The sequence below is a fragment of the Variovorax sp. GW460-12-1-14-LB1 genome, from assembly GCF_059423605.1.
Map to the genome: position 1 here is coordinate 1 of NZ_JBWKYF010000054.1, position 45187 is coordinate 45187.

Annotated in this window: 40 protein-coding genes; 13 read left to right on the forward strand and 27 right to left on the reverse strand. The window is 69.1% G+C overall.

Translation table 11 applies throughout. The features are described 5' to 3' along the window. Positions 1-269, forward strand: a 269-nt coding sequence (locus tag AC07Y4_RS23385) for a hypothetical protein (protein ID WP_495275185.1), incomplete at its 5' end; no start/stop codon positions are given. Here AC07Y4_RS23385 and AC07Y4_RS23390 read toward each other — a convergent pair. The 6 genes from AC07Y4_RS23390 to AC07Y4_RS23415 form a co-directional block, all read right to left on the reverse strand. Further along, on the reverse strand, positions 266-535 hold the full coding sequence (locus AC07Y4_RS23390) for a hypothetical protein (RefSeq protein ID WP_487848571.1): 270 nt from the start codon (positions 533-535) through the stop codon (positions 266-268). The genes AC07Y4_RS23385 and AC07Y4_RS23390 overlap by 4 nt on opposite strands. A gap of 429 nt (positions 536-964) precedes the next feature. Then, the gene (locus AC07Y4_RS23395; protein WP_487848570.1) at positions 965-1936 is read right to left on the reverse strand and encodes an NAD(P)H-dependent flavin oxidoreductase; all 972 of its coding nucleotides are present in this window, start codon (positions 1934-1936) and stop codon (positions 965-967) included. 12 nt (positions 1937-1948) lie between these two features. Next, a complete protein-coding gene (locus tag AC07Y4_RS23400) occupies positions 1949-2881 on the reverse strand; it encodes an electron transfer flavoprotein subunit alpha/FixB family protein (RefSeq protein ID WP_487848907.1) in 933 nt (310 codons plus the stop codon). A gap of 13 nt (positions 2882-2894) precedes the next feature. Then, a complete protein-coding gene (locus tag AC07Y4_RS23405; protein ID WP_495275186.1) occupies positions 2895-3644 on the reverse strand; it encodes an electron transfer flavoprotein subunit beta/FixA family protein in 750 nt (249 codons plus the stop codon). 137 nt (positions 3645-3781) lie between these two features. Then, positions 3782-5071, reverse strand: a complete 1290-nt coding sequence (locus tag AC07Y4_RS23410; RefSeq protein WP_487849147.1) for a mechanosensitive ion channel family protein — start codon at positions 5069-5071, stop codon at positions 3782-3784. A 39-nt stretch (positions 5072-5110) separates the two neighbouring features. Further along, positions 5111-6064 carry a histone deacetylase family protein gene (locus tag AC07Y4_RS23415; RefSeq protein WP_099796365.1) on the reverse strand — a complete coding sequence of 318 codons (954 nt, stop codon included), beginning with the start codon at positions 6062-6064 and terminating at the stop codon, positions 5111-5113. Positions 6065-6153: 89 nt separating this feature from the next. On the opposite strand from AC07Y4_RS23415, the gene AC07Y4_RS23420 reads away from it, so the two are divergent. From AC07Y4_RS23420 to AC07Y4_RS23440, 5 genes are all read left to right on the forward strand, one after another. Next, positions 6154-7074 (forward strand): AAA family ATPase, encoded by a 921-nt coding sequence (locus tag AC07Y4_RS23420; protein WP_062482262.1) that lies wholly within the window; start codon positions 6154-6156, stop codon positions 7072-7074. Then, the gene (locus AC07Y4_RS23425; RefSeq protein ID WP_159272340.1) at positions 7071-8051 is read left to right on the forward strand and encodes a DUF58 domain-containing protein; all 981 of its coding nucleotides are present in this window, start codon (positions 7071-7073) and stop codon (positions 8049-8051) included. Before AC07Y4_RS23420 ends, AC07Y4_RS23425 begins: the two co-directional genes overlap by 4 nt. A 13-nt stretch (positions 8052-8064) precedes the next feature. Next, a complete protein-coding gene (locus AC07Y4_RS23430; protein WP_487849148.1) occupies positions 8065-10095 on the forward strand; it encodes a transglutaminase TgpA family protein in 2031 nt (676 codons plus the stop codon). Between the two features lie 65 nt (positions 10096-10160). Continuing rightward, positions 10161-11264, forward strand: a complete 1104-nt coding sequence (gene mltB / locus AC07Y4_RS23435; RefSeq protein ID WP_062482271.1) for a lytic murein transglycosylase B — start codon at positions 10161-10163, stop codon at positions 11262-11264. A gap of 5 nt (positions 11265-11269) precedes the next feature. Beyond that, complete coding sequence (locus AC07Y4_RS23440; RefSeq protein WP_487849149.1) at positions 11270-11890, forward strand: HD domain-containing protein; 621 nt, start codon at positions 11270-11272, stop codon at positions 11888-11890. Here the strand turns inward: AC07Y4_RS23440 and AC07Y4_RS23445 are convergent. From AC07Y4_RS23445 to glpD, 16 genes are all read right to left on the reverse strand, one after another. Further along, positions 11869-12390 carry a hypothetical protein gene (locus AC07Y4_RS23445; protein ID WP_487849150.1) on the reverse strand — a complete coding sequence of 174 codons (522 nt, stop codon included), beginning with the start codon at positions 12388-12390 and terminating at the stop codon, positions 11869-11871. The two genes, AC07Y4_RS23440 and AC07Y4_RS23445, sit on opposite strands and share 22 nt — an antisense overlap. Continuing rightward, complete coding sequence (locus AC07Y4_RS23450; protein WP_487849151.1) at positions 12387-13460, reverse strand: beta-ketoacyl synthase N-terminal-like domain-containing protein; 1074 nt, start codon at positions 13458-13460, stop codon at positions 12387-12389. The genes AC07Y4_RS23445 and AC07Y4_RS23450 overlap by 4 nt, the downstream gene beginning before the upstream one ends. Then, positions 13457-13735: an acyl carrier protein gene (locus tag AC07Y4_RS23455; RefSeq protein WP_095744800.1), complete on the reverse strand. Its 279-nt coding sequence runs from the start codon at positions 13733-13735 to the stop codon at positions 13457-13459. Before AC07Y4_RS23455 ends, AC07Y4_RS23450 begins: the two co-directional genes overlap by 4 nt. After that, complete coding sequence (locus AC07Y4_RS23460; RefSeq protein WP_354346351.1) at positions 13732-14889, reverse strand: ABC transporter permease; 1158 nt, start codon at positions 14887-14889, stop codon at positions 13732-13734. The genes AC07Y4_RS23455 and AC07Y4_RS23460 overlap by 4 nt, the downstream gene beginning before the upstream one ends. A gap of 9 nt (positions 14890-14898) precedes the next feature. Continuing rightward, positions 14899-15807 (reverse strand): ABC transporter ATP-binding protein, encoded by a 909-nt coding sequence (locus AC07Y4_RS23465; RefSeq protein WP_487849152.1) that lies wholly within the window; start codon positions 15805-15807, stop codon positions 14899-14901. After that, positions 15807-16787, reverse strand: coding sequence for a BtrH-related acyltransferase DarH (gene darH, locus AC07Y4_RS23470; protein ID WP_159277464.1), 981 nt, complete (start codon positions 16785-16787; stop codon positions 15807-15809). Before darH ends, AC07Y4_RS23465 begins: the two co-directional genes overlap by 1 nt. Further along, on the reverse strand, positions 16784-17179 hold the full coding sequence (locus AC07Y4_RS23475; protein ID WP_070059463.1) for a DarG family dialkylresorcinol biosynthesis protein: 396 nt from the start codon (positions 17177-17179) through the stop codon (positions 16784-16786). Before AC07Y4_RS23475 ends, darH begins: the two co-directional genes overlap by 4 nt. A gap of 2 nt (positions 17180-17181) precedes the next feature. After that, a complete protein-coding gene (locus AC07Y4_RS23480; RefSeq protein WP_487849153.1) occupies positions 17182-18318 on the reverse strand; it encodes a beta-ketoacyl-ACP synthase III in 1137 nt (378 codons plus the stop codon). Next, on the reverse strand, positions 18308-19312 hold the full coding sequence (locus AC07Y4_RS23485) for a dialkylrecorsinol condensing enzyme (protein WP_235926656.1): 1005 nt from the start codon (positions 19310-19312) through the stop codon (positions 18308-18310). Before AC07Y4_RS23485 ends, AC07Y4_RS23480 begins: the two co-directional genes overlap by 11 nt. A gap of 168 nt (positions 19313-19480) precedes the next feature. Continuing rightward, positions 19481-21211, reverse strand: coding sequence for an ABC transporter substrate-binding protein (locus AC07Y4_RS23490; protein ID WP_070059465.1), 1731 nt, complete (start codon positions 21209-21211; stop codon positions 19481-19483). Between the two features lie 88 nt (positions 21212-21299). Then, on the reverse strand, positions 21300-21608 hold the full coding sequence (locus AC07Y4_RS23495; RefSeq protein ID WP_062476731.1) for a DUF2160 domain-containing protein: 309 nt from the start codon (positions 21606-21608) through the stop codon (positions 21300-21302). Between the two features lie 12 nt (positions 21609-21620). Next, positions 21621-22433, reverse strand: coding sequence for a carbohydrate ABC transporter permease (locus AC07Y4_RS23500; RefSeq protein ID WP_062476734.1), 813 nt, complete (start codon positions 22431-22433; stop codon positions 21621-21623). Continuing rightward, positions 22430-23320, reverse strand: coding sequence for a carbohydrate ABC transporter permease (locus AC07Y4_RS23505; protein WP_062476737.1), 891 nt, complete (start codon positions 23318-23320; stop codon positions 22430-22432). Before AC07Y4_RS23505 ends, AC07Y4_RS23500 begins: the two co-directional genes overlap by 4 nt. Further along, positions 23317-24387: an ABC transporter ATP-binding protein gene (locus AC07Y4_RS23510; RefSeq protein WP_062476739.1), complete on the reverse strand. Its 1071-nt coding sequence runs from the start codon at positions 24385-24387 to the stop codon at positions 23317-23319. The genes AC07Y4_RS23505 and AC07Y4_RS23510 overlap by 4 nt, the downstream gene beginning before the upstream one ends. Before the next feature lie 2 nt (positions 24388-24389). Beyond that, a complete protein-coding gene (locus AC07Y4_RS23515) occupies positions 24390-25463 on the reverse strand; it encodes an ABC transporter ATP-binding protein (protein ID WP_487849154.1) in 1074 nt (357 codons plus the stop codon). After that, a complete protein-coding gene (gene glpD / locus AC07Y4_RS23520) occupies positions 25463-27139 on the reverse strand; it encodes a glycerol-3-phosphate dehydrogenase (protein ID WP_487849155.1) in 1677 nt (558 codons plus the stop codon). The genes AC07Y4_RS23515 and glpD overlap by 1 nt, the downstream gene beginning before the upstream one ends. A gap of 122 nt (positions 27140-27261) precedes the next feature. Here glpD and AC07Y4_RS23525 point away from each other — a divergent pair, with 122 nt between their 5' ends. Together AC07Y4_RS23525 and glpK are read left to right on the forward strand one after the other, a co-directional pair. Then, the gene (locus AC07Y4_RS23525) at positions 27262-28032 is read left to right on the forward strand and encodes a DeoR/GlpR family DNA-binding transcription regulator (RefSeq protein ID WP_062476748.1); all 771 of its coding nucleotides are present in this window, start codon (positions 27262-27264) and stop codon (positions 28030-28032) included. Positions 28033-28051: 19 nt separating this feature from the next. Continuing rightward, the gene (gene glpK / locus AC07Y4_RS23530) at positions 28052-29548 is read left to right on the forward strand and encodes a glycerol kinase GlpK (RefSeq protein WP_487849156.1); all 1497 of its coding nucleotides are present in this window, start codon (positions 28052-28054) and stop codon (positions 29546-29548) included. A gap of 12 nt (positions 29549-29560) precedes the next feature. Here glpK and AC07Y4_RS23535 read toward each other — a convergent pair whose 3' ends face one another. Further along, positions 29561-30025 carry an SH3 domain-containing protein gene (locus AC07Y4_RS23535; RefSeq protein WP_070059471.1) on the reverse strand — a complete coding sequence of 155 codons (465 nt, stop codon included), beginning with the start codon at positions 30023-30025 and terminating at the stop codon, positions 29561-29563. Between the two features lie 190 nt (positions 30026-30215). Between AC07Y4_RS23535 and AC07Y4_RS23540 the strand changes: the two genes are divergently transcribed. Further along, positions 30216-31886, forward strand: a complete 1671-nt coding sequence (locus AC07Y4_RS23540) for a sulfatase-like hydrolase/transferase (protein ID WP_487849157.1) — start codon at positions 30216-30218, stop codon at positions 31884-31886. Between the two features lie 7 nt (positions 31887-31893). On the opposite strand, the gene AC07Y4_RS23545 is transcribed toward AC07Y4_RS23540, so the two are convergent. The 4 genes from AC07Y4_RS23545 to AC07Y4_RS23560 all read right to left on the reverse strand — a co-directional run bounded on the left by AC07Y4_RS23545 (position 31894) and on the right by AC07Y4_RS23560 (position 37637). Next, on the reverse strand, positions 31894-32484 hold the full coding sequence (locus AC07Y4_RS23545) for an Lcl C-terminal domain-containing protein (protein ID WP_487849158.1): 591 nt from the start codon (positions 32482-32484) through the stop codon (positions 31894-31896). Between the two features lie 124 nt (positions 32485-32608). After that, positions 32609-33565: an alpha-E domain-containing protein gene (locus AC07Y4_RS23550; RefSeq protein ID WP_062476763.1), complete on the reverse strand. Its 957-nt coding sequence runs from the start codon at positions 33563-33565 to the stop codon at positions 32609-32611. 11 nt (positions 33566-33576) lie between these two features. Further along, positions 33577-35073 carry a circularly permuted type 2 ATP-grasp protein gene (locus AC07Y4_RS23555; protein WP_062476766.1) on the reverse strand — a complete coding sequence of 499 codons (1497 nt, stop codon included), beginning with the start codon at positions 35071-35073 and terminating at the stop codon, positions 33577-33579. Positions 35074-35171: 98 nt separating this feature from the next. After that, entirely contained in the window at positions 35172-37637 is a 2466-nt protein-coding gene (locus AC07Y4_RS23560) for a DNA internalization-related competence protein ComEC/Rec2 (RefSeq protein ID WP_487849159.1), read from the reverse strand. 121 nt (positions 37638-37758) lie between these two features. On the opposite strand from AC07Y4_RS23560, the gene AC07Y4_RS23565 reads away from it, so the two are divergent. The 4 genes from AC07Y4_RS23565 to AC07Y4_RS23580 form a co-directional block, all read left to right on the forward strand. After that, on the forward strand, positions 37759-41259 hold the full coding sequence (locus AC07Y4_RS23565) for a transglutaminase family protein (protein ID WP_487849160.1): 3501 nt from the start codon (positions 37759-37761) through the stop codon (positions 41257-41259). A 78-nt stretch (positions 41260-41337) separates the two neighbouring features. Next, the gene (locus AC07Y4_RS23570) at positions 41338-44082 is read left to right on the forward strand and encodes a circularly permuted type 2 ATP-grasp protein (protein WP_487849161.1); all 2745 of its coding nucleotides are present in this window, start codon (positions 41338-41340) and stop codon (positions 44080-44082) included. 40 nt (positions 44083-44122) lie between these two features. Beyond that, on the forward strand, positions 44123-44944 hold the full coding sequence (locus AC07Y4_RS23575) for a basic amino acid ABC transporter substrate-binding protein (protein WP_495275187.1): 822 nt from the start codon (positions 44123-44125) through the stop codon (positions 44942-44944). A 15-nt stretch (positions 44945-44959) separates the two neighbouring features. Beyond that, on the forward strand, positions 44960-45187 hold a 228-nt coding region (locus tag AC07Y4_RS23580; RefSeq protein WP_495275188.1), incomplete at its 3' end, for a transglutaminase N-terminal domain-containing protein.

Genomic DNA, 45187 nt, shown 5'->3' on the forward strand with positions numbered 1-45187 from the left:
ACCAACATAGACAAGGGCACGATCTCTACCCGCGGCGCGGTCTTGGCGGCGGGCTACCGCGCGAGCGGTTTAGTCCTAGGCTGCAAAGCGGATGCTCGCATCGTCTGCCGACGATCAGCATGGAGCGCATGGCTGCCACCGAGGCCTGCACCACAAGCACCTCAATCGAACCGAATTCCCTCCATCACAAGGGCTTCAGCCGTCGCAGTCAAAAAGAACCCGCTCTCCAGGCGCGCCGCGAACCCGGCAGCCCGCAGACCAGCCGCTAACCGCCGGTCTCAAGCGCTGCGCGTCGCGCCTTCTCGCTCAGCTGAAACAGCTCTCCCGCCTTGCGAGCGAGATCAGCCGCAAGCCAGAGCACGTTGTCCAGTTGTCGAGGTCCGTCACCGCTGCACCAGTCGATCTCTTCCCCATGGCAGACCCACAGAAGAGCTTCGAGTTGCGAGAGTGTGTTTTCGAGAAGATCCGCCGGGTCTTTGGCGTTGTCTTCGGAAGCTACCGGCGTGCGAGGCCGGGCTATAGTCTTGGTAGCCATTTTTGTGCGGTCCTTTAGAGGGTGTTGCACGGACTTGGTTAGACGGCTGGGGTGCTGATAACGCCCTGGCCGTCGCCTTTTGATACCTCGCATCTGCATCGCTGCTTTCGCACCGACGACCTGCCGCGAGGCAAGCAGCCTTCAAACATCTCGGTGGTGGTGGGGGTGTGGCGCCTTTCTTCTTCCCTTGGTGGGGTGTCGAGTGACAGGGGCATTCACTCTAGAGAAGAACCCGGCGAAGTGGCCGGTTCATGCGGCACGAAGTCTCGGCGAGCGCCAACAAATGCAGCTTCCGCAGCGGCGCTTGACGCTCACGCTGGCGGGGTGCCTTGGGCAGCGAAATAAAGGGGGGAGCCCGAAGGCCGGGGGACATTCGCGGAGCAAGGTACTCCGTCGGCGTGAACGCCCCCCGAAGGCGAGTGGAAAGACTCAGTCCATCCAGGACCGCGCCCGGTCCAGATGCTCCCGGCACTCGCGCACCATGCGTTCGAGCAATTCCGCGCAGGTCGGGATGTCGTCGATCAGCCCGATGCACTGGCCGGCCGAGACCACGCCGTTGTGCACCTCGCCCGACTCCAGCGCCGCGCGGCCGCGTGCGCCGGCCACCAGCGGGCGGATGTCCTCGAACTCGCAGCCGCCGGGACGGCGTTCGGTGGCCACCACCTCTTCGGAGATCGCATTGCGGAACACGCGCGCGGTGTTGTGCAGCGTGCGGAACATCAGCTTGGTGTCGCGCTCGGTCGCGGCCACCAGCGCCTGCTTGATGTTGTCGTGGATCGGCGCTTCCTGGGTCACGCAGAAGCGCGTGCCCATGTTGATGCCTTCTGCGCCCAGCGCCAGCGCGGCGGCCATGCCGCGGCCGTCGGCGATGCCGCCCGACGCGATGATCGGAATGCGCAGCTTGCGCGCCGCCACCGGCAGCAGCACGAGGCCGGGCACGTCGTCCTCGCCCGGGTGGCCCGCGCATTCGAAGCCGTCCACCGACACCGCGTCGACGCCGTTGCGCTCGGCCGAGAGCGCGTGGCGCACCGAGGTGCACTTGTGGACGATCTTCACGTCGTGGCGCTTCAGGGCCTCGATGAAGTCCTTCGGGCTGTTGCCCGCGGTCTCCACGATCTTCACGCCGCTGTCGATGATGGCCTGCACGTACTCGGCGTACGGCGGCGGCTTCACCGCCGGCAGGATGGTGAGGTTCACGCCGAAGGGCTTGTCGGTCATCGTGCGCGTGCGCGCGATCTCGTGGCGCAGGTCGTCGGGCGTGGGCTGCGTGAGCGCCGTGAGAATGCCCAGGCCGCCGGCGTTCGACACGGCCGCGGCCAGCTCGGCGCGGCCCACCCATTGCATGCCGCCCTGGATGATGGGGTAGCGGATGCCGAGCAGTTCGGTGATGCGGGTCTTCATCGTCGCAGCCGCTTACAGCGTCGTCACGAGTTCCGGCACGGCCGTGAACAGATCGGCCACGAGGCCGTAGTCGGCCACCGAGAAGATCGGAGCTTCTTCGTCCTTGTTGATCGCGACGATGACCTTCGAGTCCTTCATGCCGGCCAGATGCTGGATGGCGCCCGAGATGCCCGCGGCGATGTACAGCTGCGGCGCGACGATCTTGCCCGTCTGGCCCACTTGCCAGTCGTTGGGGGCGTAGCCCGCATCGACGGCTGCGCGGCTGGCGCCCAGGCCTGCGTTGAGCTTGTCGGCCAGCGGCGTCATCACTTCGTTGAACTTCTCGGCGCTGCCGAGAGCCCGGCCACCCGAGACGATGATCTTGGCGGCGGTCAGTTCGGGGCGGTCGCTCTTGGTGACTTCACGGCTCACGAAGGCGCTCTTGCCGCTGTCGGCGACGCCTTCAGCCGTTTCAACGGTGGCGCTGCCACCGGTGGCAGCGGCTGCATCGAAGCCGGTCGTGCGCACGGTGATCACCTTGGTGGCGTCGGTGCTCTGCACGGTGGCGATGGCATTGCCGGCGTAGATCGGGCGCTCGAACGTATCCGGGCTGTCGACCTTGGTGATGTCAGAGATCTGCGCCACGTCCAGCTTGGCGGCCACGCGCGGTGCGACGTTCTTGCCGTTGGCGGTCGAGGGGAACAGGATGTGGCTGTAGTTGCCGGCGATCGCCAGCACCTGGGCTGCGACGTTCTCGGCGAGGTTCTCGGCCAGCGATGCGCTGTCGGCAGCGATCACCTTGGACACGCCGGCGATCTGCGCGGCGGCCTTGGCGGCTTCAGCGGCGTTGGCACCGGCCACGAGGATGTGGACGTCGCCACCGCAAGCCAGGGCTGCGGTCACGGTGTTGAGGGTGGCCGGCTTGATGCTGGCGTGGTCGTGTTCGGCAATGACGAGTGCGGTCATGTTCGTTTCTTCCTCAGATCACTTTGGCTTCGTTCTTGAGCTTGTCCACCAGGGTGGCAACGTCAGGCACCTTGATGCCGGCGCCACGCTTCGGGGGCTCGCTGACCTTGAGGGTCTTCAGGCGGGGCTTCACGTCCACGCCCAGGTCTTCGGGCTTGAAGGTGTCCAGCTGCTTCTTCTTGGCCTTCATGATGTTGGGCAGCGTCACGTAGCGCGGCTCGTTCAGGCGCAGGTCGGTCGTGATGACCGCGGGCAGCGTGAGCGTCAGGGTTTCCATGCCGCCGTCGACTTCGCGTGCGACGGTGACCTTGTCGGCTGCGAGCTCGACCTTCGAGGCGAAGGTGGCTTGGGGCAGGTCAGCCAAGGCAGCCAGCATCTGGCCGGTCTGGTTGGCGTCGTCGTCGATGGCTTGCTTGCCGAGGATGATCAGCTGGGGCTGTTCCTTGTCGACCAGTGCCTTGAGCAGCTTGGCAACCGCGAGAGGTTGCAGCTCTTCAGAGGTCTCGACCAGGATGCCGCGATCGGCACCGATGGCCATCGCGGTGCGCAGGGTTTCCTGGCACTTGGCATCGCCGCACGAGACGGCGATGACTTCGGTCACGATGCCCTTTTCCTTCAGCCGAACCGCTTCTTCGACAGCGATCTCGTCGAAGGGGTTCATGCTCATCTTGACGTTGGCAATGTCCACCCCGGTGCCGTCGCTCTTGACGCGCACCTTCACGTTGTAATCGACGACCCGTTTGACAGGCACAAGAACCTTCATTGACTTGACTCCATTGGATTGCAAAAAGGGGGGCTTCGAGAGCAGCCTGCCATTTTAGGACGCCGGCCTTGGCTGCCTCTCCATTCTTCTTGTCGGCCTCGAGGGCCATAAAAAAGAACGATCGTGCTTTTCCGTGATTATAAAACAGCGGGAGGCGCTGCGGCCACTCCCGCCGGCAAAGATTCCACTCGCAGCACCCGCTGCGGATAGGGAATGTCAATGCGGGCGGCGCGCAGCCCTTCGAGGATGGCGATGTTGATGGCCGAGCGCACGTTGTCCTTGCCCTTGTCAGGGTCGGCGACCCAGAAGTTCAGGCTGAACTCCAGGCCGTCGGGCGCGAAGGTGACGAGGTAGGCGATGGGCGCGGGGTCGGTCATGACGCGCGGCTGGGCCTTGGCGGCGTCGCACAGGATGCCCTGCACCTGCGCCACGTCGCTCTCGTAGCCGACCACGATGTTGGTCGTGATGTTGAACTTGCGGTCGGCCAGCGAGAGGTTCTCGACCCGCCCGGTGATGAGCGACTCGTTCGGCACGATCGCCTCGCGCCCGTTGCCCGCGCGGATGAGCGTGTAGCGCGTCTTGATGTCGGTGATGCGGCCCTCGAAGGTGTCGACCTTCACGTTATCGCCGATGCGGATCGAGCGCTCCAGCAGGATCACGAAACCGCTCACGTAGTTGGCCGCCAGCTTCTGCAGGCCGAAACCCAGGCCCACGCCGAGCGCGCCGCCCAGCACCGACAGCGCCGTGAGGTCGACCCCCACCGCCGACAGCGCGAACAGCAGGCCGATCAGCAGCAGGAAGGCACGCACCGCGTTCGACGCCACCTTGCGCATCGACAGGTCGCTCACGGCCTCGCGCAGGATGCGCTTCTCGATGGTGCTGGAGATCCACAGCGCGATCATCAGCACCAGCCCCGCCGACAGCGCGCCCTGGATGATGGTCTGCAGGCTCACGCGGGTCTTGCCGAAGGCCAGCGTGATGTCGTCGAGTTCAGCCAGCACCGGCGGCAGCAGCCCGACGATCCACAGCACGGCGGCGATCCAGGCCAGCCACGAGATGGTGCGCTCGATCAGCCGCACCAGGCTCGAGGTGGGGAACACGGCCCGCAGCACCCGCGCGAACAGCCGGATGACCGCCAGCGACAGGAACACCGGCACGGCGATGCGCAGCACCAGCACCACGGGCAGCACATCGAGCGCCACGCGGCGCGCGATGCCGGTGAGCACCAGCGCGAGCAGCGGGAACAGCAGGCCGTCGAAGGTGCGCTCGCCGAACCAGATCGAATCCTTGGGCTGGTCGCGCCCGAACCATTTGCACACCGCCCATGCCACGCCCACGCAGGCCACGAGCACGGCCAGTTCGATGCCCAGGCCGTGCGCGTCGACCTGTCGCAGGCGCTGGAGGAAGTCGTCGAAATTGAAATTCATCGGTGAAAGAAACAGGGCGCCCCGTGGGCGCCAACCGGGTTACAGGTCCGCCAGCACGCGGATGTGCGCTTCCACGCTGCGCGCCAGGGCGTCCAGGTGGTAGCCGCCCTCGAGCAGCGAGACGATGCGCCCGCGCGCATGGCGCTTGGCGACATCGCGCACCCGGCCGGTGATCCAGGCGAAGTCGTTTTCGTTGAGGCCGAGCTGGCCCAGCTCGTCCTCGCGGTGGGCGTCGAAGCCGGCGCTGATGAACACCATCTGCGGCTTGAAGGCGTCGAGCCGCGGCATCCAGATCGCCTCGACCAGCTCGCGCACGTCCATGCCCTTGGTGTAGGCCGGGATCGGCAGGTTCAGCATGTTCGACGCCGGGTGCTCGGTGCCGCTGTACGGATAGAACGGATGCTGGAAGAACCCGACCATCAGCACACGCGGATCGTTCGACAAAATGTTCTCGGTGCCGTTGCCGTGGTGCACGTCGAAATCGACGATGGCCACGCGGTCCAGCCCGTGCACCTCGAGCGCGTGCCGCGCGGCAATGGCCACGTTGTTGAAGAAGCAGAAGCCCATGGCCTGCTCGCGGCAGGCATGGTGGCCCGGCGGGCGCACGGGGCAGAAGGCGTTCTCGATCTCGCCGGCCATCACGGCATCGGTGGCCGCCACGGCGGCACCCGCGGCGCGGCGCGCGGCCAGCAGGGTGAAGCGGGTCAGCACGGTGTCGGGGTCGACCTGCGCATGGTCGGGGCCGCCGGCGGGCGCGTCGGCCACGAGGCGCTGCTGCAGTTCCTCGAGGTGTTCGACATGCGCGTGGCTGTGGGCCCGGGTGATCTGTTCCAGCGTGGCCAGGGGCACCTCGCCCCGCGCCAGCGCGTCGCCGACGCCGGTCAAAAGCAGCCGGTCTTCGATGGCATCCAGCCGCTCGGGGCATTCGGGATGCCCGTTGCCCATGTCGTGCTTCCAGAAGTCGCGATGCGTGAAGTAGCCTGTCTTGCCCATCTCTCGCCGTGTCTCGTGTCGTCGCGTCTAGACCTCACGCAGCATGGGGCCGCAAGGTCTTACGGTATCGTTTGCATATGGATACAAATATGGACGTTGCTGCGAAGCTAGCCACTTTGCTGAGTCAGCTTAACACGGTGATTGTTGGCAAAGAGGCCCAGGTGCGCGACTGCGTGGCCTGTCTGCTGGCGGGCGGGCACCTGCTGATCGAGGACGTGCCGGGGGTCGGCAAGACCACCCTGGCCCATGCGCTCTCGCACACTTTCGGCCTGCAGTTCTCGCGTGTGCAGTTCACGGCCGACCTGATGCCGGGCGACCTGTCGGGCGTGGCGATCTACGACCGGGGCCAGCAGGCCTTCGTGTTCCACCCCGGGCCGATCTTCGCGCAGGTGTTGCTGGCCGACGAGATCAACCGCGCCAGCCCCAAGACCCAGAGCGCGCTGCTCGAGGCGATGGAAGAAAAGCAGGTCACGGTCGAGGGCGAGACCCGCCCCCTGCCCTCGCCCTTCTTCGTGATCGCCACGCAGAACCCGCAGGACCAGCTCGGCACCTTCGCGCTGCCCGAGTCGCAGCTCGACCGCTTCCTGATGCGCATCTCGCTGGGCTACCCCGACCGCGCGGCCGAGCGCCAGCTGCTGGCCGGCGCCGACCGCCGCGAGATGCTCGCCGGCCTGCCCGCGATGCTGACCGCCGGCGAACTCACCGCCCTGCAGCAGCGCGTGCAGCAGGTGCATGCGGCCGAGCCGCTGCTCAACTACCTGCAGGACCTGATCGCCGCGACCCGCTCGGGCCGCTGGTTCCTGCAGGGCCTGTCGCCGCGCGCGGGCATCGCCGTGCTGCGCGCCGCCAAGGCGCAGGCGCTGCTGGCCAACCGGAACTACGTGGCGCCCGACGACGTGCAGGCCGTGCTGCCGCAGACCATCGCGCACCGCCTCACGCCCGTGGGCGATGCCGGCCGCGGCGCCGTCGAACAGGTGCGCGCCATGATCGCCGAGGTGCCGCTGCCGTGAGCCCTGTCGGCGTCCTGCGCTCGCGCATCGACGGCTGGTTCCTCTCGCGCCGGGCCCCGTCGGACACGCTCGAACTCACCCAGCGCAACGTCTACATCGTGCCCACGCGCGCCGGCTGGACGCTGGCGGCCACGCTGCTGGTGCTGCTGGTGGCGTCGATCAACTACCAGCTCAACCTGGGCTACCTGCTGACCTTCCTGCTGGCCGGCAGCGTCGCGGTGGGCATGCATGTGTGCCACGCCACGCTGCGCGGGCTGGCGCTGCGCATGGTGCCCCCCGAGGCGCAGTTCGCGGGCGCCGCGGCGGTGCTGCGCGTGGTGCTGCACAACGAACGGCGCAGCGTGCGCTACGGCATCGGCATGGCGGTACGCGGCAGCGGCCAGTGGGCCTGGACCGACGTGCCCGCCGAAGGCACGGCCACGGTGGAGATCGCCTTCCAGCCCGAGCGGCGCGGCCTGCACCCGGTGCCGCCGCTGACCGCCGAGACGCGCTTTCCGCTCGGCACCTTCCGCGTCTGGACGGTCTGGCGCCCGGCCGCGCAGCTGCTCGTGTACCCGACGCCCGAAGCCCACCCGCCGCCGCTGCCGGCGGGCGAGCCGCTCTCGGGGCCCGCCGCCGCGTCGGCCGCGGTGCGGGCGCAGAACGCCGGCGAGTACGACGGCGTGCGGGCCTACCGCCGCGGCGATCCGCTCAAGCTCGTGGTCTGGAAGAAGGCCGCCCGCGCGCAGGCCAACGGCTCCGAAGACCTGGTGAGCCGCGACACGCAGCACACGCAGCGCGAAGAACTCTGGCTCGACGCGCACGCCGCCGCGCTGCCCGACACCGAGGCCCGCCTGTCGCGCCTGTGCGCCTGGGTGCTGATGGCCGACCGGCTCGGCGTGGACTACGGCGTGCGCGTCGCCGGCCGCACGGTGAAGCCGTCGCAGGGCGAGGCGCACCGGCGCGCCTGCCTCGAGGCGCTGGCGCTGTGCGCATGAACGGGACTGCCGCATGAACCGGGTCGTACGCGAACTCACCGCACTGCCGAGGGACGCACGGGACACGCTGTTCCTGCTCTGCGTCATCGGCCTCATCCTGCTGCCGCAGGTGAACGAGCTGCCCTGGTGGTGCTCGGCCATCACCGCCATGGTGCTGCTGTGGCGCGCCTCGCTGGCGGTGCAGGCGCGCCCGCTGCCCAGCAAGTGGTGGCGCATCGCGCTGCTGGCGCTGGCGCTGGCCGGCACCTACGCCACCCACCGCACGCTGCTGGGCCGCGACGCGGGCGTCACGCTGGTCGTGTGCCTGCTGGCGCTCAAGACGCTGGAGCTGCGCGCCCGGCGCGACGCCTTCGTGGTCTTCTTCCTGGGCTTCTTCGCGATGCTCACGAACTTCTTCTATTCGCAGTCGCTGCTCACCGCCTTCATCATGCTGCTGGCGCTGCTGGGCCTGCTGACGGCGCTGGTCAACGCCCACATGCCGGTGGGCCGGCCGCCGCTGATGCAGGCCGCGCGCATGGCCGGCTGGATGGCGCTGGCGGGCACGCCGGTGATGCTCGCACTGTTCCTGCTGTTCCCGCGCTTCGCGCCACTGTGGGGCACGCCCAGCGACGCCATGGCCGGGCGCAGCGGCCTGTCGAACACAATGCGGGTCGGCACCATCGCCGAACTGGCGCTCGACGACAGCATCGCCGCGCGCATCAAGTTCGACGACAACCGCGCGCCGCCGCAGAGCCAGCTGTACTTCCGCGGCCCCGTGCTGGCGCAGTTCGACGGCCGCGAATGGACGGCGCTGCCGACCTGGGCGCGCAGCGGGCAGTCGGTGTCGAACCTGCGCACGCGCGGCGAGCCGGTGCGCTACGAGGTCACGCTCGAGGCCAGCCAGCGCCCGTGGCTGCTCACGCTCGACGCCGCGCCGCGCGCGCCCGAGGTGCCCGGCTACGAGGTCACCGGCACACCCGACCTGCAGTGGTTCGTGAACCGGCCGATCATGGACCTCGTGCGCTACCGCGCCGAGAGCCACCCGCAGTTCCAGAGCGGCCCGATCGTGCGCACCGGTGGCCGGCTCCAGCCCTACCTGGTGCTGCCGCCCGGCAGCAACCCACGCACCGCCGCACTCGCCGCCCAGATGCGCGCCGACCCCACGCTGGCCGGCGCCGATGCACAGGCCTTCGTGCAGGCCGCGCTGCAACGTCTGCGCACCGGCGGCTACACCTACACGCTGGAGCCCGGCGTGTACGGCAACGAGACCGCCGACGAGTTCTGGTTCGACCGCAAGGAAGGCTTCTGCGAGCACATCGCCTCAGCCTTCGTGGTGCTGATGCGCAATCTGCAGATCCCGGCGCGCATCGTCACCGGCTACCAGGGCGGCGAGCTCAACAACGTCGACAACTACTGGGTGGTGCGCCAGAGCGACGCCCACGCCTGGGCCGAGGTGTGGCAAGAGGGCGCGGGCTGGGTGCGCGTCGACCCGACCGGCTCGGTCGCGCCGGGGCGCATCGGGCAGTTCCAGCGCCTCACGCCGCAGCCCGGCCTGCTGGCCGGCGCCATCGGCGTCATGAGCCCGACGCTGGTGCAGAACCTGCGCGCCGCCTGGGAGGCCGTGAACAACGGCTGGAACCAGTGGGTGCTCAACTACACGCAGAGCCGCCAGCTCGACCTGCTCAAGACCCTCGGCTTCAACGCCCCGAGCCTGGAAGACCTGGGCTACGTGCTGCTGTACCTGCTGGTGGCCGCGAGCCTGGCCGGCGCCGGCTGGACGCTGTGGGAGCGCAGCCGGCACGACCCGTGGCTGCGCCTGCTGGGCCGGGCCCGCGCGCGCCTGGCCAAGGCCGGCCTGCCGCTGCCCGAGACAGCGCCGCCGCGCCAGATGGCCCAGGCCGCCGACGCCCGCTTCGGGCCCGCCGCGCAGGCCGTGCGCGACTGGCTGCTGAAGCTCGAAGCCCAGCGCTACGCGCCCGCCGCGTCCGGCCCATCGGCCTCGCTCGCCGCGCTGCGCGCCGAGTTCCGCCGGCTGCCCTGGCCGCCCACGCCGCCGCGCGCCTGACGCGCGGCTGCAACCACATGTGTCCCCCGAAAGTGCGCATGCGCACGGGCGGCACAATCGTGCCCATGTCACACGCCTTTCCCACGCCCTTGCGCGCCGCAGTGGCCGCCACCGCCCTCCTCGCCGCCTGCGTCGCCTGGCCCACGGGCGCCCTGGCCCAGAAGCCCCAGGCCAATGGCCGCCCCGCCGTCACGCCGGTGCGCGGCAGCACCCCGTACGCCACGCGGGACGACGCCATGGCGTTCGCCGACGATGTCGCCCAGCGCCGCAACCTCGACCGCGACTGGGTGCGCGCCACCATCGGTGCCGCGCGCTTCCTGCCCAACGTGCCGCGCCTGATGCTGCCGGGCCCCGTCGGCACCGTGAAGAACTGGCAGACCTACCGCAGCCGCTTCATCGACCCGGTACGCATCGCGGCCGGCGTGCGCTTCTGGCGCGCCAATGCCGAGACGCTCGCGCGCGCCGAGGCCACCTACGGCGTGCCGCCGGAAATCATCGTCGGCATCGTCGGCGTCGAGACCATCTACGGCCGCAACATGGGCAACTTCCGCGTGATCGATGCGCTGGCCACGCTGTCCTTCGACTTCCCGCAGGGCCACCCGCGCGCGGCCGAGCGCATCGCCTTCTTCCGCGGCGAGCTCGAAAGCTTCCTGAGCACCGAAAGCCGCACCGCCGACGACCCGCTCACGCCCGTAGGCAGCTACGCCGGCGCCATGGGCATGCCGCAGTTCATGCCCAGCAGCATCGCCAAGTACGCGGTCGACTTCGACGGCGATGGCCGCATCGACCTCGTGAACAACCCGGTCGACGTGATCGGCTCGGTGGCGAGCTACTTCAAGGGCTTCGGCTGGACGCCGGGCATGCCGTCGATCTATCCGGTGCATTTCGAGGAAGCGCGCCTGAAGAAGGCGCTGCTGCTGGCGCCCGACATCCTGCCGACCTTCAGCGCCGACAGTTTCGTGGCCGCGGGCGCCGTGCCCGAGGGCGAAGGCCTGAAGCACAAGGGCCTGCTGGCGCTCATCGAGCTGCAGAACGGCCTCGACGCGCCGCCGACCTATGTCGCGGGCACGCGCAACTTCTACGTGATCACGCGCTACAACTGGAGCAGCTACTACGCGATGTCGGTGCTCGACCTCGGCCAGGAGGTCAAGGCCGCGATGGAGCAGTAACCGCGATGACACCGCAGGCGCTGCACGCGAACTGGACCGCCGCCTGGCACGCGCTGGGCGTGGCCGCGCCCGACGACGCATTGCGGCTCGAACTGCAACGCCGCTACGGCGAGCCGCAGCGCCACTACCACACGATGCAGCACCTGGGCGAATGCCTCGCGTGGTTCGACCGGGAACAGGCGCTCGCCGAACGCCCCGGCGAAGTCGCGCTGGCGCTGTGGTTCCACGATGCGATCTACGACGTGCATGCGCATGACAACGAAGCGCGCAGCGCCGACTGGGCGCGGCAGGCGCTGCAGGCGGCCGGCGCGAGCGATGCGTCGGCCGAACGCGTCCACGCGCTCGTCATGGCCACCCGCCACGACGCCGTGCCCGAGGGCCGCGACGCCGAGCTGCTGATCGACATCGACCTGTCGATCCTCGGCGCCGAGCGCGCGCGCTTCGACGAGTACGAGCGCCAGGTGCATGCGGAATACGGTTTCGTTCCCGAGGAGATTCGCCTGCCGCGCCGGCGCGCGATCCTCCAGCGCTTTCTAGCTCGCCCGGCGATCTACGCCACGCCACGCATGCACGCGCTGCTCGAAGCGCGGGCGCGCGAGAATCTTCAGCGTTCGATCGCCGCCTGATCGGTCGGCACCAGCCGCCACCATTCGGAGCGCGGCGGCACGTCGCCGAACGTCTCCTCCACCACCCCGAACAGCAGCCCGTCGCGCCCCGCACCCAGCTGCGACAGCGCCAGCGGCCGCGCGAGATCGCGGCACAGCATGAAGCTCGCATCGCCCTGCCAGTCGAGGCAGCGGCCAACCTCGGCCAGCATCAGCGCGGGCTGGCCTTGCATGAAGGTGAAGGGCATCGGCAAGCCCGCGTCGAGCTGCGCCAGCCCCGCGCGCGTGGCCTCCCATGCGCCGCGCCGGCTGGTCACGCGCAGGCGCGCGCCCGCCGGCAGCGCGGCTTCGCCAGCCGCGTCGAGGCAACGCAGCGCGCCGTACATCGCCAGCTCGGTCCACAGGCCGACACGGCGCGGCCGGCGGCCCAGGCGGGTCGCCAGCGCGTCGCGCCAGTCGTCGGGCGGCGGATGCGCCACGACATGAGCGACGGTGCGCCAGGGGGCTGCAGCGTGGCTCATTCGGCGTTGCAATCCTTGAGCACCAGCGACGCATGCCCGCCGCCGAAGCCCACCACGTTGAGCAGGATGTGGCGCAGCCGCGCCGGCGGCCCGTCGCTCAGCGCGATGCCCAGCGTCTCGTCCAGCGCGTAGCCGACCGACGGCCAGACGGCGCCTTCGATGCAGCCGACCAGCAGGGCCAGCTCCGCCGCCCCGGCCGCGCCCAGCGTGTGGCCGATCGCCGACTTGAGCGACACCAGCGGCGGCAGCGGCGCGAACACCTCCCGCAGCGCCTCGACCTCGATCGCGTCGTTGACCGGGCTGCCGGCCGCCTGCACCTTGATGAGGTCGATGTCCGCGGGCTGCAGGCCGCTGCGCGCCAGCGTGTCGCGGCACATCGCACGCACGGCGCTCGCCTCGGTGCCCGAGGGGTTGCGGCCGTCGACCACGTTGGCGCCGCCCAGCAGCGCCCAGCGCGCGGGTTGCGATCCGAGCCGCAGCGCCGCCACCGCCTCGCCGAGCACCAGCCCCTGGCGCCCCGCGCCGAAGGGCCGTGCGCTGTCGGGCGCCAGCAGCTGCATCGCGCCGAAGCCGGCCACGGTGAAGCGGTTGTCGAGTTCGGCGCCGATCACCAGCGCCTCGCGCGCCTCGCCCGCGCGCACCATGTCGGCCGCTGCCAGCATCGCGTTGAGCGCCGAGGTGCAGGCGGTCGAGACGGTGAAGACCGGGCCTTGCCAGTCGAGCGCGGCGGCGGCGATGTCGGCAAAGTCCTGCAGGTCGCCGCTCAGCCGCGCGTCGTGCTGCGCGTGCTCCATGGCCCCGATGTCGAGCGACGACGAGGCCACGAACAGCGGCCCCTGCCGGTCCAGCCCGTCGCCGGTCTGCGCGACCACGCGGCGCACCGTGTGCTGCACGCGCTGCGCCCAGTCACCGGGCGGCACCGCCAGCGTGTAGACCGGCCACTGCAGGCCCTCGGCCACCGTCACCGGCGTGGGCGGCACGCCGCCGCGCCGCAATGCCGCGAGTGCCGACGGCAGATCGTCGCCGAGCACGCAGGCCAGGCCCATGCCGGCCAGGTACACCGGACTCATCCCTTGCCCGCTTGCACCAGGTGTTCCGCCAGGTGCGCGATCGACGTCATGGCGCGGCGCGTGTCCTTGCTGTCGGGCATGCGCAGGCCGAAGTGCTGCTGGATCGCCATCGACACCTGCAGCGCATCGAGCGAATCGAGGTCCAGGCGCGCCTCGGGGCCGAACAGCGGCTCGTCGTCGCCGAGGCCGCCGGGCGGCGCGTCTTTTTCGACAGCCTCGAGCACGAGGGCCTTGAGGCGGGCGATGAATTCAGGAGAAGAAACGGTGCTCGTCACGGTGCGCGCCTGCGAAACAGAAAGACAGCCACGAAGAACATGAGGGCCGCGAACGCCACCAGCCGGCCGACCTGCGGCAGCACCTCGGCCACGCCGCCGCCGCGCAGCAGCACGGTGAGCAGCGCTTCGAGCCCCCAGTTCATGGGAGAGATTTCGACCATGCGCTGCATGAAGCCCGGCATGACGAACTTGGGCACCATGATGCCGCCCGCCGCCGCCATCAGCACATTCACCATCGGCCCGAGCGTGGCGGCCTGCGCATGGCTCTTGACGAGGCAAGCCACCGCCAGCGACAGGCTCACCGCCGCCAGGCTCACGGCCGCCAGCGACAGCAGCAGGCCGCCCCAGTGGATGCCCGCGAGCGAGAGCGCGTCGCCGCCGATCAGCGGCATGAACCAGATGCCCGCCGCCAGCATCAGCAGCGCCTGCAGCGCGTTCACGCCGAGATACGGCAAGGCCTTGGAAGCGAGCAGCATCGAACGCGACACGCCCAGGCTCTGCAGCCGGCCGAGCGCGCCCGAGCCGCGCTCCTGCACGAACAGGCTGGACAGCGAGGCCACCACGAAGAACATGCCGAACACCAGCCAGGCCGGCACGTTCTGCTGCACCGACGTGGGCCGCGGGCCGGCGGTGGCAAAGCGCTCGGCCTGCACCATCGCCTGGATGGACGCATCGGGCGCGGGGCTGGCCGTGCCGGGCACCGCCAGCGCGAGCCGCGCCTTGAGTTCGCCCGAGGCCCCGATGAGTTCGGCGCGCAGTGCGTTGAACAGATTGGCGTCGATGCCGGGTTCGGCGAGCAGGCGGATGTGGGCACGCGTGGAGAGCGCGGCCGATTCCAGTTCGTCCGACAGCCCGGGCTCCAGCACGATCACGTACTTGAGCGTGCCGCTGCGCAGCCGCGCCTGCCAGTCGCTGCCCAGCGGCTGCGGCGCGCCGTGGCTGCGCTGCCAGATCTGCAGCAGCCATTTGGCGGGCGTGCCGCTGTCGCGCGCATCGACCGCGTAGCTCAGCTCGGCCAGCGGCGGGCGGTAGATGTCCTTCAGCGTGAGCGACATCAGCACGATGAACACCATCGGCATCACGAACAGCACGGCCAGCCCGTGCATGTCGCGCACGAGGGCCAGCAGTTCCTTCTTGATGAGCGCTAGGAGCATGGCGTTCGGTCAGTCGCGCAGCGAACGGTGCGTGAGCGCCATGAAGAGCTGCTCGAGGTCGTGCCGGCCGAACTCGGCCTGGCGCACCTCGATGCCTTCGGCTTCGAGCGCGGCCAGCACGGGGCCGGGACCGGTGCCTGCGTTCAGGTGGATGCGCCAGTGCGCCGCGCCCTGCTCCACCGTGCCGAAGCGCGAGAGCATCTGTGCGTCGAGCCCGTCGGCGGCCAGGGTCAGCAGCATCGCGCTTTGCGACAGCAGCGCGTCGAGCGGGCCTTCGCGCAGCACGCGGCCCTGGTCGAGGATGGCCACGCGATCGGCGATGGCCTCGATCTCTTCCATGTAGTGCGAGGCGTAGATCACCGCCGCGCCGGCCTGCGCCAGGCTCTTGATCGCATCGAGGATGAAGGCGCGCGACTGCGGATCGACGCCCACCGTCGGCTCGTCGAACAGCATCAGCTCGGGTTCGGGCAGCAAGGCGATCGCGAGGTTGAGCCGGCGCTTGAGGCCGCCCGAGAGCCGTTCAGCACGCACGCCCGCGAACTGTTCGAGCTGCGCGAACTGCGTGCAGGTGTCGATGCGCGCCTTCTTGCGCGCACCCGAAAGCTTGCCGGCCGCGGCAAAGCAGGCCAGGTTCTCGGCCACGGTGAGCATCGGATAGAAGGCCTGGTCCTGCGGCGCCACGGCGATGCGCGTGGGCGCCTTGGCGCGCACCTGCTGCAGCGGCTGGCCGTCGATGCGGATGTCGCCCGACTGCACCGCAAGCGCGCCCGACAGGTGCGAGATCAGCGTGGTCTTGCCGGCGCCGTTCGGGCCCAGCAAACCCAGCACGCAACCGCGCGGCACGGCGAGCGACACGTCGGCCAGCGCGGCCTTGTCAGCGTGCGGGTAGCGATAGCCGAGCTGGTGAAGCTCGAGCATCAGGCGACGGCGGCCTTGAGGTCGCGGAAGAAGGTTTCTTCCTGCTGCGCCTGCTCACGCAGCTTGCCGGCGAGTGCCACGGGATCGACCGGCTCGCGCCCTTTCACCATGCGCGCCGCCTTGAGCGCGAACGCGCGCCAGCCGTCGCCGATGGCGATCAGGCGTTCGGACATCTGCGTGAGCTGCGGCTTGTCGAGCAGCTGCGCGGCCTCCTGCAGGAAGCCCGCGTAGATGAAGCGAAAGCCCGCCCCGCCCGTGCCGATTTCTTCCTGCATGCGCACCAGGTGGCCGATGAAGTCGACGCTGCGCGGATCGCTGGGCGACAGCTTCTGCATGCGCTTGGCCAGCGTGCGCATGCCGCGCACGCCGACGATGGGCACGGGTGCGAGCATGTTGCGCACGGTCTTGCGGATGGCCCGGGTCACCGAGGCGGCGTCGACCGCCTTGCGCTCGATGGCCTGCGGGTAGTACATGAGGCCCTTGGGTGCCAGCACGCCCTTGGCGAAGCGGGCGCGCGACAGGTCTTCGCTGGCGCAACGCACGGGCTCCTCGAACACCGGGTCGCTGATCAGGTAGTCGTCGCCGTCCTTGCCGTAGACCAGCAGGTTGTGCGCGTTGAAGTGAAAGCGCATGTTCGGCGGAAAGTACGGCAACCAGTAAACCGAGGTCTGCAGGCCCACGAGCTGGCCGTCGGCCAGCAGCGCGTCCAGCCGCTGCTGCCCGGCCTGCGGGCTGCGGAAGGTCTCGAAGCGAAAGCGCGCGGCCATCGGCGCCAAAAGGCCCTTGATGATGGCCTTGGGCGGCATGCGGTACGAGATGAGCGGCAGGCCCGACAGCTTGATGAACGGCAGGTAGGCGAACGACAGCGCCGACGACAACCCCAGCGCCATCGCCTCGCTCATCGGCGCGCCGTGGTGGCGCATGAGGCTGGAGATGACGCCGCTTTCGCAGTGCGCCGCCTGTTGGTGTTGGAAGTTCACGGCAGGCCTTGCAGGGTGGAAACGGGCAGCCCCAGCGCCTGGCCGTAGCGGGCGAGCTGGGCCGGCGACAGCGCGGCGAAATGGCGCGGCAGCAGGTGGCGGCGCACGCGCCACTGCCAGAAGCCGCTGGTCTGCGAGAGCAGCGCCACGTCCATGCGGCGCTCGTACATCCAGTACTCGAGCGGCGAAGCCAGCCCGGCCTTCACGCGCGCCTTGGCCTCTTGCGCCTGCTCGACCAGCACGTCGACCGCGTGGCTGGTGACGATCTCTTCCGCCTCCCAGCCCTTCGAGGTGGTGGTGACGACGCGGCCTTGCGCGTCGCGGGCGTACATCAGCTTGGAATGGCCTGCGAGGGTCGCGTTGCCCTCCTGTGGCACGGCATCGAGGTCCATGGCTACACAGCCTCCAGGTAGATGAAGCCGCTCGAAAAACGGCCGCTTTCCGGTACGAACATCAGCAGCTTCTGGCCCGGCTTGATGCGGCCCGAGCGGAACAGCTCGTCCAGCATGATGTACGGCGAGGCCGAGCCCGTGTTGCCCTTGGTCGCGAGGTTGCTGAACCAGCGCTCGCGCGGAATCGGCAGGCCCAGCGACGCCAGGCTCGCGGCCACGGGCTCGACGAAATAGTGCGACGACAGGTGCGGCAGGAACCAGTCGATGTCGTCGGTCTTCAGCCCGCGCCGCTCGATGATGGCGGCCAGCGGCTCGGCCAGCGTGGCGCGCACGATGTTGTCGTTGAGCAGGCGCACGTCCTGCTTGACGGCGAAGGTCGAGTCGCGCTGCCAGTCGGCCGGCGAGGTGCGGGCCCAGCCATCGAGGCCGCCCTGTTCGTTCTTGTCGGCGCCGGCATACATGCACACCGGCAGCTCGTGCGCCGCCGACGACAGCTCGATCCATTCGACGCGCAGCGACAGCGGCCCGCGCGGCTCGCGCTCCAGCAGCACCGCGCCGGCGCCGTCGGACAGCATCCAGCGCAGGAAGTCTTTCTCGAAGGCGATCTCGGGGCGCGCTTCGAGCGCTTCGAGCTTGTGCTCGAGCTCGGCCTCGAAGTTGATCCCGCGCATCACAGCCGAGGCCAGCTCGGAGCCCGTGGCGACCGCGCGCCGCGCGTCGCCCGCGCGCACCGACAGCCACGCATGCTTGAGCGCCGCCGCGCCGGCCAGACAGATGCCGGCGCAGGCCACCACCTCGAGCCGGGGCCAGCCCAGTTCGCCGTGCACCATCACCGCGTGGTTGGGCATGAGCTGGTCGGGCAGCGAGGTGCCGGTGGCCAGGCAGTCGACTTGGCCGATGTCGTCGCCCAGCGCGCGGATGGCCGCGGCGGTGAGCTGTGCGTTGGTCATGGCCAGCTGGCCGGTGGCACGGTCGATGGCGTAGTGGCGCGACTGGATGCCGTTGCTGCGCAGGATGAGGCGTCGCGCACGCGACACCTTGCCGCCGATGCGGCCCAACACTTCTTCGATGTCTTCGTTGCTGACCGGAGAAAAAGGCAGGAAGGCAGCGGTGCGGGTCAGGAAAACATCAGTCGTCATAGAGAGGGAGCCGGTCCGTGGCAGAGCCCGACGGGCGCTCGAATTGAGCCGTCATTTTAGTCAGCCACCCTCGGAACAACGGCCGCAGCAGGGCCTGCAGCGTCAGGCTCACCGGCACGACGGTGACGATCAGTGCCAGCAGAAACAGCACGTACAGCAAGAGCAGCGGTTTGCGCACCGCCGCGCCCGGCCCGCCGGCCGCCATGATCAGCTTGCCCCACAGGTAGAAGCTGCGCGTGCCGGCCTTCTCGCTGATGAGCAGCCGCGCCTGGGCGCGCACCGCGCCCAGCCCGGCCAGCAGGGGCGCGTCGCCCTGCTCGCGGCCTTCATGCAATGCGTCGCGCAGGGCCCGGCCGAAGCGGCCGCAGCCGCGGATCTGTTCCTCGCTCAGGCCCGCGTCGGGCATGCCCCAGAAGCCGCGCTTGCGACCCCAGATGAGCCAGGCCGGCGTGGTGAAGAAGGTGGCGAGCGTGGGGCCGGGGTCGGTGAGCACCACGTTGTCGATCAGGCGCGCGCCGGTGGCGGCGAGCAGGCCCTTGAGCTTTTCGTGGGCCAGCAGCCACATGTTGCGGCAGGCAATGACCGTGACCACGGGTTTTCCCTTGAGCAGCCGCGCCGCCACGGGGTGCTGCAGGAAGGCCACGACCGGCTGCGCGGGCGCCAGAAACCACACCTGGTACGGCAGGATGACGAGGTCGAAGTCTTCGTCGCCCGTGAGCGTCAGCGGCGCCAGCGGGCCCGGCTTCAGGTGGGCCGACTCGGGGAACGCGTCGAAGAAGGTCAGGAAGGGCCAGGGAAAGGGAAAGCGCTGCAGCGGCCGCAGCGTCTCCACGCGCAGTTCGATGCCCGGGTCGGCGCGCAGCGGCGCGGCGATCTGCCCGGCCACGCGGTCGAGTTGCCCGGTCTGCGAGTACTGGATCAGCAGGACGCGTTTGACACGCGCGCTCGGGGTGGCAGGAGGGCTGGCGGTGGGGCTGGAAGAACTTGGATTCACTGGCGGGCCGTGGCGGGGGCCGTCGAATGTAAGCGAACCTTTTCAAAGGTGCATCTGCCATAGGTCATGGCGTCGCGTGAATCCGACGAACCAGGGCGCCAGAAAGCGAAAAAGGGCCGCACCTCGCGGCGCGGCCCTTGTTTGCAATTGCTGCTGGCGACGCGCCGGTCAGCGCACCTTGCCGGCCTTCCAGGCGCTCAGCAGCTTGTTGTAGTCGATGGTCTCGCCCTTGGGCTTCTCGTTGGCCAGCTTCTTCCAGGGTGCGTGCTGGTCGCTGAGCCACTTGTTCGGGTCGCCCTTGGCGTTGAGCTTGGGCGCGCAGTGGGCCATGCCGGCGCGTTGCAGGCGGCCCATCACGTTGTCCATCTCGTCGGCCAGGTTGTCCATGGCCTTCTGCGGGGTCTTCTCGCCCGTGACGGCCTCGGCCACGTTCTTCCACCACAGCTGCGCCAGCTTGGGGTAGTCGGGCACGTTGGTGCCGGTGGGCGTCCATGCCACGCGGGCCGGGCTGCGGTAGAACTCGACCAGGCCGCCCAGCTTGGGCGCCATGTCGGTCATGGCCTTGCTCTGGATGTCCGATTCGCGGATCGGGGTCAGGCCCACGATGGTCTTCTTGAGCGAGACGCTCTTGGAGGTCACAAACTGGGCGTAGAGCCAGGCGGCGGCGGTCTTGTTGGCGTCATGGCCGTTGAAGAACGACCACGAACCCACGTCCTGGTAGCCGTTCTGCATGCCCTGCTTCCAGTACGGGCCGTTCGGGCCGGGCGCCATGCGCCACTTGGGCGTGCCGTCCTCGTTCACCACGGGCAGGCCCTTCTTGGTCATGTCGGCCGTGAAGGCCGTGTACCAGAAGATCTGCTGGGCGATCTGGCCCTGCGCGGGCACCGGGCCGGCTTCGCCGAAGGTCATGCCCATGGCTTCCTTGGGCGCGTACTTCTTCATCCAGTCGATGTACTTGGTGAGCGCGTACACGGCGGCCGGCGAGTTGGTCGCACCGCCGCGCGACACGGCCGCGCCCACGGGCGTGCACTTGTCGTCGGCCACGCGGATGCCCCATTCGTCGATCGGCATGCCGTTGGGGGTGCCGATGTCGGCGGTGCCGGCCATCGAGAGCCACGCATCGGTGAAGCGCCAGCCCAGCGACGGGTCCTTCTTGCCGTAGTCCATGTGGCCGTAGATCGGCTTGCCGTCGATGGTCTTCACGTCGACGCTGAAGAACTCGGCGATGTCCTCGTAGGCGCTCCAGTTCAGCGGCACACCCAGGTCGTAGCCGTACTTGGCCTTGAACTTGTCCTTCAGGTCCTTGCGATCGAACAGATCGGCGCGGAACCAGTACAGGTTGGCGAACTGCTGGTCGGGCAGCTGGTAGAGCTTGCCGTCGGGCGCGGTGGTGAACTTGGTGCCGATGAAGTCCTTGAGGTCGAGCCCGGGGTTGGTGTACTCCTTGCCCGCACCGGCCATGTAGTCGGTGAGGTTCATCATCTTGCCGTAGCGGTAGTGCGTACCGATCAGGTCGGAGTCGGAAATCCAGCCGTCGTAGATCGACTTGCCCGACTGCATCGAGGTCTGCAGCTTCTCGACCACGTCGCCTTCCTGGATCAGGTCGTGCTTGACCTTGATGCCGGTGATTTCCTCGAAGGCCTTGGCCAGCGTCTTCGATTCGTATTCATGCGTGGTGATGGTCTCCGACACCACCGAGATTTCCTTGACGCCCTTGGCCTGCAGCTTCTTGGCCGCGTCGATGAACCACTTCATCTCGGCCGCCTGCTGGTCCTTGCTCAGGGTCGACGGCTGGAACTCGCTGTCGATCCATTTCTTGGCTTCGGGCTCTGCGGCCCATGCGCCGTGCGCGGCGACCATCGCCGCCGCCATTGCCAATGCCGTGTAGCGCATCTTCATGAATGTGTCTCCTCGGTTGTGCTTCCCCGGTTTTTTCATCGCGGCTCCGGGGAGGCGGAGAGCCGGACGCGTTGACGAAATCGGTGGGCTAGCCTTTGCGCATCACGAGCGCGAGCACGAACATCGACAGCACGAAGCCGATCCAGATCGAGGGCTCGGCCTCCAGGCTCAGCCACTCCTGCACCTTGCCGGCCAGGCCGACGAAGATCAGGTTGACGTAGGCCGCGGACAGCAGGCCGATGAAGAGCCGGTCGCCGCGCGTGGTGGCAATGGGCAGCCAGCCACGGCGCATCGTGGTGGGCGACTTGAATTCCCACACCGTCATGCCGACCAGCATGAGCGCGATGCAGCTGAAGAAAACGGCCACCGGGGTGGTCCAGACCATCCAGTCGAACATCTCTCGGTCTCCTTAGACGCGACCCATCGCAAAGCCTTTTGCGATGTAGTGGCGGACAAACCAGATCACGATCGCGCCCGGCACGATGGTGAGCACGCCGGCCGCGGCCAGCGTCGCCCAGTCCATGCCCGAGGCGCTCACCGTGCGCGTCATCGTCGCCACGATGGGCTTGGCGTTCACGCTCGTGAGCGTGCGCGCCAGCAGCAGCTCGACCCAGCTGAACATGAAGCAGAAGAACGCCGCCACGCCCACGCCGGCCTTGATGAGCGGCAGGAAGATGGTGAGAAAGAAGCGCGGGAACGAGTAGCCGTCGATGTAGGCCGTCTCATCGATCTCACGCGGGATGCCGCTCATGAAGCCTTCGAGAATCCACACCGCCAGCGGCACGTTGAACAACAGGTGCGCCAGCGCCACGCCCAGGTGCGTGTCCATGAGGCCGACGGTGCTGTACAGCTGGAAGAACGGCAGCAGGAACACCGCGGGCGGCGTCATGCGATTCGTCAGCAGCCAGAAGAACACGTGCTTGTCGCCCAGGAACGAATAGCGCGAGAACGCGTAGGCCGCCGGCAGCGCCACGGTGAGCGAGATCACCGTGTTGATCGCCACGTAGATCAGGCTGTTGATGTAGCCCGAGTACCACGACTCGTCGGTGAAGATGCGCGCGTAGTTGGCCCAGGTGAGCTGCTGCGGGAAGAACGAGAAGCTCGACAGGATCTCCTCGTTCGTCTTGAAGCTCATGTTGACCATCCAGTAGATGGGCAGCAGCGCGAACAGGATGTACAGCAGCAAGAAGATGCTGCGCTTGTGGAATCGCTTTTCGTTCATTGTTCTTTCTCCACTTCTTGCGTGCCCACACGCTGCATCCAGTTGTAGAGCACGAAGCAGAACAGCAGGATGATCAGGAAATAGATCAGCGAGAACGCAGCCGCCGGCCCGAGGTCGAACTGCCCCACGGCCTTCTGCGTGAGGTACTGGCTCAGGAAGGTGGTCGCATTGCCCGGCCCGCCGCCCGTCAGCACGAAGGGCTCCGTGTAGATCATGAAGCTGTCCATGAAGCGCAGCAGCACCGCGATCATCAGCACGCCGCGCATCTTGGGCAGCTGGATGTAGCGGAACACCGCGAACTTGCTGGCGCCGTCGATGCGCGCGGCCTGGTAGTAGGCGTCGGGAATGGAGCGCAGGCCGGCGTAGCAGAGCAAGGCCACCAGCGGCGTCCAGTGCCACACGTCCATCACCAGCACCGTGAGCCACGCGTCGGTCGCGCTGCCGGTGTAGTTGTATTCGATGCCCATGACCTGCAGCGCGTGGCCCAGGAGGCCAATGTCGGCACGGCCGTAGATCTGCCAGATGGTGCCCACCACGTTCCACGGAATGAGCAGCGACAGCGCCACCACCACCAGCACCGCCGACGACTTCCAGCCCGTTGCCGGCATCGACAGCGCGAGCGCGATGCCCAGCGGAATCTCCACCAGCAGCACCGACAGCGAGAAGCCCAGCTGGCGCCACAGCGCCTGGTGCAGCTCGTCGTCGCGCATCACGGCGGCGAACCATTCGGTGCCGACGAACACGCGCCGGTCGGGCGAGATGATGTCCTGCACCGAGTAGTTGACCACCGTCATCAGCGGCACGATGGCCGAGAAGGCCACGCAGATCAGCACGGGCAGCACGAGCCACCACGCCTTCTGGTTGATCGGCTTGTTGGTGGGGTTCATGCGACCAGTTCCTCGTCCTTGTAGTAGCAGGTGTGGGTGTCGAGCACCCGCAGCCACACCGTGTCGCCCACCGAGGGCGGCTGTTCGTCCGAATGCATGCGCACCTTGACCACGCCGCCGTCGACTTCGGCGCTGAGCATCGCGTGCGTGCCGACGTCCTGCACCTGCTTCACCACCGCAGGCACGGCACCCGCCGCCCCCGCGTTCGACAGGCGCAGGTACTCGGGCCGGATGCCGATCTTGAGCGCGCCGGGCGGCAGCTCGCGCGTGGGCACCAGCGGCGTGCCCGCCACTTCGAGCGCACCGTTGGCGCTGTGGGCCGACAGGAAGTTCATGCCCGGCGAGCCGATGAAATGGCCGACGAAGGTGTGGGCCGGACGCTCGAACAGCGCCTCGGCGCTGCCCACCTGCACGGCCTTGCCGCGCGTCATGACCACCACCTCTTCGGCGAAGGTGAGCGCCTCGACCTGGTCGTGCGTCACGTAGATCAGCGTGAGCTTGAGCTCGCGGTGGATCTGCTTGAGCTTGCGGCGCAGCTGCCACTTCAGGTGCGGATCGATCACGGTGAGCGGTTCGTCGAACAGCACCGCCGACACGTCGCTGCGCACCAGCCCGCGGCCCAGCGAGATCTTCTGCTTGGCATCGGCCGCCAGGCCCGCGGCGCGCTGGTTGAGCTGGCCGCTCATGTCGAGCATTTCGGCGATCTCGCCGACGCGCTTCTTGATCTGGTCTTCGGGCACCTTGCGGTTGCGCAGTGGGAACGCGAGGTTCTCGGCCACGGTCATGGTGTCGTAGATCACCGGGAACTGGAACACCTGCGCGATGTTGCGCTCCTGCGGCGTGGCGCGCGTCATGTCGCGGCCATCGAAGCTCACGCTGCCCTGCGAAGGCACGAGCAGGCCCGAAATGATGTTGAGCATGGTCGTCTTGCCGCAGCCCGAGGGGCCGAGCAAGGCGTACGCGCCACCGTCGCGAAAGCTCATCTTGAGCGGAAGCAGCGCGTAGTCGCTGTCCTGCGTGGGGTTGGCGCGGTAGGCGTGGGCCAGGTCGAGGTCGATGCGTGCCATGACTAGCTTCCTTTGCGCCATGCCGGCGCCAGTGCCAGCTTTTCGCCGGCATCGAACACATAGGCTTGCGACGCGCTGAAGTACAGCGTGATCGAAGCGCCCAGCTCGAAGCGGTGCACACCGGTGAGCTGCGCCACCAGTTCGCCCACCGCGGTATCGACGTGCACGAAGGTGTCGGAGCCCGAAATTTCGGCCAGCTCCACCTTGCCGGGCAAGGCGATGTCGCCCTCCCCCGCGTTCACGTTCAAGGCACTCGCGCGCAGGCCGACGGTGACCGCGCCCGACACGCTGTCAGGCAGGGCCAGCGTGAGCGCGGGCCCGCCCGCGAGCTGCACGCGGCCGGCCGCGGCCGTGCCCGCCAGCAGGTTCATCGGCGGATCGCTGAAGGCGCGCGCCACGCGCAGCGACTGCGGCGCATGGAACACTTCGGCGGTCGGGCCGTACTGCAACAGCTCGCCGGCGTCCATCACGGCCGTGTAACCGCCCAGCAGCAGCGCTTCGCCGGGTTCGGTGGTGGCGTAGATGACGGTCGAGTCGCCGGTGGCGAAGAGTTGCGTGAGTTCTTCGCGCAGGCCTTCGCGCAGCTTGTAGTCGAGGTTGACCAGCGGCTCGTCGAGCAGCATGAGCGGTGCGTTCTTGGCGAGCGCGCGCGCCAGCGCCACGCGCTGCTGCTGGCCGCCCGACAGCTCCTGCGGGTAGCGGTCGAGGAACATGCCGATGTGCAGCTTGTCGGCCAGCGCCTTCACCCGCGCGTCGATGTTCGACTCGCCGCGCAGCTTCAGCGGCGAGGCGATGTTGTCGGCCACCTTGAGCGAGGGGTAGTTGATGAACTGCTGGTAGACCATCGCGACATTGCGCTCGCGCACCGGCGTGCCGGTGACGTCCTTGCCATCCACCAGCACACGCCCGGTGCTGGGCGTGTCGAGCCCGGCCATGAGGCGCATCAGGCTGGTCTTGCCGGCCTGCGTGGCGCCGAGCAGCACGGTCACCGCGCCGCTTTTCGGCGCAATGCTCTGCTCGTAGAGCCAGGTTTGCGCGCCGACCTTCTTGGTGACGCGCTCCAGAGTCAGCTGCATCAGCTCACCTCCACTTCCACGGTGTCGTTGTTGTTCTTTGCGTTGGCCTGCAGCCAGATCGCCACCTGCTCGCGCTCGGCGGGCGTGTAGTGCAGGCCGAGCTTGGTGCGACGCCAGAGCACGTCGTCCGAGCTCACGGCCCATTCGCGCGCCTGCAAAAAGTGCAGCTCGCGCTCGAACAGGCCGGGCGCCACCTCGGCGCCCATGTCGGCCAGCGATTGCGCCTCGCCGACCAGTTCGGCCACGCGTGCGCCGTAGCCGCGCGCCAGCCGCAGCGCGACCTGGGCATCGAGCCAGGGGTACTTCGCCTGCACGGCGGCCACGAAGCGGGCGAAGTCGTCGTCGGGGCGCTTGGGCGCGCCGATCCAGGCCGACAGGTCGCCGCCGGCCAGGAAGGCGCCGTCGGTCCAGGCCGGGCGCTGGGCATTCGACTGGCCGAGCATCTTGCCGACCTCGTCGGCCGCGTCCTCGGCCAGCTTGCGGAAAGTGGTGATCTTGCCGCCCCACACCGACAGCAGCGGCGCGGCGGTGGTGTTCGACTCGAGCAGGTAGTCGCGCGTGACGGCCGACGGGTCGCCCGAGGCGTCGTCCAGCAGCGGGCGCACGCCCGAGTAGGTCCAGACCACGTCGGCCGGCACGATGGCCTTGTCGAAGTAGCGACTGGCCTGGGTGCACAGGTAGTCGATTTCTTCCTGCGCGATGCGCGCGGCGCCGGGGTCGTCGCCGCTGATCTCGATGTCGGTGGTGCCGATCAGCGTGAATGCGCCCTGGTAGGGAATGGCGAAGATGATCCGCTTGTCGGGGTTCTGGAAGATGTAGGCGTGGTCGTGGTCGAACAGGCGCGGCACGATGATGTGGCTGCCCTTCACGAGCCGCAGGCTCTTGGTGGCCAGCGCCTCGCCGCGCGCCGACTGGGCCACGCCGCGCAGGAAGGATTCGGCCCACGGGCCGGCCGCGTTCACCACGGCGCGTGCGCGCACGGTGCGGTGCGCGCCGTCGGGGCCTTCGAGCGTGGCGACCCAGCCGTCGGCGCCGCGCTGCGCATGGATGCAGCGCGTGCGCGTGAGCACTTCGGCGCCCTTCGAACGCGCGTCGATGGCGTTGAGCACCACCAGCCGCGCGTCGTCGACCCAGCCGTCGGAGTACACGAAGCCGCGCTTGTACTGCGCCTTGAGCGGCGCGCCGGCCGGATGCTGGCGCAGGTCGATGCCGCGCGACGGCGGCAGCACCTCGCGCCTGGCGAGGTGGTCGTACATGAACAGGCCGATGCGGATCATCCAGGCCGGGCGCATCGAGGGGTCGTGCGGCATCACGAAGCGCAGCGGCCACATGATGTGCGGCGCGCTCTTGAGCAGCACCTCGCGCTCCTGCAGCGCCTTGCGCACCAGCGAGAACTCGTAGTACTCGAGGTAGCGCAGCCCGCCGTGGATCAGCTTGGTGGAAGACGACGAGGTGTGCGAGGCCAGGTCGTCCTTCTCGCACAGGACCACGCGCCAGCCCCGGCCGGCCAGGTCGCGCGCAATGCCACAGCCGTTGATGCCACCGCCGACGATCAGCACATCGCAATCGGTGGCGGGTTTGGCCGCTGGAGAGGAGAAATCGGTCACAGGCTGGAGGTCCGTAGGTTCGTGACTTTTGTCAGCAAAGGCCGAGATTGTATTTTCGCGTCTTTTCATTTGGATTCCTTTTGGCGCGATTTTCCTCCGAGTTTTCCCTTACTCGGCTTCGTTTTCTTTCGTTTTAAAGTGACGCGGCCTGTACCCTCGACCCCAGTCTTTCCGCTTTCCACGACGCCTCTGTGAACTCCAACCCGCGCCAGATCAACCTCCTCGACACCGTGCGCGCGCGCGGTTCGGTCACCGTCGAACAGCTCGCCGACATGCTGGGCGTCACGCTGCAGACCGTGCGGCGCGACGTGCAGCGGCTGGCCGATGCGGGTTTGCTCACGCGTTTCCACGGCGGCGTGCGCGTGCCCAGCTCGACCACCGAGAACATCGGCTACCAGCAGCGCGAAACGCTCAACGCCGACGGAAAAGCGCGCATTGCGCGCCGCGTGGCCGAGCTGGTGCCCAACGACTGTTCGCTCATCCTGAACATCGGCACCACCACCGAGGCCATCGCCAAGGCGCTGATGCGCCACACGGGCCTGCGCGTGATCACCAACAACCTGAACGTGGCGACCATCCTGAGCGGCAACACGGCCTGCGAGGTGATCGTGGCCGGCGGCTCGGTGCGCCCGCGCGACCGCGCCGTGGTGGGCGAGGCCACCATCGACTTCATCCGCCAGTTCAAGGTCGACATCGCGCTCATCGGCGTGTCGAGCATCGAGGCCGACGGCTCGCTGCGCGACTTCGACCTGCGCGAGGTGAAGGTCGCGCAGACCATCATTGCCCAGGCGCGCGAGGTGTGGCTGGCGGCCGACGCGAGCAAGTTCAACCGGCCGGCCATGATCCAGCTGGGCACGCTCTCGCAGATCGACCGCCTGTTCACCGACGCCGCGCCGCCGCCGCCCTTCCCCGACCTGCTGCACGCCGCGCAGGTGCGCCTCGAGATCGCGCGCGACAACTGAACCCCATCAGACTCATCGAATGACCACCTACCTGCTTGCCCTGGACCAGGGCACCTCCAGCTCGCGCAGCATCGTGTTCGACCGCGAAGGCCGCATCGTCGCCATCGCCCAGAAGGAACTCACGCAGATCTACCCGCAGCCGGGCTGGGTCGAGCACGACCCGATGGAAATCTGGCGCAGCCAGCTGGCCACCGCGCGCGAGGTGCTGGCCAAGGCGAAGCTGCAGCCCGCCGACATCCACGCCATCGGCATCACCAACCAGCGCGAGACCACCGTGCTGTGGAACCGCACCACCGGCCAGCCGGTGCACCACGCCATCGTCTGGCAGGACCGCCGCGCCGAGCCGCTGTGCGCGCAGCTGCGCGAGCAGGGCCTGAGCGACACCATCCGCGAGAAGACCGGGCTCGTCATCGACGCGTATTTCTCGGGCACCAAGCTGCGCTGGCTGCTCGACAACGTGCCCGGCGCGCGCGCCCAGGCCGAACGCGGCGAACTCGCCTTCGGCACGGTCGACAGCTGGCTCATGTGGCAGCTCACCGGCGGCAAGGTGCACGTGACCGACGTGAGCAACGCCTCGCGCACCATGCTCTTCAACGTGCACACGAACGAATGGGACGCCGACCTGCTGAAGGCGCTGGACATCCCCGCCGCGCTGATGCCGAAGGTGCAGCCCTCGAGCTCGCACTTCGCCGACACCGACGCCGCACTGCTGGGCCACGCGCTGCCCATCGGCGGCGTGGCCGGCGACCAGCAGAGCGCCCTCTTCGGCCAGGCCTGCTTCGAGGCTGGCATGGCCAAGAACACCTACGGCACCGGCTGCTTTTTGCTGATGCACACGGGCGGCGCGTTCCAGCCCTCGCACAACGGCCTGCTCGTGACCAGCGCCGCGCAGGTCGACGCGACCCCGCAGTACGCGATGGAAGGCAGCGTGTTCGTCGGCGGCGCCGTGGTGCAGTGGCTGCGCGACGGCCTCAAGGCCATCAAGGGCAGCGCCGAAGTGCAGTCGCTCGCCGAGAGCGTGCCCGACGCCGGCGGCGTGATGATGGTGCCGGCCTTCACCGGCCTGGGCGCGCCCTATTGGGACGCGGACGCGCGCGGCACGATCACCGGGCTCACGCGCGGCACCACGGTCGCGCACATCGCGCGCGCCGCGCTGGAAAGCATCGCCTATCAAAGCGCCGCACTGCTGCAGGCCATGAGCCGCGACGCGGTCGCCGCGGGCGGCAAGCCCGTGGCCGAGTTGCGCGTGGACGGCGGCGCGAGCGTGAACGACCTGCTGATGCAGTTCCAGGCCGACCTGCTGGGCATTCCGGTGGTGCGGCCCGAGGTGGTCGAGACCACCGCGCTGGGCGCGGCCTACCTCGCGGGGCTGTCGACCGGCGTCTACACCGACGCGCGCCAGCTCTCGAAGCTGTGGAAGGTGGAGCGCCGCTTCATGCCGACCATGGGCCGCGCACAGGCCGAGGAATCGATGGCGCGCTGGGAGCGCGCCGTGCGCCAGGCCACCGCGACCTGAGCGCCCTCGGGTTCACCAGCCCCAGAGGGAGCGCTTCAGCACCCAGCCGGTGGTGCCGCCTTCGTGGCGCACCTTCACCCAGTCGCCGCGGCGCTCGAGGGTGCGCAGCACGTCGCCGTACACGGCCTTCTTCACGACCGGGCTGCGCGCGCCGGGCGCGCGGCGCAGCTGCGCGGTCTTCGCCTTCACGACGTGGTGCGGCGTCTTGCTCGTCATCGAACGGAAGACCCAGGCCTTGTCGTTCTCGAAGTCGGTGACCCGCAGCCAGTCGCCCTTGCGGCCGATCACGCGCAGCGGATAGCCCCGGCTCACGGTCCAGTGCGCCTCGGCGCGCTGACTGGGAGCGGTGCGCATGTTCAGGGTCTTGACCGCGACACTGACCATCTGCGGCTGCGCGGCAAAGGCGGACGGCAGCACCATCCACGAGAAGAAGAATGCGAGCAGGAGCGCGGGCAGTCGGCGGCTGAATCGGGCCATGGGGCGAGGGTTCCTTTCGAGAAGACACGGGAGGTCCGGCAATGCCGGGCGAAGCCCCTCTGGGACCCTGAGCGCGAATAAGTTCCGCGGGGATATCCCTGAGGCGGCACGCAAAGACCCCGCGAGGGTCGGGACACTGGACGCGTGGGCGCAGGGTGCGGGGCAGAATTCGCCCGCCCTCGACTCCCCCGTGCCGCGCTTGACACATCCCGCCATCGACGCCCCGCGTCCTCCCTCCAGCGCCCTGCTGGCCTGTGGCGTGGTCGGCGCGACGCTGCTGGCGCTGATCGCGCTGGGCCACGACGGCCGCCGCATCGCCCAGCTCGCGGTGCTCGCCGCGCCGCCCGTGCTCTGGCTGCTGTGGCCGCTGCACAGCGCGCGCCTGCGGCGCTGGCGCACGGCATTCGTGTGGCTCTGGGTCATGGGCTTCGGCCTGGACGCCGTGGTCCGCGCCTACCTGCTCGACACCTACCAGGCCGCGCCCGACAGCGCCATGGTGCTGGGCGCGGCCGCCAACACCAACGCACGCGAAAGCGCCGAGTACCTGCGCATGCACTGGCGCTCCGCCGTCGTCTGGTCGGCCGCGCTCGTGGCGGCGGGCCTGCTGGCGGGCCTGTTCGCGCGACGCGGTGCCACGGCGCCGCGTGCGCGTCGGCCGTTCTGGGTGCGCTCGCTGCTGCTCCTCATCCTGCTGGCCGCCTGTGTCGCCTACGTGAGCAAACCCTGGCGCCGGCTGCACCCGGTCGTCTTCTGGACCCAGTGGTCGCAGTCGCTGCACGACCAACGCGCCGCCTGGGCCGACCAGGAAAAGACCCGCGAAGCGCAGATGGCCCAGGCCCGGCAGATCGCACCGGTGATCACGCGCGAGGGGCCGTCCACGGTCGTGCTCGTCATCACCGACAGCATCAACCGCGACAACATGGGCCTGTACGGCTACGGCCGCCCGACCACGCCGCGCCTGCAGGCGCACAAGGCGCAGGAAGGCGACCGCATGGCCGTGCTGCGCAACGCGTGGTCGGTCGACGCGAGCACCCTGCCCGCGCTGCGCAACATGTTCCATTTCGGCCAGCCCGCGAATGGAAACGACGGAAACAACGGGAACGGCGACAGCCCGCCCCACCTGCTGGCCCTGGCGCGCGCCGCCGGCTACAAGGTCTGGTGGATCAGCAACCACGACGACCTCGCCATCGAGCAGCAGCACGCGCGCTACGCCGACGTGGTCGACATGGTGAACCGCACGCCGGGCCGCGCCAGTGCCTCGCTCGACGGCGAGATCCTCGACTGCGTGCAGGAGGCCTTTGCCGACACGAGCACCGAGCGCAAGCTCATCGTGGTCCACCTGATGGGCGCGCACCCGCACTACAGCCTGCGCTTTCCCGAGAACGCCAATCCCTTCGACGACAGCGTCGACGCGGTCGAGAACGGCCTCGTGAAGGACGGCCGCTCGGCCTGGGTGCGCCACTTCCGCCAGGAGTACGACGCGGCCCTGCTGTACCACGACTTCGTGGTGTCGGAGCTGCTGCAGCAGACCCGCAGCACCGGCAAGCCGGAGGACTACCGCGCCTGGATGTACCTGTCGGACCACGGCCAGGAAGTCGGCCACGGCAGCGACCGCGCAGGCCACAGCCCCGCGACCGCCTCGGGCTACCGCATCCCGGCCGTCGTCTGGCGCAACCGCGAGCCGCTGCCCACCGGCGCCGCCACGCAGCAGCCCTTCCGCGCGGACTGGGCCGGCTGGAGCCTGATGGACCTGCTGGGCATCCGCTGGAGCGGGCAGAAGGCCGAGCGCAATGTGCTGGGCGACAGCTACCGGTGGCAGGCGCCGGAGATTCCGGTGGTGGTGGAGTCGTTCTCGAAGTAGCGGGAGGTCAGCGATCGGCCACCGGCCGCACGGCGTGGGTGGCCTCGGCCGCCTCGTTCTGGCCGATCCATGCATTGCTGAAGTCCACGGCGTAGAAGTGCTGCGCGGCCTCGCTGCCCGAGCCCGACCAGAACTTGCGCAGCGGCGTATCGGGAAAGCGTGCGCTGTCGATGGTGGGAACGGAGGTTTCGCGGGCGCACCACCGGGGCACGGTGACGGGCTCCCGTTCGGGACTCAATTCGAGCGTGAAGGTCTCGTCGACCAGGCCATGGTCGCAACGCCGCAGCGCCGCCAGCTCCACGATGGTCGGCAGCCGCCATTGCGCGATGCCTTCGTGGCCCTTGGTGTTGAGCGCCTGCACGCGTTCCTGCGCGTCCATCAGGCTCAGGGCTTCGGCCTCGCCGACGCAACGACCACCCAGCCAGGTCTGCCCCAGCGCGCAGCGCAGCCAGCGCAATCCCGTGGCGGCATCGAGCACGACGGCCGTCGATGCCTGCGCGGAGGCTTGCTCTTTCGGTGAGGCGGCCTGGTCGCAGCCGGCGAGCAACGCGACAGCCGCCAAGGCGGCGGCCTTCCACTTGCCATCACGGGCAAGCATTGATTTCTTCATGAGAACTCCCTGCGGTCAGCAACTTGGATCGAGATCGAACTCGAATGCTACCGCCGGGTGCGCGAGGTCCCGGGGCCTGCACGGGCCCGCAGGACATCGGCTCGATGCGTCGTCAGTGCGCCGGCACCAGGAAGTCCTGGCTGATGCGCCCGCCCAGTTCGTTCACCCGGTCGAGGAACTGCGTGAGGTAGGCGTGCAGGCCCGTCGCCAGGATCTCGTCGACGCGCGCGTACTGCAGGTCGGCCAGCAGCTTGCCGGCGCGGCGTTGGGTTTCGGCGCTCTGTTCGTTCTGCACCTTCGCGAGGTTGTTGACCACCTCGACCAGGCTGGCGTGCAGCGAGCGCGGCATGTCGGCGCGAAGAATGAGCAGCTCGGCCACGCGCTCGGGCTTGATCACATCGCGGTACACCTTGCGGTAGACCTCGAAGGCCGAGACGCTGCGCAGGATCGCACTCCAGTGATAGAAGTCGTACTCCTGGTCTTCCTCGGTGGCGGCGCCGAAGAACTCGCTGTTGAGCGCGTGGAACTTCACGTCGACCAGGCGCGCCGTGTTGTCGGCACGCTCCAAAAAGGTGCCCAGGCGCGAGAAGTAGAACGCCTCATCCTGGAGCATGGTGCCCAGCGTGACGCCGCGCGACAGGTGCGAACGGAACTTGACCCACTCGAAGAACTGGCCCGGGTCGCGCTCGAAGTCGCCGGCGCGCAGCATGCGGTTCACTTCGAGCCAGGTGGTGTTCTGCGTTTCCCAGGCCTCGGTGGTCAGCGCGCCGCGCACGGCACGCGCGTTCTCGCGCGCGGCCTTCAGGCAGGAGACGATCGACGACGGATTGCTCTCGTCCTTGACCATGAACTCCATGACTTCGTTGGGCGTGATCTGGTCGTACTTCTTGCTGTACCAGGGCAGCAATTCGCTGATCGAGAGCACGCCCTGCCAGCCGTACTTGGCAACCTCGGCCGACTGCGGCAGCAGCGAGGTCTGGTAGTTGACGTCGAGCATGCGCGCCGTGTTCTCGGCGCGCTCGGTGTAGCGCGACATCCAGTAGAGGTGGTCTGCGGTGCGGGACAGCATCGTGGGTGCTCCTACTGCGATTGGCTTTGCGACTGCGTGGCCGCCTTCGGCTTGGCCGTGCGGTCCGCTTCGAGAATCCAGGTGTCCTTGGTGCCGCCGCCCTGCGACGAGTTGACCACCAGCGACCCTTCCTTGAGCGCCACGCGCGTGAGGCCGCCGGGCACCATCTGCACCTCGCTGCCCGAAAGCACGAAGGGACGCAGGTCGATGTGGCGCGGCGCGATGCCGGCGTCGACGAAGGTCGGCGAGGTCGACAGGCTCAGCGTGGGCTGGGCGATGTAGCCGTCGGGCTTGGCGATGACGGCCTTCTTGAAGTCTTCGATCTCGGCCTGCGTCGCGGCCGGGCCGATGAGCATGCCGTAGCCGCCGGCGCCGTGCACCTCCTTGACGACCAGGTCCTTCATGTTGTCGAGCGTGTACTGCAGCTCGTCCTTGTTGCGGCACATGTAGGTGGGCACGTTCTTCAGGATCGGCTTCTCGCCGAGGTAGAACTCGACCATCTTCGGCACGTAGGGGTAGATCGACTTGTCGTCGGCCACGCCGGTGCCCACGGCATTGCAGATCACGACGTTGCCCTGGCGGTAGGCACGCATGAGGCCCGCGCAGCCGAGGGTGGAGGTCGGGCGGAACACCTCGGGGTCGAGGAAGTCGTCGTCGACGCGGCGGTAGATCACGTCGACCCGCACCGGGCCGCGCGTGGTGCGCATGTAGACGAAGTCGTCCTTGACGAACAGGTCTTGTCCCTCGACCAGCTCCACGCCCATCTGCTGGGCCAGGAAGGCGTGCTCGAAGTAGGCGCTGTTGTACATGCCGGGCGTGAGCACCACCACCGTGGGCTCGGCCGTGGCCGGCGGCGCGCTGGCGCGCAGGGTTTCGAGCAGCAGGTCGGGGTAGTGGGCGACCGGCGCGATGCGGTTCTGGTTGAACAGCTCGGGGAATAGCCGCATCATCATCTTGCGGTTCTCGAGCATGTAGCTCACGCCGCTGGGCACGCGCAGGTTGTCTTCGAGCACGTAGTACTCGCCGTTGCCCTGGGCATCGGGGGCGCGCACGATGTCGATGCCCGAGATGTTCGAGTAGACGTTGTGCGGCACGTTCACGCCCATCATCTCGGGACGGAACTGGGCGTTGTTCAGGATCTGCTCGGCCGGGATGATGCCGGCCTTGATGATTTCCTGGTCGTGGTAGACGTCGTACAGGAAGCGGTTGAGCGCCGTGACACGCTGCACCAGCCCCTTTTCCATGCTCTCCCACTCGTGGGAGGGAATGATCCGAGGCAGCAGGTCGAACGGGATCAGCCGCTCGGTGCCGGAGCCGTCCTCGTCCTTGGCGCCGTACACCGCGAAGGTGATGCCGACCCGGCGGAAAATCATTTCCGCCTCTTCACGCCGCGATCGCATCACCTCACCGGGTTGCTTCGCAAGCCATTGGTCGTAGCGCTTGTAGTGCTGTCGGATTGCAGCGCCCGCATAGGGGAGCTGCTCATACATCTCGTCGAATTTGTGCATGGAACGACCAATCTCCTTGAGCCATAGCTTAGCAAGTTCGAGGCCAGTAGAAGCCCTAGGTTTGGGCCCGATGCGAGGGCATTTCGCGTTTCGGACCGTCATGGCATGCGGTGGCGCCAGTAGCGCAGGTCGTGCGCGCGTTCACACTTCACCTCGGCGGGCCTCGGGCTCGCCCAATGGGCAGCGCCGCAGCGCGGGCTGTCGACCACCTGCACGCCGCGCTCGACATAGCGCGCCACCACCTCGGGCGCCGGGTGGCCGAAACGGCTTCGGTAGCCGGCCTGCACGAGCGCGATGCGCGGGCGCACGGCGTCCAGAAAAACCTCGCTCGACGAGGTCTTGCTGCCGTGGTGCGGCACCAGCAGCACGTCGGCCGACAGCCCCGGCGTTCGTGACACCAGCGCGGCCTCCTGCAGGCGCTCGATGTCGCCGGCCAGCAGCACCGTGGCGCGGCCGTTGCCGATGCGCAGCACGCACGACACGGCGTTGGGCCGCGTGAAGCCGAGGTAGTCGCTGTCATAGGGAAACAGCACCTCGAAGTCGACGCCGTCCCAGGTCCAGCGCTGCCCGGCCTCGCAGCGGCGCGCGGGGCGCAGCGCCTGCAGCGGGTGCCCGGCCTCGATGGAGCTCAGCAGTGCCGCCTGCGGCTGCATGGCGAGCACGGCGGGTGCGCCGCCGGTGTGGTCGATGTCGCGGTGGCTCAGCAACAGCAGGTCGAGCCGTTCGCCGCGTGCGCGCAGCAGCGGCACGAGCACGCGGTGGCCCGCGTCGCTGTCGAGCCCGTAGCGCGGGCCGGCGTCGTACAGCAGGCTGTGCGTGGCGGTGCGCACGAGCACCGCGTTGCCCTGCCCGATGTCGGCGGCGAGCAGGTCGAACTCACCCACCGCAGGTCGCGCCGGCTGCCACAGCAGCACCGGCAACAGCAGCGGCAGGCCAAGCGCGCGCACCGACCGCGGCAGGCGCATCGCCAGCAGCACGCCGCCCGCCACGCCGCTTGCGGCCAGCCACGGCGGCGGCGCGGCCATCGACAGCGTGGCGAACGGCAGGCCGGCGAGCGCCTGCAGCAGCAGCGCGAACAGCTTCACCGCCCCGGCGGCCACGTCCCACAGCGGCGGCACCGCCACGCCGAGCATCGCCAGCGGCGTGATCACCAGCGTCACCCACGGGATCGCGAGCGCGTTGGCCACCAGCCCGACCGCCGACACCTGCTGGAACAGCAGCAGGCTCAGCGGCGTGAGCGCCAGCGTGATCGTCCATTGCTCGCGAAAGAAGCGCCCCAGGCGCGTGAGCGCGCCCACCCTGCCCTCGCCCGGCACGGCCGTGGCGGAGGCGAACAGCACCGCCACGGCGACGAAGCTGAGCCAGAAGCCGGCCTGCAGCAGCGCCCAAGGATCGGCGGCCACCACGACCACCGCCGTCAGCAGCCAGACGTGCGGCCACGGCCAGCGCCTGCCGGTCAGGCGCAGCAGCGCCACGGCCGCGAGCATCCAGACCGTGCGCTGCGAGGGCACGCCCCAGCCGCTGAAGAGCGCGTAGAGCGCGGCCAGCCCCACGCCGCCGGCGAGCGCGGCCTGTTGCGCGGGCAGCCGCAGCATGAGCCGGCTGCTGCGCCGCCAGAGCGCGCCCACGACATGCGCCGCGAACCACGCGAACAAGGTGATGTGCAGGCCCGAGATCGACATCAGGTGCGCGACGCCGGTGGCGCGGAACACGTCCCAGTCGGCACGGTCGATGGCGCCCTGGTCACCGGTGACGAGCGCGGCGATCACGCCGGCCTGCCGCCGGTCGTCCACGCGGGCGAAGACCGCATCGCGCACGGCTTCGCGCGCCCGCTCGATCGGGTGCCGCCAAGTGGTGCCCATCAGTTGCGGCGCGGGGTCGCGCGCTCCGGCCCGCACATGGCCTTGCGCATGCACGCCCTGCTCCCACGCCCACAGCTCGCTGTCGAAGCCGTGCGGATTGAGGTTGCCGTGCGGCGCGCGCAGGCGCACGGTCAGTTGCCAGCGCTGGCCGGCATGCACCTCGCCCACGGTGCGTGCGACGGATGCGCGACGTTCGGCGGGCTGCTCCCACATCCCGCTGTATTCGCCGTACCAGGCGAGTGCGATGCGCGGTGGCACCGTCGGCGGCACCGCATCGGAGGCATCGGCCCACTGCGCCGTCTCCACATCGAAACGGAAGCGCGTTCCGATCTCGCCGGGTTGTGGCATCTGCGAGACCACACCCGTGAGCCGCAGGTCGCGTCCTTCGAGCTGCGGCTCCAGCGCCCCTTGCGCGTAGGCCGTGGCACGCCATCCGGCGAGCCCCGCGCCGGCCATCGCGCCGCAGGCCAGCGACAGCACGAGCACCGCCCACCGAGGCCCACGCCACCGCCACAACAGCCATCCGCCGCCGAGCCCCACGAGCAGCAACGCGACGTAGACACCCGCCGCCCACAACAGCGGCTGACGCAGTTGCACCGCCGCGCCGAGCAGCGTGCCGCCCAGCGCAACGAAGGCCCCCGACCCACCCGCGACAGCCTCGGACGCACGCCGCGACTGCCCTCCCGACACCCCGGAATCCATGATGCAAACCCTCCCCCAACCCACGCTCGATGGCGCGTTAATTGCTTGGCAACTGGGCTAGTATGCGTCTCACCAGAGACATCTTTTCGATGCAACCTCGCTGCACTGCACGCCCCTACGCATGTCCATCCACGCCGCACTCCACCACGTCACCCACTACACATACGACCGCCTGGTGCAGTTGGGCCCGCAAGTCGTGCGACTGCGCCCCGCGCCCCATTGCCGCAGCAATGTGATCTCGTACTCGCTGCGGGTCGAGCCGGCCGAGCACTTCGTCAACTGGATGCAGGACCCGTTCGCCAACTACCAGGCGCGGCTCGTGTTCCCCGAGAAGACGCGCGAGTTCAAGGTCACGGTCGACCTCGTGGTCGAGATGGCGGTCTACAACCCCTTCGACTTCTTCCTGGAGCCGCAGGCCGAGAACTTTCCCTTCAAGTACACGGCCTCGCAGGCCGAAGAGCTGGCGCCCTACCTCGTCACCGAGAAGCCCACGCCGCTGCTGCAGGCCTACCTCGACAGGATCGAGCGCAAGGAGCAGCGCACCATCGACTTCCTGGTCGGCATCAACCAGCAGGTGCAGAAGGACGTCAGCTACCTCATCCGCATGGAGCCCGGCGTGCAGACGCCGGAAGAAACGCTCAGCAACGGCAGCGGCTCGTGCCGCGACTCGGGCTGGCTGCTGGTGCAGCTGCTGCGCCACTGCGGCCTGGCCGCGCGCTTCGTGTCGGGCTACCTGATCCAGCTCACGCCCGACGTGAAGGCCCTCGATGGCCCCAGCGGCACCACGGTCGACTTCACCGACCTGCACGCCTGGTGCGAGGTGTTCCTGCCGGGCGCCGGCTGGATCGGCCTGGACGCCACCTCGGGCCTGCTGGCCGGCGAAGGCCACATTCCACTCGCCTGCACGCCCACGCCGTCGAGCGCCGCGCCCATCGAAGGCGGCGTCGACGAATCCGAGGTCGAGTTCAGCCACGAGATGAAGGTCACGCGCATCTACGAATCGCCGCGCGTCACCAAGCCCTACACCGAAGAACAATGGGCCGAGGTGCTCGCGCTCGGCGACGCGGTCGATGCGCGCCTCGTCGCCGGCGACGTGCGCCTGACCATGGGCGGCGAGCCCACCTACGTGGCCACCAGCGACCGCGACGCGCCCGAATGGAACACCGACGCGCTCGGCCCCACCAAGCGCGGCTACGCCACCGAGCTCGTGCACAAGCTGCGCGCCGAGTATGGCCAGGGCGGCTTCCTGCATTTCGGCCAGGGCAAGTGGTACCCGGGCGAGCAGCTGCCGCGCTGGGCGCTGTCGATCTTCTGGCGTGCCGACGGCCAGACGCTGTGGCACGACCCCGCGCTGTTCGCCGACGAGCGCTTTCCCACGCACTACACGAGCGAGGACGCGCGCCGCTTCACCACCGTGCTGGCGCACAAGCTGGGCCTCACCGAGCGCTACATCCAGGCCGGCTACGAGGACACCTACTACTACCTGTGGCGCGAACGCCGCCTGCCGGTGAACGTCGACCCCTTCGACTCCAAGCTGGACGACGAACTCGAACGCGTGCGCCTGCGCCGCGTGTTCACGCAGAAGCTCGACGCGGTGATCGGCTACATGCTGCCCATCGAACCCGGCAACGCCAACAGCGACGCGCCCGCGCTCGCCGGCCCCGGCTGGAAGACCGGCCCCTGGTTCCTGCGCGACGACCGCCTGTTCCTGATCCCGGGCGACTCGCCCATGGGTTACCGCCTGCCGCTCGACTCGCAACCGTGGGCCAGCAAGGGCGACTACCCCTATCTCATCGAGCGCGACCCGACCGCGCCGCGCGCCGCGTTGCCCAGCGCGTCCGACTACCGCGCGCGCTATGCCACCGCCACCCCGGTGGCCGGCGCCGACCTGGGCGAGGTGCCCTACACCTTCGGCGCGCCGCCCGTGGTGGCCGCGTCGCTGCGCATGCAAAGCCCCGGCGATGCGGCGAAGGGCGATGCAGCAGCTGCTGCGGATGCCGCCACACCCGCCACGCGCCAGCCGCTGCGCGGCGAATCGGCCCACTGGGTCACGCGCACCGCGCTGTGCGTCGAGGTGCGCGACCCGCGCCGCGCCAACGGCCCCGCGGCCGAGAAGAAAGGCAGCGCCTCGGGCGTGCTCTACGTCTTCATGCCGCCACTGGCGCGCCTGGAGGACTACCTCGACCTAGTCGCCGCCGTCGAAGCCACCGCGCAACAACTGGGCGTGCGCATCGTGATGGAAGGCTATCCGCCGCCGCGCGATCCGCGCCTGAAGATGCTGGCCGTGACGCCCGACCCGGGCGTGATCGAAGTCAACATCCACCCGGCCCACAACTGGAAGGAACTCGTCGACCACACCGAGTTCCTCTACAACGCCGCGTTCGAGACGCGCCTGTCGGCCGAGAAGTTCATGACCGACGGCCGCCACACCGGCACCGGCGGCGGCAACCACTTCGTGATGGGCGGCGCCACGCCGGCGGACAGCCCGTTCCTGCGCCGGCCCGAGCTGCTGGCCAGCCTGCTGCTGTACTGGCACAACCACCCGTCGCTGAGCTACCTGTTCTCGGGCATGTTCATCGGCCCGACCAGCCAGGCGCCGCGCGTGGACGAAGCGCGCAACGACCAGGTCTACGAGCTCGAAATTGCGCTGAAGGAAATCGCCAAGAACCGCGAGATTTACGGCCAGAACATGCCCGCGTGGCTGGTCGACCGCACGCTGCGCAACATCCTGATCGACGTGTCGGGCAACACGCACCGCAGCGAGTTCTGCATCGACAAGCTCTACTCGCCCGACTCCAGTACCGGCCGCCTCGGCCTTTTGGAACTGCGCGCCTTCGAGATGCCGCCGCATGCGCGCATGAGCATCGCGCAGCAGCTGCTGATCCGCGCGCTGGTCGCCCGCTTCTGGGACGCGCCCTACCAGGCGCCCGTCACCCGCTGGGGCACCGAGCTGCACGACCGCTTCCTGCTGCCGACCTTCGTCAAGATGGACTTCGACGACGTCATCAGCGAGATGCGCCAGGCCGGCTTTGCGTTCGATTCCGACTGGTTCGCGCCGCACTTCGAGTTCCGCTTCCCGCTCGTGGGCCAGATGCAGTCGATGGGCGTGGAGCTGTCGCTGCGCAACGCGCTCGAACCGTGGCACGTGATGGGCGAGGAAGGCTCGGCCGGCGGCACGGTGCGCTATGTCGATTCGTCGCTGGAGCGCATCGAAGTGCGCGTGACCGGCCTGAACGAAAGCCGCCACGTCGTCACCGTCAACGGCAAGGTGCTGCCGCTGCAGCCCACGGGCGTCACCGGCGAGTTCGTGGCCGGCGTGCGCTACAAGGCCTGGAACCCGCCTTCGGCGCTGCACCCCAGCATTCCGGCCCACGCGCCGCTGACCTTCGACCTCGTCGACACCTGGATGAAGCGCTCGCTGGGCGGCTGCCAGTACTTCGTCGCCCACCCGGGCGGTCGCAACTACGACACCTTCCCGGTCAACGCCTACGAGGCCGAGAGCCGTCGCCATTCGCGCTTCACGCGCACCGGCCACACGCCGGGCCTGCTGCGCACGCCGCCGGCCACCATCGAGCTGCCGGGCAGCCGGGAGTTTCCGTTCACGCTGGACCTGCGGCGCTGACCGGCCCGAGGACTCAGGGGGAACCCTGTCGCACCGCCGGATCGGCCCCGGTGACGGTGATGTGACAATCTCCCCCCTGTGGAACCCCTGAACGAATCCCTGTTCGACGCCCAGGCCCCGGAGCATCCGGCGGCCCTGGCGTCTTCGCTCGCGCCGGCGGCCCTGCCTGGGCATTTCGACGAATTGCGGGGACAGGCGACGCCCACGGCGCCTTCGCGGCCGGGGTCGGGCGCGGCCCCGGCGCCTGCCGCGGCCCCGCTGCTGTACGACGCCGCCGAGGAGCGACCGACCCCGTCGCAATCGCAGTCCCAGTCACAGTCCTCCTCGCAATCGCAGGCACAGGAACCTTCACCGTCCAGCGACCAGCCCCCGCTCACCCCCGCCTGGAACGCCTTCTTCGAACAGCTCGGCCCCGGCGGCATCAACGACCTGCCGCGGCGCGCGGTCAGCCTGGAGCGGCAGATCCGCGACAACGGCGTCACCTACAACGTGTACGCCGACGCCAACGGCCCGCAACGGCCGTGGTCGCTCGACCTGTTCCCGCTGATCGTCTCGCCCGAGAGCTGGGCCCAGATCGAGGCCGGCGTGCAGCAGCGCGTGCGCGTGCTCGACCGCGTGATGGCCGACGCCTACGGCCCGCAGCAGCTGCTGGCCGAAGGCCTGCTGCCGCCGGCGCTGGTGCGCGGCCATCCGGGCTACCTGCGCGCGCTGCACGGCGTGAAGCCGGCGGGCGACACCTGGCTGCACATCGCCGCCTTCGACCTCGCGCGCGGCCCCGACGGGAACTGGTGGGTGGTCTCGCAGCGCACGCAGGCGCCTTCGGGCCTGGGCTACCTGCTGGAGAACCGCCTGGCGATCACGCGGCAGTTTCCGCAGGCCTTCGAGGCGCTGCAGGTGCAGCGGCTGGCCGCCACCTACAGCGCCATGATGGAAGGCCTGCAGCGCATGTGCCCCTCGGGCTCGCCGCCGCACATCGCACTGCTCACGCCGGGCCCGTACAACGAGACCTACTTCGAGCACGCCTACCTGGCGCGCTACCTCGGCCTGACGCTGGTCGAGGGCAGCGACCTCACGGTGCGCGACCAGCGCCTGTACCTCAAGACGCTGCAGGGCCTGCGCCCGGTGCACGGCCTCATCAAGCGGCTCGACGACCAGTTCCTCGACCCGCTGGAGCTGCGCCCCGACTCCACGCTCGGCGTGCCCGGCCTGCTGCAGGCGATCCGCGCGGGCAACCTGCTGGTGGCCAACATGCCGGGCTCGGCCTTCCTCGAATCGCCCGCGCTGCTGGGCTTCCTGCCCGGGCTGGCGCTGCGGCTCATCGGCGAGAAGCTCAAGCTGCCGGCGCTGCCGACCTGGTGGTGCGGCGAGCGCGCCGCGCTCGAGGCGGTGCTGCCGCAGCTCGGCGAAAGCGCCATCAAGCCGACCTACCCCGGCTTCCAGGGGCGCTCCAGCTTCGATGCCGTGTTCGGCAGCCAGCTCGGCCGCCGCGAAATCGACGAATGGGCCGGCCGCATCGTGCGCGAGGGCGACGTCCACACGGTGCAGGGCTACCTGCCGCTGTCGCAGATGCCGACCTGGGCCAGCGACCTCGGCCCCGGCCACATCGCGCCGCGTGCGCTGATGCTGCGCGTGTTCGCGGTGAGCGACGGCCCGCAGTCGTGGCGCGTGCTGCCCGGCGGACTGGCGCGCCTCGCAGGCCCCGATGCGCAGATCGCCTCGATGCAGCGCGGCGGCAGCAGTGCCGACGTCTGGGTGCAGACGCACGGCGAGGTCGACCGCACCACGCTGCTGCAGCCGCACGCCACGCCGGCCTCGCTCGCGCGGCACCGTGCGCCGGTCACCAGCCGCGCGGCCGAGAACATGTTCTGGCTCGGCCGCTACACCGAGCGTGCCGAGAACGCGGTGCGCCTGGCGCGGCTCACGCTCAACCTGCTGGGCAGCGAAGACCAGTCCTCGCGCCCGCTGCTCGAATGGCTGCACCGCATGGCGGTGCGCAATGCGCTCGTGCCGGCCGAGGCGCCGAGCGCACCGCAGTCGCGCCGCGTGTTCGAACGCGCGTTGATCGCCGAGCTGGGCGACGTCGACCACGGTGGCAGCGTCGGCTACAGCCTGCGCAGCATCCGGCAGGCCGCGGCGGCCGTGCGCGAACGGCTGTCGCAGGACAACTGGAACCAGATCGTGCGCGCCGAAAGCGACTTTTTGCGGCGCGCGGCCGAGCAGGCCGGCGAAGGCAGCTTTGCCGCCAGCGCCGCCCTGCGCGCGCTCGAATCCGCCAGCACCGCGCTGGCCGCCATGACCGGCGCGCAGACCGACCGCATGACGCGCGATGACGCCTGGCGGCTGCTGTCGATCGGCCGCCACATCGAACGGCTGGGCTTCTTGTCGAGCGCGCTCGAGGCCGGCTTTGCCAACGGCGCCGTGCACGAGGTGAGCGGCTTCGAGGCCATGGTGGCGCTGTTCGACAGCACCATCACCTTCCATGCCCGCTACCAGCAGCGCCGCGATGTCGCCACGCTGGTCGACCTGCTGGTGCTCGACGCCGAGAACCCGCGTTCGCTGGCCTGGGTCACGCAGACGCTGCGCGGGCGCATCGCGCGGCTCGCGGGCAGCGCGCCGGGCAAGCTCACGGCCCTGTCGTACGAGCTGCCCGACCCGGCCACCTGGACGCTCGAACACCTGTGCGCGGCCGGCCCCGGCGCCGACTACCCCGCGCTGGTCGAACTGCTCGCCACCTGCGAGACGGCGGCGTACCACGTGTCGGACGCCATCGGCACGCGCTACTTCACGCTCACGTCCGAATCGCTGCGCTCCGTCGGCGCCTGATTCCATACCTACACAACGATATTTCGAAGGAGGCATTTCCATGTCCGGCATCGCCCTCAACCGCCGTCTCACACTGACCGCCGCCAGCCTCCTGGTCGGCCTCGCGCTCGCCGGCTGCGGCAAGCAGGAACCCGCCGCGCCCGCGGCCGCCTCGGCGCCGCCGCCCGCTGCCGCACCGCGCGTGCTGGTCGTGGGCACCGACGCGGCCTACACGCCCTTCGAATCGCAGAACGAAAAGGGCGAGGTCGTGGGCTTCGACATCGACATGGTGAAGGCCGTCGCGCAGAAGGCGGGCATCGAGGTGAAGTTCGTCAACACACCGTGGGAAGGCATCTTCAACACGCTCGAGCTGGGCGACCGCGACCTGCTGGTGTCGGCCATCACCATCACGCCCGAACGCCGCCAGACGATGGACTTCTCGCAGCCCTACTTCGAGGCCCGCCAGCTCATCGCGGTGAAGAGCGACTCGACGGTCGCGAAGTTCGACGACATCAAGAAACTCAAGGTCGGCGTGCAGAACGGCACCACCGGCGACGAAGTGGTGGGCAAGTTGCTGGGCAAGTCGAGCACCGACATCAAGCGCTTCGAATCCACGCCGCTGGCACTCAAGGAACTCGAGGCCGGCGGCGTGCAGGCCGTGGTGGCCGACAACGGCGTGGTGGCGCACTACCTGGCCAACAACCCGGGCGGCGGCTTCAAGACCGTGAGCGACGCCGGTTTCTCGACCGAGCAGTACGGCATCGCCGTGAAGAAGGGCAACGCCGAGCTGCTGGCGAAGATCGACAAGGGCCTGGCCGACATCAAGGCCGACGGCACCTACGCCAAGATCTACGCCTCGCACTTCGGCGCCGAGTCCAAGTAAACAGCGAGCCGCGCGATGCTGCTGCACGTCACCCACGAAACGCGCTACGCGTACGCGCCGGCGGTCGAGACGGCGCAGCACCTGGCGCACCTGCGCCCGCTGGCCACCGCGTCGCAGGAACTCGTGAGTCACCAGCTCACGATCGACCCCGCGCCCGCGCAACGCAACGAGGTGCCCGACCTGTACGGCAACACGCGCGCCTTCTTCGCGCTCGAGACCACGCACGACCACCTCATCGTCACG

Excerpts from the sequence above, each read along its gene's own strand:
- AC07Y4_RS23475 (WP_070059463.1), bottom strand. The coding sequence starts at position 17,179 with ATGGACCTCGATGCCGTGCCACAGGAGGGCAACGCGACCCTCGCAGGC.
- AC07Y4_RS23405 (WP_495275186.1), bottom strand. The coding sequence starts at position 3,644 with ATGAAGGTTCTTGTGCCTGTCAAACGGGTCGTCGATTACAACGTGAAG.
- AC07Y4_RS23465 (WP_487849152.1), bottom strand. The coding sequence starts at position 15,807 with ATGCTCGAGCTTCACCAGCTCGGCTATCGCTACCCGCACGCTGACAAG.
- AC07Y4_RS23440 (WP_487849149.1), top strand. The coding sequence starts at position 11,270 with ATGACACCGCAGGCGCTGCACGCGAACTGGACCGCCGCCTGGCACGCG.
- AC07Y4_RS23495 (WP_062476731.1), bottom strand. The coding sequence starts at position 21,608 with ATGTTCGACTGGATGGTCTGGACCACCCCGGTGGCCGTTTTCTTCAGC.
- AC07Y4_RS23490 (WP_070059465.1), bottom strand. The coding sequence starts at position 21,211 with ATGAAGATGCGCTACACGGCATTGGCAATGGCGGCGGCGATGGTCGCC.
- AC07Y4_RS23390 (WP_487848571.1), bottom strand. The coding sequence starts at position 535 with ATGGCTACCAAGACTATAGCCCGGCCTCGCACGCCGGTAGCTTCCGAA.
- glpD (WP_487849155.1), bottom strand. The coding sequence starts at position 27,139 with ATGAAAAGACGCGAAAATACAATCTCGGCCTTTGCTGACAAAAGTCAC.
- AC07Y4_RS23550 (WP_062476763.1), bottom strand. The coding sequence starts at position 33,565 with ATGCTGTCCCGCACCGCAGACCACCTCTACTGGATGTCGCGCTACACC.
- AC07Y4_RS23420 (WP_062482262.1), top strand. The coding sequence starts at position 6,154 with ATGGACGTTGCTGCGAAGCTAGCCACTTTGCTGAGTCAGCTTAACACG.
- AC07Y4_RS23415 (WP_099796365.1), bottom strand. The coding sequence starts at position 6,064 with ATGGGCAAGACAGGCTACTTCACGCATCGCGACTTCTGGAAGCACGAC.
- AC07Y4_RS23395 (WP_487848570.1), bottom strand. The coding sequence starts at position 1,936 with ATGAAGACCCGCATCACCGAACTGCTCGGCATCCGCTACCCCATCATC.
- AC07Y4_RS23460 (WP_354346351.1), bottom strand. The coding sequence starts at position 14,889 with ATGCTCCTAGCGCTCATCAAGAAGGAACTGCTGGCCCTCGTGCGCGAC.
- AC07Y4_RS23510 (WP_062476739.1), bottom strand. The coding sequence starts at position 24,387 with ATGGCACGCATCGACCTCGACCTGGCCCACGCCTACCGCGCCAACCCC.
- mltB (WP_062482271.1), top strand. The coding sequence starts at position 10,161 with ATGTCACACGCCTTTCCCACGCCCTTGCGCGCCGCAGTGGCCGCCACC.
- AC07Y4_RS23555 (WP_062476766.1), bottom strand. The coding sequence starts at position 35,073 with ATGCACAAATTCGACGAGATGTATGAGCAGCTCCCCTATGCGGGCGCT.
- AC07Y4_RS23410 (WP_487849147.1), bottom strand. The coding sequence starts at position 5,071 with ATGAATTTCAATTTCGACGACTTCCTCCAGCGCCTGCGACAGGTCGAC.
- AC07Y4_RS23430 (WP_487849148.1), top strand. The coding sequence starts at position 8,065 with ATGAACCGGGTCGTACGCGAACTCACCGCACTGCCGAGGGACGCACGG.
- AC07Y4_RS23450 (WP_487849151.1), bottom strand. The coding sequence starts at position 13,460 with ATGAGTCCGGTGTACCTGGCCGGCATGGGCCTGGCCTGCGTGCTCGGC.
- AC07Y4_RS23505 (WP_062476737.1), bottom strand. The coding sequence starts at position 23,320 with ATGAACCCCACCAACAAGCCGATCAACCAGAAGGCGTGGTGGCTCGTG.
- AC07Y4_RS23400 (WP_487848907.1), bottom strand. The coding sequence starts at position 2,881 with ATGACCGCACTCGTCATTGCCGAACACGACCACGCCAGCATCAAGCCG.
- AC07Y4_RS23545 (WP_487849158.1), bottom strand. The coding sequence starts at position 32,484 with ATGCTTGCCCGTGATGGCAAGTGGAAGGCCGCCGCCTTGGCGGCTGTC.
- AC07Y4_RS23445 (WP_487849150.1), bottom strand. The coding sequence starts at position 12,390 with ATGAGCCACGCTGCAGCCCCCTGGCGCACCGTCGCTCATGTCGTGGCG.
- glpK (WP_487849156.1), top strand. The coding sequence starts at position 28,052 with ATGACCACCTACCTGCTTGCCCTGGACCAGGGCACCTCCAGCTCGCGC.
- AC07Y4_RS23575 (WP_495275187.1), top strand. The coding sequence starts at position 44,123 with ATGTCCGGCATCGCCCTCAACCGCCGTCTCACACTGACCGCCGCCAGC.
- AC07Y4_RS23500 (WP_062476734.1), bottom strand. The coding sequence starts at position 22,433 with ATGAACGAAAAGCGATTCCACAAGCGCAGCATCTTCTTGCTGCTGTAC.
- AC07Y4_RS23480 (WP_487849153.1), bottom strand. The coding sequence starts at position 18,318 with ATGACGACTGATGTTTTCCTGACCCGCACCGCTGCCTTCCTGCCTTTT.
- AC07Y4_RS23560 (WP_487849159.1), bottom strand. The coding sequence starts at position 37,637 with ATGGATTCCGGGGTGTCGGGAGGGCAGTCGCGGCGTGCGTCCGAGGCT.
- AC07Y4_RS23515 (WP_487849154.1), bottom strand. The coding sequence starts at position 25,463 with ATGCAGCTGACTCTGGAGCGCGTCACCAAGAAGGTCGGCGCGCAAACC.
- AC07Y4_RS23565 (WP_487849160.1), top strand. The coding sequence starts at position 37,759 with ATGTCCATCCACGCCGCACTCCACCACGTCACCCACTACACATACGAC.
- AC07Y4_RS23535 (WP_070059471.1), bottom strand. The coding sequence starts at position 30,025 with ATGGCCCGATTCAGCCGCCGACTGCCCGCGCTCCTGCTCGCATTCTTC.